We start from the raw sequence: 56,848 nt of genomic DNA on the forward strand, positions 1-56,848 counted from the left end.
GGACACTGCCAGACTCCCCCTTCGAAGCCCAGCTCAAACGAGCTGGGCTTTGTGCATTTGGCGGTGAAAATTGCTGACCAAACAACTGATGTGCAGGCGGGCATTAGCCTGTATTCCCCGCTTTCAAGGTAAGCAGTACTACGCTGTTACTGCTGGAGTGGCCGGTTTACAATGTCCGGCATGATTTGATCCTGGCATTCTGCCGACTTGATTCCACGCTTTCTCTGAGAGACTCCCTTGCTTGATTATCTGCATAAACGCCTGCACCTGTTTGTGCTGCTGTGGCTGGCCGTGTCCCTGATGGTGGGTATTCAATGGGCAATGTCAGAGTATCAACGCATTCAGGAAGACTTTGACCGTACAGCCAGGCTGGCGCATGGCGTGATTGCCAGAAAGCTGGACCAGAATGAATCGGTGCTGGCTGCACTGGATGCCATGCTGATGTCGCGGCAGAAGTTCGAGATGCCGATTCTCAAGTCATTTTCTCATCAGCTGCTGTCTCATTATTCTCAGCTGTATACCGTAGAGTTTTTCCAGAATGTCAGCCGGGATAACCGCAATACATTCCTGGACGAAATGCAGCAGCGCTTCGGCAAGACCTTTTTTATCCGGGATTTCGATATTGCCGGTCGCCGCAGCTGGGTACCTGCGCCCGTGCGTGAGCAGCATCTGGTGGTAACCATGATCGAGCCGGACATTGCAGCAGCCAGTTCGGTATATGGCTATGACGTGTTGCATGAGCCGCGTTTTGCCACCGAGATCAAGCAAGCCATTCGCAGCGGGCGCAAAGTCGCCTCGGTGCCTTTCGATTTGTATGAAGGTGGACGTGTCTATCTATTGATGCAGCCGGTGTTTCTGGATTCTCCGGTCCGGCAGGCAAGCGGGGCGCACAAGGAGTTGATTGGCGTGGTGGCGCTGGTGGTGTACTGCGAGAAATTGCTCACCATCTCTCCGGGTGAAGGAGTGCCGGCGGATCTGGAACTATCGATCATGGCTACGGCGAATCCGGGCTCAACCATCTATACCATTCCGGGCAAGCACAGCAACGGAGGAGGGTGGTGGCCTGCGGTAGCCAAGCTGGACATCAGCTTGCCGCTGGTGAGTCAGTCCCAGCCATTTACCTTGCGGGTGGGCAAGGAGGTGTTTCCGGGCGATTTCAAGTTCGGTGGTTTGCTGCTGCGTGAAGGGCTGGTCCTGTCGCTGATGCTTTCGCTGTGGCTGCTGTACAGTCAGCGTCTTGCCTTGCGCCGGGCACAGAGTCAGGCGGATGAAGCCTTGTTCCTGCAAAGCGAGCGTGCTGCCGTCGCCTTGAATGCCGTGCATGATGGCGTGATCATCCTGGATACGCAGCAGCAGATCGAAATGGCCAATCCGATGGCTTTGACCTTGCTGGGCGTGAGTCGGGAAGAGGTAGTCGGCCAGCCCTACCAGAATGTGTTCCGCTTGATTGGCGAGCTATCGGCCGAGTTTGCCGAGAATCCGATCAGCGAATGCTATCGCCAGGCGCATACGGTTGAATTGCCCGAGCGGATGCAGCTGGCAACGGCGCGCGGGCATGTGCGTCTGGTGGAGGGGGCGATTGCGCCGCTGTTTTCCCGTGCGGGCAGCCTGACCGGTGTGGTGTGTGCCTTGCGCGATATGGGGCCGGTACGGCAGCGCGCTGCCGAGGCGCTGGAGGCCAGCGAGTTGCGGGTGAAGGAGCATCTGGAAAAGCTGTCTCACGTAGCGCGTTTGCATACCATGGGTGAAATGGCCTCCGGTATTGCTCATGAAGTGAATCAGCCGCTGACTGCCATTTCCAATTACTGCCAGGCTTCCTTGCAGTTGCTGGAGTTTGGTGAAGACAGCCGGCCGCAGATAGAATCCGCCTTGCGACTGGCAGTGGCACAAGCGGACCGTGCCGGTGAAATCATCAAGCGCTTGCGTGCCCTGGTGAGCAAGCGGGCCATGGAAATCCGCCTGATCGACCTGAACCAGGTGGTGGGCAACTGCATGTTCCTGGCGGAGTACGACCTCAAGGAGCGTGGTATCGAGATGGTGCAGCTGTTGTCGGTGTATCCGATGACGGTGATGGCGGACAGCATCCAGATGGAGCAGGTGGTGCTGAACCTGTTGTCCAATGCCATGGATGCGCTGCGCGATGAACCGGTGATGAAGCGCCATATCATCATTCACACCCGGCGTGAGGGCAAGAAGGCCATTCTGGAAGTGCGTGATACCGGCCGTGGCATTTCTCCGGAGTCGCTGGAAGTGCTGTTCCATCCTTTCTTTTCTACCAAGCAGAATGGCATGGGCCTGGGTTTGTCGATCTGCCAGACCATTGTCGAGCAGTATGGCGGCCTGATTTGTGCAGAAAACATTCCAGCGAGCGGTGCCTGCTTCCGTATCGAGCTACCCTTGTCGCAAACGGTGGCTGCGACAGAGCAGGAACCAGCCGCCGGTTGAGACGGATTCAATACCAAAAAGAGCCGCATTGCGGCTCTTCAGGCTGCTGACAAGTGATTCGGTGCGGTTTGGCCGGTCCCGGCAAAGCCGGTCCTTTCGACTTACTGCTTGTTTCCGCAGCCTTCCCATCTCATCCCTATCCCCCCGCCCTTACCTTGTAAGGGGGCCTCGCTTTCTTTTCAGAAAGCGAGAGGGGCAATAAGCAAAAGAGCCGCTTTGCGGCTCTTTTGCTTGGTAGGTATGGCGCTGGTGGATCAGCGTGGCTCAACCACCACCTGGGTGCGTTGTGCACGTTCCTCGCGCGGGGTGATGCCAAAGTGATTGCGATAGGTGCTGGAGAAGTGCGGGCCGCTGGAGAAGCCGCAAGCCAGGCCGATTTGCACGATGGACTTGCTGGTTTGCTGCAGCAACTGGCGGGCGCGGCTCAGGCGCAGCTCCAGATAGTATTTGGATGGCACGGTGCTCAGGTACTGCTTGAACAGGCGTTCCAGCTGGCGACGTGACACCCCGACATAGTAGGCAATGTCGTCGGTGGTCAGCGGCTCTTCGATATTGGCTTCCATCAGGCTGACGGCTTCGGTCAGCTTGGGTTGGCTGCCGCCAATGCGGGTGGCCAGCGGAATGCGCTGGCGCTCGTTGCCGGGGCGCAGGCGTTCGATGCTGAACATTTCCGACAGGCGGGCGGTGAACTCATGGCCATGCTGATTGCCAACCAGCGACAGCATGAAATCCAGTGTGGCTGCACCACCGGCACAGCTCATGCGGCAGCGGTCGGTTTCGTACAGGTTGGACGAAACGATGACCTCGTGGAATTCCTCGGTAAAACGGCTGATTTCCTGCCAGTGAATGGTGGCGCGAAAGCCGTTGAGCAAGCCGGCGCGGGCCATCCAGTAACTGCCGCAGCCAATGCCGGCAATGGGCAGCTTGTCGGTGTGCAGGCCGCTGATGCTTTTGAGCAGTTCGTCCAGATTGACATCAATGGTGATGTCGTCCGCCAGGATGAACAGGCCGTCCAGCTTTGGCGCGTAAGCCAGTGGCAGGTCCACCGGCAGCTTCAAGCCATTGGACATGGCAACCGGCAGGCCATTGAGCGACAGCGGCAAGAATTCGTACAGCTTTTTTTCGGCCAGTTGATTGGCACGGGTCAGCACTTCGCTGGCGATGGCAAAGTCGGCCATGGAAGCGTGCGGAAGCAGGAGAAAACCGTAGCGTAACGGTTTGGCAGCGTGCATTGATTGACCCATGTTTGCAAAAAAGTTGAGCACTATACCAAAAAAGCAGGCCATGCCGTGGATGGCGTGGCGCTGCTATTTCAGTGTGGCATTGTACGATTTATTTAAGACTGCCGGAGAGGAATTGTGCAAGCCGCTCGCTTTGCGGATTGGCCAGCACTTCGCGCGGATTGCCTTGTTCTTCGATCTTGCCTTTGTGCAGGAAAATCACGTGGTTGGACACTTCGCGGGCAAAGCCCATTTCGTGGGTCACCACCACCATGGTACGGCCTTCGCGCGCCAGGTCCTGCATCACCCGCAATACTTCGCCGACCAGTTCCGGGTCCAGTGCTGAAGTCGGTTCGTCAAACAGCATCACTTCCGGTTCCATGGCCAGTGCGCGGGCGATGGCTACACGCTGCTGCTGACCGCCGGACATGTGCGACGGGTATTTGCCTTCCACGTCTTTCAGGCCCACCTTGTCCAGATACTTGCGCGCACGGGCAATGGCCTCGTCCCGCGACAGGCCCAGTACATGGATGGGCGCTTCGATGATGTTTTCCAGCACCGTCATGTGTGCCCACAAGTTGAAATGCTGGAACACCATGGCCAGCCGGGTACGGATGCGCTCCAGCTGCTTGTGGTTGGCGGCACGCAGCGCGCCGGTTTTCTTGTCCGGTACCAGTTGCAGCTCTTCGCCGCCCAGCTGGATCTGCCCGCTGTTGGGGTGCTCCAGCATGTTGATGCAGCGCAGGAAGGTACTTTTGCCCGAGCCGGAGGAGCCGATGATGCTGATCACGTCACCGGCATGGGCGGTGAGGGATACCCCCTTGAGCACTTCGTGGCTGCCATAGCTTTTATGCAGGTCGCTCACGCGCAGTTTGATGTCGGTGGCTGGTGCCGCGTCGTTGTGTTTCATGCTTGCAACCCTTGTATAAGGTTTCATCGCGCCGCTGTCATGCCGACAGCCGGCCATTGCTGAAAGAAGGCAGCCGCGGGGCTGCCCACGCTGTCAATGCTTGCGCGGGGCCAGGTAGGCCAGCCAGCGTTGCTCTGCCTGCTTGAACAGCCAGACAAAGACAAAAGTGAGTACCAGATAGATGGCCCCGGCAATCAGGAAGGGCTCGAAGGCCATATAGGTATCGCTGTAAATGCGGCGTGCCACCCCGGTGATGTCGGCCAGGGTAACCAGACCGGCCACCGCCGTGCTTTGCATCATCATGATCACTTCGTTGCTGTAGGCCGGCAGGGCGCGGCGCAGGGCGGAAGGAATGACGATACGGCGCATCATCAGCCATTTGCTCATGCCCATGGCGCGGGCGGCTTCGATTTCGCCCCAGTGGGTGGTGCGGATCTGGCCGGCGATGATTTCGGTGGTGTAGGCCGCAGTGTTCAGGGTAAAGGCCAGAATGGCGCAGAACCAGGCATCCTGCAGGTATTGCCACAGCCAGCTCTCGCGTACGGCATCAAACTGCGACAGGCCGTAGTAGATGATGAACAGCTGTACCAGCAGCGGTGTGCCGCGGAACACATAGGTGTAGAGCCAGACACTACCGGACAGCAGGCGGTTTTTCGACACCCGGCCCAGCGCCAGCGGAATGGCCAGCAGCATGCCCAACAGCAGCGAGGCGCCCAGCAGCTCCAGGGTCATCACGATGCCGTCGCTGGTGCTGAGCAGTGGCTGACCGTCGGCCCCGCCCAGAAAGGCCGGCAATTTGTCGAGGATAAGGTGAAAGTCGATCACAGGCCGTTCTCCTTCAGACCGGTGGAATAGCGACGCTCCAGCATGCCCAGCAGGATGTTGGACACGCTGGTGATCACCAGGAAGATCACCGCTACCAGCATGTAGACGGTAAACGGCTCCTGGGTATTGGACTTGGCTGCGTCGGCGCGGTACATCACGTCATTCAGGCCGATCACCGAGACCAGCGCGGTGGACTTCACCAGTACCAGCCAGTTATTGGTAAAGCTGGGCAGGGCAAAGCGCACCATTTGCGGAAAGGTGATGCGCCAGAAAATGCGCAGCGGCCCCATGCCGTAGGCGGCACCGGCTTCCATCTGTCCCTTTGGCACGGCCATGATGGCGCCGCGGAAGGTTTCGGTCATGTAGGCACCGAAGATGAAGCCCAGTGTCAGCACCCCGGCAATGAAGGGGTCGATGTCCGGGGCGGCCCAGCCCATGGCGGCGGCCACATCGTTGAGCAGCATCTGCACGCCGAAGAACAGCAAGAACATCCATACCAGGTCCGGCACACCACGCACCACGGTAGAGTAAAGCTCGGCCAGTGTGCGCAAGGGTTTGGACGGGGCCATCTTGAACATGGCACCGACCAGGCCCAGTACGACGGAAACCGCCAGCGATGCCGCCGCCAGTTTCAGTGTCAGCACCGCTCCATCGAGGATGCTGGGAAGATATCCGTGTAAAAACATGTACTACCCCTGTGTTTCCCGGGAAGGGACGGCGCGGACGACTGCTCGCCCGCGCCACCATGACGGTTTATTTGCCGTAGATGTCGAAGCTGAAATACTTCTTCTGGATCTTGTCGTAGCTACCGTCGGCACGAATCTGCTGCAAGGCCTTGTTGATGCGGGCCAGCAGGGCTGCGTCGGTCTTGCGTACGGCAACGGCTGCGCCTTCACCGAAGTACTTCACCTCGTTGTACTCCGGCCCGGCAAAGGCGTAACCCTTGCCCGCCGGTGTCTTGATGAAGTCGGACTCACCCACGGCGGCATCGACAAAGCTGGCATCCACGCGCCCGGCTTTCAGGTCGAGGAAGGATTCCGGCGCCTTGGCATAGGACACCAGTTTTGCGCCCAGCTTTACCCAGTTGTCACGGGCGTATTTTTCCTGGATGGAAGAACGCAATACGCCAATCTTCTTGCCCTTGAACCAGGCATCGTTGATCTGGCTGCCTTGTTTGGCTACCAGACGGCTGGGCATGTTGTAGTACTTGTTGGAGAAGCTGACCACCTTCTTGCGCTCTTCGGTGATGTTCATCGAGGCGATGATGGCGTCGAACTTGCGTGCCTGCAGGGCAGGGATGATGCCGTCGAAGTCCTGCGGCACCACTTCGCAGGTCACTTTCATGGCAGAACACAGGGCCTGGGCGATATCAGGGTCGAAGCCCTTCATCTTGCTGTCCGGGCCTTGTTGGGAAAACGGCGGGTAACTGGCATCGGTGGCAAAGCGCAGGGTTTCGCCTTGGGCAGCAGCAGCCATGCCGAGCGCGCACGCGCCCAGCACCATGAGGGACTTGAACATGGTTTCTCCGGTAGGTCTTTTTGTTGGATGTGTGGTCCTGTGCGCCGACAGGCAGGCTGCCGGCGCAAGCTGGACTATGCAGCAGACGTGCCGGGCTTAGCCGCCGTAGACGTCAAAGTGGAAGTACTTGTCCTGTACTTTCTTGTAGCTGCCATCCTTGCGGATCTGCTCGATGGCCTTGTTGATGCGCGTGGCCAGGGCCTGGTTGCCCTTTTTCACGGCAATGCCGGCGCCCAGACCGAAGTACTTCACGTCGGCGTAGTTGGGGCCGACAAAGGCGTAGCCCTTGCCACCGTCGGTCTTGAGGAATTCCTGCTCGCCCACTGCGCCATCGACAAAGACGGCATCAACACGGCCGGCTTTCAGGTCGAGGAAGGATTCAGGGGACTTGGTGTAAGCCACGATGGTGGCACCGTTCTTGCCCCAGAAGTCACGGGCAAACTTTTCCTGGGTGGACGCACGCAGCACGCCGATCTTCTTGCCCTTGAAGGAAGTTTGCGACACCTGGGTGTTGCTCTTGGCCACGATGCGGCTGGCGATGTTGTAGTACTTGTTGCTGAAGTCGACGGCCTTCTTGCGCTCTTCGGTGATTTGCATCGAAGACAGGATGGCGTCGAACTTGTTGGCATTCAGTGCGGGAATCAGGCCGTCCCAGTCCTGCGGCACGATCTGGCAGCTCACCTTCATGGCGGTACACAGGGCCTGGGCCATGTCGATGTCGAAACCTTCCGGCTTGCCATCAGCACCTTGCTTGGAGAACGGCGGGTAGTTGAGGTCTACACCAAAGCGGATGGTTTCTGCGTGACTGGCAAAACCGGACAGGCTGACTGCAACTGCAGCCGCAAAAATAACCTTCTTCATATGTGTCTCTGCTTCTCGCATGCAGGGAGCAAGCGTGCTGCTTGTTCCCGTGGTCTTACTTTGTAAACCCGGCGCGGATGGGATGGCTGCCTGGGCAGCACGGCCGGAACCTGTTGTTGTTATGCCTGCATGCGCCTCCTGTGAAGACGCCAGGCAATGGTGGCACGGAAACTCCCTGCCCAACAATCAGTCGCATTTGGCGCGGATAGCAACAAATTGCGAAGGGGCGCATTCTACGCCAGTTTGTAACTCTTGTGAAACGTCATCAAAATCAGTCACTTATAACTTGATTGTCGGATTGTATACAATGTAGGCTGTCACGGCCTTTTTGTAATTGGCCGTCGCATTGCTATAAGGCAAATAGTGGGAGAAAAACCAGTAGTGCAGTGGCTGCCGGTTTTTCATGCTGCACTGCATCCCATCTTTCTGTAAGTCGATGTCGCATTAAGGAAATCCCGCTGGTAGCGGGCTTACTACAATGCCCCGACACAAACCGTGCATACAACAAGAGAAGCCCCATGTCGCTTACCAACAAGACCGAACTGGCGAGCCTGATTGCCGATATTCAGGCCGTTGCCGAGAGCAAGCTTTCACCCAAGGAGACACCACAACTCGCCGGATTCTTCCCGATCTACTTTGAAGAAACCGAGCATGCCGACCTGCGCCAGTTTTCCTCGCTGGATCTGTTCGGTGCTGCACTGGCCCATTTCGAGTTCGCGCGCAAGCGTAACCCCGGCCAGCACAAGGTGCGTATCTATACTCCCGATTTCGAGCGTGATGGCTGGCAAAGCACCCATTCGGTGATTGAAGTCGTCAACGACGACATGCCTTTCCTGATCGACTCCATTTCCATGCTGCTGTCGCGCTACAACATCAATCTGCACCTCTTGGTGCACCCGGTGTTGTCGGTTGGTCGCGACAAGAACGGCAACCTGCTGGAAGTAAAACGCACGCAAGACCGCAGCCTGCCGCTGGAATCCTTCATCCACGTGCAGATCGACCGCGTCAGCGATGCCGCCACCCTGCAAAAGCTGGAAGCCGAACTGAACCGCATCATTGCCGACATCCGTCTGGTGGTGAGCGACGAGCCGAAAATGCGCGCCGTGGTGGGCGACATCGGCAAGGACCTGGCCAAGGTCAAGGGCGAACGGGCGGCAGAAGCCAAGGAAGCCGTGGATTTCCTCGGCTGGATGGCGGCCAACCACTTCCTGTTCATGGGCTATTGCGACTACGACCTGGTCAAGCGTGATGGCAAGGACAGCCTGAAGATCGTCAAGGATTCCGGCCTGGGCATCCTGCGCGACCAGGGCGACAAGGAATACTCCGCCAGCTTTGAAACCCTGCCGCAAGAACTGCGCGAACTGGCGCACCTGCCGCAGCTGATCATCCTGAACAAATCGCAAACCCGCTCCATCATCCACCGCCCGGCCTATGTCGACTTTGTCGGCATCAAGCGCTTCAACGACAAGGGCGAAGTGATCGGCGAGCGCCGTTTCCTTGGCCTGTATACCGCCGGTGCCTATCAGGCTTCGCCGAAAGACATTCCGCTGGTGCGTCAGAAAGTGGCCAGCGTGGTGGCCAACTGCGATTACGTGGACGACAGCTACAAGGCCAAGACCCTGGGTTTTGTGCTGGAAAGCTATCCGCGTGACGAGCTGTTTGAAATTCCGGCCGATGTGCTGGGCCCGATCGCCGAAGGCATTGTCAGCCTGCAAGAGCGCCCGCGCGTGCGCCTGTTCGTGCGCAAGGACCGCTACCACCGCTATGTCAGCAGCCTGGTATACGTGCCGCGTGACAGCTTCAATACCGAAGTGCGCCTGAAAATCGAGAAGGTGCTGATGACTGCCTTCAACGGCAGCTCGGCAGAATTCAGCGTGCAGATCAGCGACAGCTCGCTGGCACGCGTGCATTACATCATCCGCACCAACGCCTCCAAGCTGCCGGCCTTCCGCGAATCCGATATCGAGGCGGAAATCGCCCGTCTGGTACGTGGCTGGGTGGAAGAAATGCACCAGCAACTGGTGGAAGTGCATGGCGAAGAAGCCGGCAACCTGCTGTTCAATCGCTACCGCACCGCCTTCCCGGTGGCGTACCGCGAAGAGTTTGCCGTACGTAATGCAGTGCTGGACGTGCAATTGCTGGAATCCGTGTCTGCCAGCAACCCGCTGGCCATGAAGCTGTACCGTCCTTTCCATCGCGGCAACCAGGCATTCAACCTGAAGCTGTTCCGCGAAGGCGAGCCGATGAGCCTGTCCGCCAGCCTGCCGATTCTGGAAAACATGGGCGTCAAGGTGCGCGACGAGCATCCGTACCGTGTCGAGCGTGAAGACGGCTCCGCGGTGTGGATCAGCGACTTTGGCCTGGACGTGGGTGCCTTCTTCGAACAGATGTCCAGCGAAGCGGTACAGAAAGACTTCCAGGAGCTGCTGTCCCAGGTGTTTGCCAAGCGTTGCGAAAACGACGGCTTCAACCGTCTGGCGCTGATTGCCGGCCTGGACTGGCGTGAAATCTCGCTGGTGCGTGCGCTGGCGAAGTACCTGCGTCAGGGCGGCCTCACCTTCAGCCAGAACTATCTGGAACAGTGCGTGGCCAACTACCCGGAAATCACCCGTCGTCTGGTGGCGCTGTTCGTGGCCCGCCTGGACCCGGTGAATGCCGACGACGCCCGCGCTGATGCACTGCTGGCCGAAGTGAAAGAGCTGCTGGACAATGTGGCCAACCTGGATGAAGACCGTATCCTGAACGGCTTCCTGGCCGTGATTCTGGCTACCCGCCGCACCAACTTCTGGCAGAAGGATGCCGACGGCCAGTTCAAGTCCTATATGTCCTTCAAGCTGGAATCCAACCTGATTCCCTTCCTGCCGCAGCCGCGCCCGATGTTTGAAATCTGGGTGTACAGCCCGCGTGTGGAAGGCGTGCACCTGCGCGGCTCCAAGGTAGCGCGTGGCGGCCTGCGCTGGTCCGACCGCATGGAAGACTTCCGTACCGAAGTGCTGGGCCTGGTGAAAGCGCAGATGGTGAAGAACTCCGTCATCGTGCCGATGGGTTCCAAGGGTGGCTTTGTCGGCAAGCAACTGCCGGCACCGAGCGACCGCGAAGCCTTCCTGGCTGAAGGTATCGCCTGCTACAAGATCTTCATCTCCGCGCTGCTGGATGTCACCGACAACCTGGTGACCGGTCAGATCATTCCGCCCAAGGACGTGCGCCGTCTGGACCCGGATGATCCGTACCTGGTGGTGGCTGCCGACAAGGGCACTGCAACCTTCTCCGACATCGCCAACGGCATTTCCGAATCCTACGGCTTCTGGCTGGGTGACGCTTTTGCCTCCGGTGGTTCCGCCGGTTACGACCACAAGGGCATGGGCATTACCGCCCGCGGTGCCTGGGAATCGGTCAAGCGCCACTTCCGCCATCTGGGCATCAACACCCAGGAGCAGGATTTCACCGTGATCGGCATTGGCGACATGGCTGGCGACGTATTCGGTAACGGCATGCTGCTGTCCGAACACATCTGCCTGAAGGCCGCGTTCAACCACCTGCACATCTTCCTGGACCCGACCCCGGACGCCAAGACCAGCTTTGCCGAACGTGCCCGCCTGTTCAATCTGCCGCGTTCCAGCTGGGCAGATTACAACCGCGAGCTGATTTCCAAGGGTGGTGGCATTTTCGAGCGCTCGGCCAAGTCCATTCCGCTGTCGCCTGAAGTCAAGGCCTGGCTGGAAACCGACAAGGACCACATGGCGCCGAACGAGCTGATCCATGAAATCCTCAAGGCCAAGATCGACCTGCTGTACAACGGCGGTATCGGTACTTACATCAAGGCTTCCACTCAGAGCCATGCCGACGCCCGCGACCGCGCTTGCGATCCGGTACGTGTCAATGGCAACGAGCTGCAAGCCCGCGTGGTGGCTGAAGGCGGTAACCTGACCTGCACCCAGCTGGGTCGTGTCGAATTTGCGCTGTGCGGCGGCCGTATCGCCACCGACGCCATCGACAACTCCGCTGGTGTGGATTGCTCCGACCACGAAGTCAACATCAAGATCCTGCTGGGCGCGGTGATGCAAGCCGGTGACATGACGCTGAAACAGCGTAATGAACTGCTGGCCGAAATGACCGAAGAAGTGGGTCATCTGGTGCTGCGCAATAACGTGCTGCAAACCCAGGTACTGGCCATCAAGCGTCTGGAAGCCGCCTCCATGCTGTCCACCCATGCCCGCATGATTGCGCACATGGAAAAGACGGGCGAACTGAACCGCGAAATCGAATACCTGCCGTCCGATACCCAGATCAACGAACGCCGTCTGGCGCGTCAGGGTCTCACCGTGCCGGAAATCGCCGTATTGCTGGCGTACAGCAAGATTTCGCTGGATCAGGCCATTCTGGCTACCGATGTGCCGGACGATGCCGACTTCCTGCCGGTGCTGGTGAACTACTTCCCCAAACCGCTGCAACAGCGCTTTGGCAAGCAGATGGAACAGCATCAGCTGCGTCGCGAAATCATCGCCAACCAGCTGGCCAACCAGATCATCAACCGCATGGGCACCACCTTCGTGTTCCGCCTGCAGGAAGAGTCGCCGTTCTCCGCGGCCGACATCGCCCGCGCCTGGTGGATTGCCAGCCGCGTGTTTGATGCGGAAAACCTGTGGGGCCAGATCGAAGCGCTGGACAACCTGATTCCGGCCGACCAGCAAATGCAGATGATGGTGCTGGTGCGTACCCTGATCGAACGCGTCACCCGCTGGGTGCTGCGCAACAAGCGTCCGTTCACCTCGGTGAATGCCGTGATCGAACAGTACGCCGGCAAGGTACAGGAACTGCTGGCACGTCTGCCGGCACTGGTGGATGCCAGACAGTACCCGGCCGTGGCCGAGCTGGAAGCCCGCCTGAGCCTGCCGAACATGCCGCAGGAACTGGCCCGCGTGCTGGCGCGTCTGGAGTTTGCCGTACCGCTGATGGACATCATCGAAATCAGCGAAGGCGGCGAACTGTCGCAGGACGAAGTGGCACAGAACTACTTCCAGCTGGGTCGCACCCTGCAACTGGACTGGCTGCGTGACGCCATTACCGGTCTGCCGCGCGACAACCGCTGGCAGTCGCTGGCCCGTTCCGCGCTGCGTGACGACCTGTACCGCCTGCATCGCAAGCTGGCCAAGCTGGCCCTCAGCGAAGCCATCGGCGACAAGGCTTTTGCCGATGCCTGGCTGAGCAAGCGTCGTGGCGAGCTGGAACTGTGCTACCAGATGTTTGCCGAGCTGCAGTCCTTCAGCGTGCTGGACCTGGCCATGCTGTCTGCTGGCATGCGCGAGCTCAACAATCACCTGCTGGCCTGATCTGTCAGTATTGCAATATCAAACCGGCCCCCAGGGGCCGGTTTTCAGGCTGCTGACAAAGTGATTTGCTTCGGTTCTGCAGGACCCGGCGTAGCCGGGCCTCTCCGGATTAGTCATTCAGTCCGCAGCCTTTTTATTTCATCCCAATCCCCCCGCCCTTGCCCTGCAAGGGAGCCTCTCCTTCTTAGTGGAAGGAGAGATTGGGTTGGCATTAATTTACCAACCGGCCCCCAGGGGCCGGTTTTTTTATGGTGATCAGCACAAAATGCGCCGGGTTTGATGAGAAGCGGCGGACGGCAGCAGGCAAATCCGGCTATCATCCGCACTTGACTCCGGCATCCATCATGCCGAACAGACTGGAATGACAAGATGCAGAACACACAGGCCGACGCCTCCGCTCGGGAAGCAGAGCAAGCCTGGCGCCACGCCAAGCAACTGGAACAGGCGCTGATCGAACTACTGCAGCAGGCCTTGCCGGCCAGCGGACTGTGCACCGTGGGCAAGCCGCTGACCGAACAGCAAAAACGCGGCGAATCCCGCCAGGCGCTGTGCTGCAGCCTGCCGCTGCTTCAAAAGAAAAAGCGCAAGGACACTATCGTCGCCTTCCTGAATTTCCAGATCAGCTTGGCGGGCGACGGCGTGCCACGTGTTGGTTCGGGTGCAGGGGCGGAGCCGCTGGGCCCGGTGCTGCACATTGCGCACTGGACCTGTGAATTCAGCTTCGATTACGACGCCTACGTCGGCTTCCCCGCCACCGGCTGGCAGCCCTGGCTGAATCAGGCAGGCCGCCTGCTGCGCTGGGAAGATGACGAATCGCCGTTTGGCGATGAATGGACCTACAGCCTGCGACTGGATGCCCTGAGCACCGACGAAGGCCTGCTGCGCCGTGTTGTGTTGCAGCCGGTGCTGGCGCTGCTGGAAGGCGCCGCAGCGACAACAGCCTTGCCGGACGATTTGCCGGGCCTGGTCCGCTATGTGGATGTCCCGGCCGAGGACGGCCTGCAGGACTTGCGCGTGACTGCCTGAAGCTGCGCCGGCGCTGACGCAAGAAAAACCCCGCCTCGATGTGCGGGGTTTTTTCATGGGCGCGGCCAGGACCGTCCTGCTTCACTGCGCCTGCCAGCTTCCGCCTAGCGCCTTGATCAGATTGACACTCCAGACAAACTGGCTGCCATGCAGCTGGGCTTGCAGGCGTTGTGCGCCAAGCAGGCTTTGCTGGTTGATGGCCAGCGTCAGCGCGTTATCCAGCCCTTCGCGATAGCGCAACAGGGAAATGTCGTAGGCGTGCTGCTGGCTGCTGACTGCGTCGCCTTGCTGCGTGCTGGCCTGATCCAGCCCTTGCAGGGTGGATAGTGCGTCCTGTGTTTCCTGGATGGCCTGCAAGACTGTCTGGCGATAACTGCTGGCAGCGGCCTGATAACCAGCCTCGGCATAGTCCACCCCGGCGCGGGTCTTGCCATTGTCAAACAGGGTCTGGCCTGCTTGCAGGCCCAGCGACCACACCAGGGCCGGTGCGGAAACCAGCCGTGCCAGCTGGGCGGACTCATAACCGATATAGGTGGGCGACAGCGTGAGCTGCGGGAACCAGGCGGCCTTGGCCACGCCGATTTGCGCATTGGCGGCGGCCATCGCGCGTTCGGCGGCGGCAATGTCCGGGCGGCGTTGCAGCAGATCGGCCGGAACGCCCGCTGGAATGACGGGCAGGCGGGCCGGCAGGCTCGCTGCACCCAGCTGGAAACTGCTGGCCGGATGGCCGCTCAGGGTGGCCAGCAAGTCCTGCTGCTGCTGGCGCTGGTTGCCCAGCAGGCTTAGCTGGGCCTGCGCCGCTTGCAGGCTGGCTTGCTGGGTGGCCAGTGCACCGGCGGCGTCCAGCCCTTCGCGATGGCGGATTTCAGTCAGCTGCAGCACTTTTTGCTGCAGGCTGATGGATTGCCGCAGCAGGGCGCTTTCCTCATCCAGCTGGCGCAGCTGGAAATAGGCCGTGGCAAGTTGCGCACTCAGCAGCAGGCGCACGTTTTCGCTGTCAGCCTGGCTTTGCGCGGCGCTGGCGCGTGCGCTTTCCACGTCACGGCGTACCCGGCCCAGCCAGTCGAATTCGTAGCTCACATTCAGCGTGGGCTTGTAATCGTTCTGGATGGTGCTGCTATTGGTGGACTGGTAATTGGTGAGGGGACGGTCAGCCGAAATGCGTGTGCGGCTGACGCTGGCTCCAGCACTGACAGCGGGCAGGGTGGCTGCGGCATGGATGCCAGCCTGGGCCTGGGCCTGTTGCAGGCGGGACAGTGCCAGTTTCAGGCTGGCATTGCCGGCCATGCAGTCGGCTTCCAGCCGGTTGAGCGTGGCATCGCCAAACTGTTGCCACCAGGGCTGTTTGGCCTGCTGGTCGGCTGGCTGGGCTGCTTGCCACTGCCCGCTGCCTTGCCAGCTGGTGGGCATGTCACTGATGGCCGGGGTGCGGTAGTCCGGTCCGATGGCCGCGCAGCCGGCCAGCGTCAGCAGCAAGCTGGTGCCAGCCAGCGGGGTAAGGAAGGCGCGCATGGCTCACTCACCCTTGCCGCTGGCGACAATGGCCACGCTCTGGCCGTTGTGGATGGCATCGGACGGATTCAGGATGATGCGCTCCTTGCCGCTCAGCCCGGCCTTGATGGCAATGTCCTTGCCATAGTCTGTCCCCAGTGCCACTTTTTGCAGTCTTACCTTGTTGTGTTCGTCCACCACGGCCACCTGGCTGCCCTCGGGGCCGAATACCAGGGTATTGGTGGGCAGGGTCAGCCCGGCGGGGCTCTTGAGCTTGAAGCTGGCTTCCACATACTGGCCGGGCAGCAACTGGTGCTGGGCATTGGGCAGGACTACCTCGACCTGCAGGGTGCGGCTGGCCGGATCGATGGCACCGGCAGTGCGGGCGACCTTGCCTGCCAGCGGCTTGCCGCCCTCGGTCAGCGTGATGTCCACCGGGTCGCCCACCTTGACCTGGTTGGCACGGTCTTGTGGCAGGTAGACGTACAGGTGCAGCTGGTCCACCTGCGCCACGCTGAACAGCGACTGGCCGCTGCCGCCATTGCCGGCATTGACCAGACTGCCGTTGTCGATATTGCGTTTGGTGACGATGCCGTCAAACGGTGCCACGATGCGGCCGAAGTCCTGCTGGTCGCGCAGCCGTTTCAGCGTGGCCTGGCTTTGCTGGAAGGCGGCGGTTTTTTCATCCAGCTCCTGCTGGGAAACCGCATCCTGCGCGCGCAAGCGGCTCCAGCGCTGATAGGCGTTACGTGCCAGTGCATGGCTGGCGGCGGCTTCCTCTACTTGCTTGTCGATGTCCGGGGTGTCCAGCACCGCCAGCAGCTCGCCCTTTTTCACCGACTGGCCGATGTCCTTGAACCATTGTCTGACGTAACCGCTGCCACGCGCATACACCAGTGCCTCGCGCATGCCTTGCAGCGTGGCCGGCAAGGTCAGCCGGTTGTCGTGGCGATTGTTCTGCGCCTGCACCACCCGTACCTGCTGGATGGCACTCTGGCTGGCCTGTTTTGCCAGCGTGTCGGCATTGGCCTGGCGCGCCAGCAAGGTGCGGCCCAGCCCGGCTAGCAACAGCAGTACGATGATGATGGTGACGGTGCGGGCGCGGCGCGCCACCTTGTCGCGGCCGTCAAGGCCGGGGAGGGTGTCGTGGTGGAAGGCTGGCACGCCCTGATTGGCATGGCGCTGATCGGTCATGGTGTTGTCCTAGGCTGCTTCAGGCGTAGTGGGGTTTGCGTCATCCGGGGTGCTGGCGGCTGCGCGGCGTCTGGCCAGATAACTGTGGAAGCTGGCAAACACCACCGGGACGAAGAGCAGGGTGGAGACGGTGGCAAACAGCAGGCCGCCAATGACGGCGCGGCCCAGCGGTGCGTTTTGTTCCGAGCCGTCGCCAATGCCGATGGCCATCGGAATCATGCCGATGATCATCGCCAGTGCCGTCATCAGCACCGGGCGCAGGCGGGTGGCCCCGGCTTCCAGCGCGGCGGACAGTGGCGGCAGGCCTTCGTGCAGGCGCTGACGGGCAAAAGACACCACCAGAATGCTGTTGGCGGTGGCCACGCCCATGGTCATGATGGCCCCGGTCAATGCCGGTACGCTCAGGTTGGTGCCGGTCAGTATCAGCATCCAGGCAATGCCTGCCAGTGCTGCGGGCAGGGCGGTAATGATGATGAAGGGGTCCAGCCAGGACTGGAAGTTCACCACGATAAGCAGGTAAACCAGCACGATGGCACCCAGAATGCCCAGGCCCAGCCCGGAATAGGAGGACTGCATGGTTTCCACCTGGCCGCGCAGGCTGATCTTGCTGCCCTTGGGCAGCCCGGCCTCGCTCTGGCGGATCAGCTGCTGGATTTCGCTGGCCACCGCGCCCAGGTCGCGCCCGCGCACATTGGCGTAGATGTCCACCGCCGGCTGGATATTGTAGCGGCTGACAATGGCGGCCTCGCGGCCGGGGCTGACGCGCACCAGATTGCCCAGCTGCTGTGGCGTGCTGCCGTTGACGCCCGCCGGGTTGACCGGCAGTTGCAGCAGCTCATCCAGCCCGTTGATGCGGTACTGCGGGGTTTGCGCCTGCATGTTGTACACCACGCTATTGGCCGGGTTCAGCCAGAAGGTGGGCTGGGTCTGCTGGCTGCCGGATAGCGGCAACAACAGGTTTTGTGCCACATCGACCGCATTCAGCCCCATGCTCTGCAGGCGGGTGCGGTCCATGTCCAGCTTGAGCGACGGTGCATCCATGCGTTGATGGACATGGACATCCACTGCGCCGTTGATCTGCTTGATATGGTCGGCCAGCTGCACGGCAAAGGCGTGGTTCTGCGCCATGTTCTTGCCGTAAATCTGCACGTCAATGGCTGATGGAGTGCCGAAGTTGAGAATCTGGGTAACGATGTCGGCCGGCTGGAAGAAGAACTCCACCCCCGGAAAGCGTTTGGCCAGCAGCGATGGAATTTTTTCGATGTAATCGGCACTTGGCTGATGGCCCGGTTTTAGCGAAATCAGGATGTCCGCATCCAGCGTGCCGATGGTGCCGGAATTGCTGTAGGACAGATTGATGCCGGAATAGGGCAGGCCGATATTGTCGATGATGGTGTCCAGCTCGCCCGCCGGAATGATTTCCCGCAAGGCATTGTCCACGCCATCGGCCAGCCTGGCGGTGTTTTCGATGCGGGTGCCGGTGGGCGCGCGCATGTGCAGCTTGATCTGTCCGGTATCCACGGTGGGGAACAGGTCGCGCCCCAGTAGCAGGTACAGGCCGCAGGACAGCAGGCAGAAACCGAGAAACCCGGCCAGAAAGCGGCGACGGTGGGTCAGCAGGTGGCTGAGCAACAGCACATACACGCTGCGCAGTTTTTCAAACTGATGGTTGAAACGCTCATGTACATGGTGAATCCAGGCCGTTACCCGGCCGCTGCGCCCCTGATGACCCATCAATAACAGCGCCAGCGTGGGCACCAGCGTACGCGACAGCAGGTAGGAGGCCAGCATGGCAAACACCACTGCCTCGGCCAGCGGCACGAACAGATAGCGCGCCACGCCTTCCAGAAAGAACATCGGCACAAACACAATGCAGATGCACAGCGTGGCTACAAAGGCCGGAATGGCAATTTCCCCGGCACCTTCCAGAATGGCGGTGTGCAGGTCCGAACCCATGTGCAGATGGCGCTCGATGTTTTCGATGGTCACCGTGGCATCGTCCACCAGAATGCCCACTGCCAGCGCGAGGCCGCCCAGCGTCATCACATTGATGGTTTCACCCACCGCATGCAGCAGAATCACCGAGGAAAAAATCGACAAGGGAATGGAGATGGCAATGATGGACGTGGTGCGCCAGTTGCCCAGAAACAGCAGCAGCATGATGGCCGTTAGCGCGGCGGCAATCAGCGCCTCGTGCACCACGCCTTCCACGGCGGTTTTGACGAATACCGACTGATCCGCCAGCAGCGACACTTCAATACCCTTGGGCAGCAAGGGCGTGACCGAAGGCAGCAGGCTTTTCAGATTGTCCACCACGCTGAGCGTGGATGCGCCGCCGTTCTTGTACACCGACAGCAACAAGCCGCGCTGGCCGTTCTGCCGCACGATATTGGTTTGCGGCGAATAGCCGTCCCGCACATGCGCCACCTCGCCCAGATAGGTGGTGGCCCCATTGCTGCTGCGCACCGGAATATTGTTCAGCCCGGCAATGGTGGTGGGCGAACCGTTCAGGCCGATATTGAATTCGGTATCACCCAGCTTGGCAGTACCTGCAGGCAGGATCAGGTTCTGGCTGCTGATGGCATTCACCACGTTGGCCGGCGTCATGCCCTTGGCGGTAATGGCGGCCAGGTCCAGATCCACCGACAGCAGGCGCACCTTGCCGCCGTAAGGGTAGGGAATGGCCACGCCGGGAATGGTCACCAGTTGCGGGCGCAAGGTATTGACCGCGGCATCGAACACATCCTGCTCCGACAAGGTCTTGCTGGACATGCCCAGTTGCACCACCGGCACGCTGGAAGCGGTGTACTTGATCACCAGCGGTGCGGTGGTGCCGGTTGGCATCTGCCGTACCACCGCCTGCGATACCGATACCACCTGGGCAATGGCGGTCTGGATATTGACGTTGGGCTGGAAGAAAATCTTGATCACCGCAATGCCGTTGAGCGACTGCGACTCGATATGCTCGATGTCATTCACTGTGGTGGTGAGGATGCGCTCGTTGGACTGGGTGATGCGGTCGGCCATTTGCTGCGGTGCCAGGCCGTTGTAACCCCAGATGACGCTGATGACCGGGATGTCGATTTCCGGCAGCACATCCACCGGGGTGCGCAGCAGCGCCAGCACACTGGCCAGCACAATGACAATGGCCATCACGATAAAGGTGTAAGGTCGGCGCAGCGCCGTTTCAACAATCCACATCGGGGAAAACTGCCTTCCTGCCTGTGACCGGTCCGCGTGGCCGGCTTGTTGTTGCTGGCGACTGTGCCGGCAGCGCCCGCCTGCGGCAGGGGTGCCGGTGGCAGCGAGGGAAAAGGGCGCAGGCTCAGTCGAGTTTTATTATTGTGCCATCGCGCTGCTGCCAAAGCAGGTCAACCGCCATGTCCTTTGTGATAGTAGCCCAATGCATGGCGGCTGCGTGGGGCAATGCGATGACAATTTGTTATCAATTATGACTGCGCTGCTGGTGTGTCCGGTGTATCGCTGCTGAACAGCAGTACCGGTGTCTTGGTGTCGGGCAGCATGGTATGGCCGAAGGCATGCAGTCCGGCCTTGCACAGAACCCGGGCGGATGCCGCATTGTCGGGGTTGATGTAAGCCACCACCCGCGACAGGTGCAGGCTGTGCAAGCCGTACTGCACGCAGGCCGTCGCCGCCTCGCTGGCATAAGACAGCCCACGCCAGGCTGGCAGCATGACATAGCCAACGTCCACATCGGCAAGGCCTGCACGGCGTATCAGGCCGCACATGCCTACCGGCTGGCCGTCTTCGCGCCGTTCCACACACCACAAACCGATGCCGTGCTCGGCGTAACTGAGCAAAGGCCCGCGCAGCAGGTAATCGCTGGCTGCTTCAAGAGTACGAATGCCACGATCCGCCACGTTGCGGATGAAGTCCGGGTCGTTCAGCAAGGCCAGCACCAGCGGGGCATCGGCCGGGGTCAGTTCACGCAACTGCAGGCGTGGTGTAATGATGAGCAGCATGGCGTGGCTGTCTGGCAAGGGGATCGGGCAGTGTAGCCCACGGCTGGCGGCATTCACAAACTGCCGGGCCGGGCGCGAAAAATGCAGGACAGGGTATTGTCAGCATCGGGTTAAGGCTGTATTATGCGCTTCTCTGTTGCACGGCATTGCAGTGCAGCAGCAGCCATCTGGAGAGGTGGATGAGTGGTTTAAGTCGCACGCCTGGAAAGCGTGTTTAGGGTAATACCCTAACGGGGGTTCGAATCCCCCCCTCTCCGCCAGATATCTACATTAAAGCCCTGATTATTCAGGGCTTTTTTGTTTTAACTGAAAAACGGTGGGCCATTGGGTGGGCCACTTGATGCTTGCTGTTCTAGGCCGCTATTGGACGAAGTCGGCCGATAAGTTGGATTCATACTAGTGACAAAACAGCAACAACATCTTGGGCTAACTCATTCCAAGCCTCGCATTCGTAATGCGAAGGTCGGGGGTTCGACTCCTCTTACCGGCACCATGTAAATCAAAGGGTTACAGTGATTTTTCCTGTAACCCTTTTTTCTTTTTCTGACCGTGTAACCACCATGTAAGCAAATTTGAGCAATGTGGATCACTGCTTTTCCCTATTCTTGGTGGGCATCTAGCAGCTCGGTCCCAGATTCTGCCCCTGAGATTCTGTTGATTTGGATCTCTTGAGTATAAACAACAAGAGCACTGACCCTTTGGTGGATCAGTGCTCTTGTTGTTTATGACATGAAAGTGGGATACGTCCGAGTTTCGGCCTTAGCAGCCCTTCACTGGTGAGATGAAATTGACTGCTTTCGACTTGAAAGCAGCCAGAAAAGTATATTGCAAACGGGGCTTGTCAGGATTTCTGTGTAAACCAGCCGTTGTCCAACAAGCAACGGGAGAATTGCTTCTTGGTTGGGAGGTTTTTGCAAAACCATAGGCTTATTGCTAAAGTGTTTGGAGTAAGAACAAAAACAGCAGCAGACCACTTTGGTTTCCCGGAGATATAAGCATGTTTGGATCAGCCAACAAAAAGCGCATACAGCAACTGGAAAATCGTGTGCGAGAGCTGGAAGCAGAATTACAAGATGGCCGCAGGCAACAACAACTGAGCGAAGCAGCGCGTCTACGGGTGGAGCAGTACAGCTGCGAACAACAAGGGCAGACCCTGCGCAGTCAAAGCTACATCGAACCCTTTGGCGATTTTTGCATTAGCCTTGCTAGCATTCGCGGCTCGTTTGCCGAACTGGCCAGCTTGATGGAAAACAACTTTTCCGCCGCCGCCGATGCTGTCACCACCCTGCACCACACCCGTAGTGCGGTAAATACCCTGGCTCATAGCTTTGACGATATTGCCCTAGCGCAGCAGAAAACCGCTGAGTCCATGGATTCGCTCAATAGCAAGACCAGCCAGATCCGCCAGTTTGTCCAGTTGATCAAAGATGTTGCTGACCAAACCAATTTGCTGGCACTGAATGCGGCAATCGAGGCTGCACGCGCTGGTGAACAGGGTCGTGGCTTTGCTGTGGTGGCCGACGAAGTGCGCAAACTGGCCGAACGAACAGCCAACGCCACCAATGAAATTTCTACCCTGGTCAGCGATGTAGAAAGTGCCTCTCTCAATACCAAGCAGCAAGTGACTGAGGCCGCCGAGCAAGTCGCAGGTTATCGCAGCACCGGGCTGGACACGGCCGAATCCATCCGTAGCATGGTGGATGTCAGTGAGCAGATGGCGCGAGTCATTGCCCAAGGCACAAATACTAGCTTCATGGAAGTGGTAAAACTGGACCACGTAGTGTTCAAGCTGGAAATCTACAAGGCTTTCATTGGCTATCATGAGCTTTCCGCCGACAAGGTATCGTCACACCATCATTGTCGGCTGGGCAAATGGTATTACGAGGGGCGTGGCGCACAGGAGTGTAAGGGCAATAGCCTGTTCAATCAGCTGGAAGTACCGCATGCCAATGTACACAATGCTGGCAAGGAGGCGCTGGATGCCTTTAACGCCAAGGACTTTGCCAAGGCCAGACAGGCGCTGCAACGCATGGAAGAGGCTTCGGATCTGGTAACGAACTTGCTGACCCAACTGGAACAGCAACCCTGCGACAATAAAATTTGATGTTCGCCAGCGCCCGCTATGACAATGCGGGCTACCTCGGGTCAAGCACTCTCCGCATTCATTGTCTACGCCAGTGCCTAGAATGCGGTTCTTGACCTCCAAGTGCATGTCGCCTAGTAGGTTTAGCCTGCCGAAGTATGTGTCGTTTGCTGCGAGACCAGTGGTAATGATCAGTCCTGTGCGGGCGTCTCTCGTGGCAGTAGGAACGCCCCAAATGGACCGTGTGGTATTGGGTGCGGGAGACTGAACTCGGCGTAAATCGGTCGTTACTCCCTATCAGGCTAATAGACCGCTTTAGCCGAAATGCGGAAGTAAAAAAATATCCCAGCTATGGCATACCCGTTGTCTCGCCGGATTAGCAAAACAGAGCCACCCACCCCATACGGGGCAGGCGGCTCTGTTTTATGCTGCTTACTGCGGGCAATCCGCGATGGCTTCCAGGGCAATGGCAGCGATCTTGTCTGGTATCTGCTGTGTCATTTGCATGTCTTGTTCCAGATTCTGCATCTCCTTTTGATTGAGTTTGTCTTCGGTTTTCTTCAGGTAGCACTGGCAGAAGCGTGACGAGTGTCGTACCTGGCAACTGCGGGTGAAGTTATCTTCGACCTGGCTATCGTAACGGCTGGAGCAGCCGGTGAGGCTGACCAGTAGGGTGAGGGCGAGGAGGGCTTTCATGGGATTTACCTTGGTGGAGTAGTAGTGTTGGATCACCAGCCAAACAGCTTGCCGACCCAACTGCTAACGGTATTGCTGACCCAGTTCCAGCTATCACTCAGCACAGCCTGTGCGGCTTCCTTCACCGATTCCCACAATCCTTTGCTGGCGCTGTGATAGGCCGTGCTGGAAACCACCTCCGGATTGGCTTCACGGGCGATAGACCATTTTTTTTGCTTGGGTAGGGTGGCAATGATCTGTTCGATCAGCGTGCTCAGGCCGTAGCCTTCGCTGGCGGCGGTGGCACAGATCTGGGAGAGGGGAATGTCAAAGACCTGGCTGAGCTGGATCTGCTTGCGGCTGAGGTTCTTCGCCTGGTCAGTGCCTGGCAGGTGAAGGACGGTATCCCAGTCGCGATAGGGTTCCAGCTTGTCGACCTGGCTGAGCACGAACAGTACCGGGATGTCACGCTGGGCCAGATAGGGCTGGATCAGCGTGCGGTAGCAGTGCTCATCAATACTCAAGGCCCGATCGTCGGCTTTTATCACCCACAGGATCAGATCCATTTCTGGTAACAGACGCTGATACAGCGCGGCGTATTCACTGTCTTTGTCAGTGGTTTCGCCCACACCGGGTAAGTCGATCAGCGCAATGCCTTTGCCATTCTTGTAGGCAAGGGTGAATTCCTGCGGATAGCGAGTACAGCCAGCGACGTCATCGACCTCGGCCACGTCCTGACCAAACAGGGCATTGCACAGGCTGGACTTGCCGGCACCGGTTTTGCCCATAATGCCGACGACGGCCTGATAGTGAACAATCTCTTCAATCCGCTCGCGCAGTTGCTCACGTTGTGCGTCAGTCAGTGTGCCTGCTTGATCGAAGGCAGCTAACAAGGTGGTTCCCAGTGTTTGTGGAATAGGGGTCATGGTGGTTGTCCCAATGCAGTAGATGGCAAACAAAAACGCCACCTGCTGTAGGTGGCGTGTCTGGTCAAACGGGGAGAGGGGCGACACGCCACCTCGGGAACATCAGGGATGTGCTGGTGTGGCGCTTAAAAGCCGGTGCAGGGGAAGTCTTTGCTGCGGCTGGCCGGCAGGACTTTGGCTGCGCCGGTCAGCGGCAGCTTGATCAATTTGCCGTCAGCTGTTTTGGCTTCCAGGCTTTTGGCTTTACGGATCTTGTCCCAGGCTCTGACAAAGTTCTGGTTACCCACCCGAGAGCCGGTGTTGCCAATGTTGTCGAAGACCTCACCATCGACAATCAGCGCGAACTCCTTGGCCGGCAGTGCACCGTATTCCTTATTACCCACCTTCAGGCTGATCATCGGGGAGTCTGTTTCATTGCAGGCGATATACAGCTGGTTATGTTGCGTATCGACAGCGGCATATTCACTGGTGCCCTGGCCCCAGCCGCTGCTCCAGCGACCGGTTTCACCAAATGCCATTACCTGGCTGCTCAGCAGCAAGCCCAGACAAAGTCCCAATACATGTTTCATGGTGTTTTCTCCAATCAATAACAGTGAAATCAGGCGTAGATGCCGAACACATTGCGCATCACGCTTTGGTAAGCGATGAAGCCACAGAACCAGCCAATGGCTTGTGGTCCAATCCGCCAGAACACCTTGGCCTTGAACAGCTCAACCGAGCTGCTGCCCAAGAGCAGATCCGGCCGCATGGCACGACAGATGGCATCGCCGATAGCGACACCGACAAAGGTGAAGAAGCCGCCAATAAAGGGCGTGAGTAACAACCCGAGGAAGCCCAGATGGACACGGGGCATGAACAGCGCAAACAGATCAATCACGACGAACAGGCCAAAGCACAACACAGCCTGAGTCTGGGTACGGGAAGACATGACAGTGACTCCAAAGAGGTAAAACGGTGAGATGGCATCCACCTGAAAGCACAAGTAACAACCTAATGAGTTGAATTTCAACCTGATGCGTCCTTCATGTCAATGGGTTGTATTGCCACTATTTGAGTTGAATGGAGAATATGATGGCAAAAACAAAAGTGGATGCATTGGCCCTGAGCATTGGCAAAGCCATTGCGGCACGACGGCAGGACGCAGGACTGACCCAGGAACAGGTCGCGGAACAACTGAAGATCGGGAATGAAGCGGTATCCCGCATGGAGCGGGGACTGGTGATGCCGACGGTGGCCCGTCTGCTGGAACTGGCAGGTCTGTTTAACTGTGATGCATCGTCACTACTGGTGGAATCCAGCAACCGTCCCGCAGAGCAGGCGCAGCACCTGGTACAGATGCTGGCCCGCTTGAATAGTGCGGATCGGGAGATGGTGCTGGCGATGGTGGAACAACTGACCAACCGGCTGGCTAAGCCGTCCTGACGGCACCCAGCTTGGAAGTGAGCCGGGTAGGGCGAGATGTGGCCTTCGGCTTTTCTTCTGCCTCAGCACCACTTTCCACTGCCGGATAAAACTCCTCCAGCAACTGTGGTACTTCCTCCTCGGTGTCTTCGAACTGACCGTTCTGCAGCAATAGCCGGGCAGCCTGCTCTAGTTCGGCAGTGTCGATACCGGCTTCCAGCTGTTCATCCGCGGTTTTACGTGCGGTGCTGACGGCTTCGGCCAGGGTCTGGCCGTCGCGCAGCGTCAGATCCACGTAGTACACCGGCGTACGGTGGGACTGGGTGGTGCTCTTGGCGCGTAGACGCAGTAACAGCGGCAGATGCTTGGTGTTACCACCACTGGCTGCTTCGTAATACTTCAGCCGTGCCGCCAGGGTACGCACCGAGTTGTAGCCGGTCGTGCGGAAGATGAAGCTGCCCAGCTCATCCTGCTGACCTTCTACCTGGACGTTAAGCCGACCATAGAGCTTGCAGCCCAGTTCCTTGGCCAGCGGACAACGGTCTGGACCCATGCAACCAATCTCTTCCATGCCCTGAGCGGTCAACCGCCGTGCCGTCTCTCCGTTACCGACACACACTGGTCGACCGTTACTCCGGTCGAAGGCACTGTATTCGGCGCGCAGGTTCAGCTCGCTATCGTTGAACAGCAACTGAATCGGAATCGCACGGATCTTGCCGTTCTGTGCCTGCTCCGACAGGGCCTGGTGCAAGGGATGCAGTAACCAGCCATCCCGGCTCTGCACCTGGGTGGTTAACGAAAAGCTGTCGTCCTTCTCTGGCAGCCACCGTTCTTGTTTCTGGACCAGCTTGCCAATGCTGATACGCCCAATCACCGGCGGGGTAATGGCGAGTCCCTTGATCATGATGCTTTCCTTTCAGTCTGAATGACAAAGCGCCGGGAACCGGCAATGGACTTGCTGTACTGGGCGAGCAGGGTGGGGTGATCTTGCGATAGACGTTCGACATCAGGGGCAACGCGATCCTTGGAGCGCTTCCAGCTAATGCGGCCAGATTCGAATACAGCGGCGGAAGCATGCCCCAATACGTTCTGGATCTGCTGCCGGATGGCAGCTTCTTTGGCCTCGGCCTCCTCCTTGCGCTGCCGCTCAGCCAGTAGGGCAGAGAACAGCCGATTGCCTTCAATCGATTCCGACAGATCGATGGTCTGGCCATCGTCACGCGGGAACAGCCAGGACAGGGCAGCACCTGCATCGTCCGAACCATCCGGTGCCGGCTGGGTATCCATCACCACGTGTTGCCAGAACACCGTCTCCCGGGCGACCAGATCGGCGATCTTGTCTTCATCGCGATTGACTCTATAGATACGGAAATCCTGACCACCGATCAGCACGGCAACGTCGGCCCAAGCGTGTCCTGTAACCGCGAGCTGATGCAGGACCTGGCACTGATAGGTAACCGGAATGCCTTCTTCCCACTGCGGGGCAGAGTGATAGCTGGCTGTCTTGATTTCCAGGATGCCCCAGCCTTCCTCCGGACATCGCACCTCCCGGTCCAGATTGGCCAGCATGAAACGGTGCTCCGGGTGCTGCAGCACCGCATTCACCCGCCGTACCTTACGACCGGTACGCTCGGCATACACTCGCGCTAGGATAGGTTCCAGAATCGTGCCCCAGATGACAGGCTCTTTCTCCGACAGATCTTCCGGCTCCTTACGACCGGACTTCTCCAGCCACAAGGACAGAGGGCACTTGTACGGTGACAGCCCAATGGCCGGGGCAGCATCAGATGAACCAATGCCCAACTGGCGAATGCGCAGCCATTCATCACGAGACAACTTCAGGGTAGAGGCCAGACGAATGGCCTGTGCGTAGCGTTCAGCCATGGCGAAACACTCCTTATAAAGGCATAAAGCCCGGCAGCAAGGCTGACCGGGCAATGAGTGAAATAAACAGGGGAGAGCAGGAACAAGAGAAACGACAGCAGAGCAAAGCGACAAACGGGAATCAGACAGAAGGGCAGGACAGAAACAGCAAGAACAAATCAGACCAACAACGGATTCACGATAGTGTGACCGGCACAATCACCGGCAGCTCTGGAGAGAGCGTCAACAGTATCTGCCGGATGGCAGGCCACTGCTGGGGCTGCCCGCGCAACATGAATTCCCCAGCCAACCGTACCAGGCAGGCTTTGACCCAATCGAGGGAAGGGGGCAGACCATCATGCAGCACGATCCACTCCGCAATTGCACTGCCCAGGGCTTCAGTTACCTCGTAGTGCCACACTCCCGGTGCAGCCTGATCCAGCTGGTCGTACAAGGTGTCAGCCAGTGCCGCTACCATCGGGGCGTACTGCACAAGTTCGGCATGCAGTTCCAGGCAGCCCACACCCCATATCACCAGCAAACTGCGCTCAGCATCCGGGCCGTCGTATGCCACACCCAAGCCGTTCCAGGTACAGAAGTCGCGCATGCCTGCCGTCAGGCAAGCTGCGGTCAAAGCAATGGATTGCACGGAAGCCATGGCATTACTCCACCAAGGCCAGTGCATGCTCCAGTGCCTTGCCCTTCAACTGCGCACCCTGACCAAACCAGGCCGAATCCAGCCGGTAATCCTGGCTACGGGCGCGACGGCGATGATCCACATACTCGGTCATCGCATTGACCAGGCCCCAGGCCGTTCCCTTGGTACCGGCCAACAGCGAGCCCATGCCGCCACCGCTATACAGGGCCGATATCTGCTGCAGCGCCTTCGAGGTGACGGCATCCTCCACGCCTTCCACCAGCGGTTCGTCCAGTACTTCGCGGAAGAACTGACAGGCTTCTTCAGGAGATACCGTGCGCTGTGACAGCTGCTTGATGTTGCCGATGAAACGATCCCAGGCCGACAGACCTAGACCCAGTGCATCCTTCACCTGCTGCGGGTCGAACACAGTAGAGTGGGGCACCTTCACCGCACCGGTTCGGTCCTTCACTGCCATCTGCAGGGTGTTGTTGCACACCACCCGTACCGAGGTGAACTGGGCGGTGGTGCACAAGGTGCCATCACAACTGGTAGCCAGCAGCAGGTAGGCCTTCACCCGATCCCCTCCCTTTAGTAGGGCTTCCTGCCCGGTCTTGGCCAGTGCCCACAACTTGCGACCACCCTTCAGTACCCCAGCCGTTTCCAGCTCAAAACCACCGGCACTAACCAGGTCGCGATAGAACTCCAGCACTTCCGAGGGTTGCACCACCTTGTATCGCGGTGAGACCACCGACAGCGGAGCCAAGGAATCAGACCGATACAACACCTTCGAGTCAGCAAATGGCCGGATGTGCATGCCATCGGTGGCCACGTTGAACAAGACATCGCTTTGCTCGATACGCCAGTCCATGCCGGCTTCGGTCAGCCACACTTCCAGCGGCTGCTGCGGGGACAATGGATTACCCAGACCATGCCAGGGCGTGGCTCCGACAAAAGCCATGGATTCGATGAGATGGGACATGAGATCACTCCAATGAAATGGCCCCCGTCGAAACGGAGGCCAGGGCATAAAAGACACCCGGAGTGGGTGTCGTGTGCGTGTTCAAGGGGGTGATATACGTCTGAAAAAAACTGGATTAAGTTCTCACTTGGTTTATCTATGTTTCGACATATGTGGTCATTTCTGCTTTAGCCTAGCGTCTGGATTTTTCTAGAAAACATTTGTTTTCAACCTTTCCATTCATCCTCATTCAGTCGTTCAATTCCCAGGCTTTTAAGTACATGCTTTTCGTAAATCGGTTCTGATGTACCGTGCTTCATCTTGTACAAGAAATACTTTTCAAAGGCGATCTTGGCCATATGCACCCACTTTCCTTTTCGGAACCAGTTGACGTTGCGCGGTGGTATCTGGGGTAGCGCCACAAATGCAGCACCGGTATCCCCCATGTCTGCCAGGCAAATGGCATTCCAGCTGCCCTTGAACTTGGCTGGTCTGCCTTCGATATCTGCATGGATATTCTTGGTGATGGCTGTGACCATGGTCTCAATCATATAACCGGTTTTGGGGGCTCCGGTTGGAACCGGCGTGACCTCAACCGGAGGGATGGCAATACACACCCCGGCAGAAAAAATATTGCGATACTTTGGACTGCGCTGGTTCTCATCGACGATGACGAAGCCTCTTGGGTTGCACAGTCCTTCTACTGCAGCCACCACATCAACGCCACGGAAGGCGGGCAGCATCATGCTGTATTTGAAGGGGAGTTCGTGTTCCTTGATGGTTGTGCCGTTATTGTCTATCTCGGTCACCAGCATGTGACCATCATCTATCCGTGTCGTACGGGCGTTGGTAATCCACTTGATATCGTTATTGCGGAATTCACTTTCCAGCATGGATTTGGAATCGCCAACCCCACCCAGGCCAAGATGGCCCACATAGGGCTCGCTGGTCACGTAGGTGATGGGTACCTTGTGGCGCAGCTTGCGTTTTTTCAGGTCGGTACTGAACACAAAGGCAAATTCGTAGGCAGGTCCAAAACAGGAGGCCCCCGGCATGGCACCGATGATGGCGGGGCCAGGGTCGGACAGAAACCGTTGGTATTCTTCCCAGGCATGCTCGGCGTGGTCCACGCTGCAGATGGACTGGGTAAAGCCTCCCGGGCCCGCACCGGGTACTTCGTCAAATGCCAGTTTTGGCCCGGTGGTAATGACCAGATAGTCATAGTTCACGGTATCGCCATTTTGTAAGGAAAGACGGTTGCCCTCTGCATCAATCCGGGTAACCGGGCTGGCAATGAAACCGATTCCCTTCTTTTCCAGCACTGGTGCGATGGCGAAGGTGATGTCTTCCCGCTGTCGCCAGCCGACTGCGATCCAGGGGTTGGACGGTACAAACTGGAAATAATCTACCGCATTGATCAGCGTGATGCTGTGCTCACGCCCCAGTTGATGACGCAGTTCATACGCAGCCGGCATGCCGCCGGTGCCTGCTCCCAGAATCACGATGTTGGCCATGTCTCACTCCTTGTTGTGAAGTAACTTGCAGTTACGTTCTATTGTTTTATATTATATAAAATAGTAAATCAAACATTGCATGCACCATCTACCATTTGTCATGTCTAGGTAGTTGTTTGCAGCAACATTCCCACGAATGCGGGAAACAAAAAGGATGATGCGTGATGACACTGAAACAGATTGCAATGGTGCTGCAGTTGGGCTTACTGGTGTCGCCCAGTGGCTTTGCTGCCAGCCTGCAAACCGTCACGGTAACTGCAGCGGGGCAGCAGGGATGGTACGAAGCGACTGGTTTGGTGCAGGCTGTACGTTCCGCTCAACTATCGGTGCCGGTAGCCGGGCGTATCAGCCAACTTCCCGCGCAGGTGAATGCCACGGTGAAGGCTGGACAGTTATTGGCACAGATTGATGCTGCATCGGCTGATCAGGCTGCCAATGCCAGCCGTGCGCAGATTGCAGCGGCGCAAGCCAGCCTGACCCAGGCCAGAAGTGAGCTGACACGTGCCAAGGCTCTGGCCGACAAGCAATACCTGAGTACTTCCGCGCTGGAAAAGGCCCAGGCGCAATACCGGATTGCCGAGGCACAAGCCAGGGCGCAGATGGCCCAGGCCGGTGCGGCGTCCGCCCAGGCGGCCTTGTTTCGTCTGACTGCACCATTCAATGGCGTGGTGTCGCGGGTGCAGGGAGATCTGGGCGCGGTGACCATGCCCAGCCAGCCTATTGTCGAGTTGTACGACCCATCAGCCATGCGGGTAGAGGTGCAATTGCCGGCGGCAACATTCGAGCAGTTACGCCGAGATGTCACGCCAGCCATCAGTCTGGGCAACAGGAAGCTGGCGGTTGCGCAGGTGCAGTGGTTTCCCACCACCGACCAGCAAAGCCAGTCACGCACTGTGCGCATCGTGCTGCCGACTGGCACCGTCCTGCCCCCTGGCAATACCACCCAGGTCCGTTTTGCTACTGCTGGCAAAGGGCAGCTTACTGTTCCCTCCAGCAGCATTGTGCAATTTGGCGAATTCAATGCCGTATACGTGCTATCTGCCAATGGCAAGCCGGTGCTGCGCTATGTGCGTAGCGGCAAGTCCTTGGGTGAGCAGACTGAAATCCTGAGCGGGCTGAAAACAGGTGACAAGCTGGTGCTTAATCCGGCAGCTGCGCGTCATCAGGCCCAAGGAGACGGCAAGTGAAACCGGCCAATCAACTGGGTATTTCCGGGCGACTGGCAGGTTTTTTCCAGTCTGCCCACATCACGCCGCTAATGGGCTTGCTTGCCATTTTGCTGGGCTTGTTTGCCACGCTGATAACGCCGCGTGAGGAGGAGCCGCAAATCAATGTCACCATGGCCAATGTCATGGTGGCCTTTCCGGGTGCCTCGGTCGGTACGGTAGAGGCGCAAGTTGCGCAGCCAGCCGAGCAGGTGCTGGGGCAGATTGACGGGGTGGACCACGTCTATGCGGTTTCGCGCCCGGGCATGGCCATTCTCACCGTGCAGTTCAAGGTGGGTGTGCCGCGTATCGACGCGCTGGTGCGCCTGTACGACACCGTCAACAGCCATGCCGACTGGCTGCCACCCGGCCTTGGTACCTTGCCGCCGCTGATCAAGCCCAAGGGCATCGATGATGTGCCCATCGTGACATACACCCTGTACAACCAGGATGGCACGCTGGGGCGCAGCGAGCTGGAACGCGTTGCCCACGTTGCCGAGGGCGAACTGAAGCGGGTGGCTGGCACGCGCGAGGTGACGACGACAGGTGGTACCTCGCAGACGGTAGGCGTGGAGTTCAATCCCCAGGCATTGAGCCGTGCCGGTTTGACGCTGGATGACGTACAGTGTGCCATCGCGGCAGCCAATGTCTCATTGCCCGCCGGGCAGATTCTCAATGAAACCGCCACCCGGGTGGAAACCGGGCCGTTTCTCACCTCGGTGGAGGATGTGGCCCAGTTGGTGGTGGGGGTGAGCAATCACCGCCCGGTGTTCCTGCGCGATGTGGCACAAGTCACTCAGGGGGCTCCGGCACCGCAAAGCTATGTCTGGTATGGCAAGGGGGGCAACAAGGGCGGTGAGTACCCGGCAGTGACCATCAGTATCACCAAGAAGCCCGGCGAAAACGCCGTGGTGATTGCCGACAAGCTGGCGGCAAAAATGGATAGCCTGCGCAATACGGTGATTCCGCAGCAGGTTAGCGTGGACATGACCCGCAATTATGGCGAAACCGCCAATGAAAAAGCGGTCAAGCTGATTGAGAAACTGATTTTCGCGACCGCTTCGGTCGTGGTGCTGGTGTTCTTCTCGCTGGGGCGGCGCGAAGCAGCCATTGTCGGCCTGGCTGTGGTGTTGACGCTTTCCGCCACCTTGTTTGCCTCCTGGGCCTGGGGTTTTACCCTCAACCGGGTATCACTGTTTGCGCTGATTTTTTCCATTGGCATTCTGGTGGATGACGCCATCGTGGTAGTGGAAAACATTCACCGCCACAAGCTGCTCAAGCCTGATGCCACGCTGGCCAGCCTGATTCCAGCTGCGGTGGATGAGGTGGGCGGCCCTACCATTCTGGCTACCCTGACCGTGATTGCAGCCTTGCTGCCCATGGCCTTTGTCAGCGGCCTGATGGGCCCCTACATGAGCCCGATCCCCATCAATGCCTCCATGGGCATGCTGATTTCACTGGCGATTGCCTTCACCATCACCCCGTGGCTGGCCCGACGCTGGTTGTCTGCTGCTGCTGTACATCAGGATGGCCTGGCCGCTCGTCTTCACCCGCTGGCCCAGAAGGTGTTTTCGCCATTTCTGGCACAAACCGGTGGCAAACGTGCGCGTCGTTTGCTGATGCTGGGGGTGATGGGCTTGTTGTTGCTCTCCATTGCCTTGCCGGTAGCGCGACTGGTGGTACTGAAAATGCTGCCATTCGATAACAAATCCGAGCTGCAACTGGTGGTGGACATGCCTGCCGGCAGCGCACTGGAAGATACTGCCGCCGCCCTGCATGAGATGACGGCCTGGCTGGCACAGCAGCCGGAAGTGCAAAACTATCAGGCGTATGCCGGTGTGGCTGCTCCCATCAACTTCAATGGCCTGGTGCGGCAGTACTACCTGCGTGCCGGTAATGAGAGCGGCGATGTGCAGGTGGACTTGCTACCCAAGGGCGAGCGCCATCGCAGCAGCCATGCCATTGCGCTGGCCTTCCGTGCGCCCTTGCAGCAGATTGCCGCGCGTTACCATGCCCGGCTCAAAGTGGTGGAAGTGCCGCCCGGACCGCCGGTCATGGCACCCATCGTGGCCGAAGTTTACGGCCCGGACCTTTCCGGGCGTGCCGCACTAGCCTCTGCTGTCGAAGGTGTTTTCCATCAGGCAGATGGCATTGTCGATGTCGACAGCAGCGTGCAGCCGCTGCCCGGCAAGATCGTGCTGCAGGTAGACCGCGAAAAAGCCATGCAGCATGGGGTCGCGCAGGCGGCCATCACCCAGGCCTTGGCCATTGCCATGAATGGTAGTGCAGCCAGCTATCTGCATGATGGCAGTAAATATCCCACGGCCATCCAGCTACGACTGGCGGACCGTTACAAGGGCGATCTGGATACCGTGCTGGCTACGCCGGTGCGTGGTGGCGACGGCAGCGTGTTGCCGCTGTCGGCCCTGGTCAGCCAGCAGCACCAGCCGGAAGACCGGGTGCGCTATCGCAAGGATGGCTTGCCGGTGGACTACGTAGTGGGGGATATGGCGGGCAGTACCGACAGCCCCTTGTACGGCATGTTCGGCATGCGCAAGGCCGTGCTGGCATTGCCTACCGCCAGTGGTGAGCACCCGGCTGAATACTTCATCAAGCAGCCTGCTGATGGTTTCAAGCAATACGCCATCAAGTGGGATGGCGAATGGCAGATTACCTATGAAACCTTCCGCGACATGGGAGCTGCTTATGGCGTGGGGCTGATTCTGATCTACCTGCTGGTGGTGGCGCATTTCGGTTCATACCTGGTGCCGCTCATCATCATGGCCCCCATCCCGCTCACCATTATTGGCGTGATGCCTGGCCATGCCTTGCTGGGCTCGCAATTCACCGCTACGTCGATGATTGGCATGATCGCACTGGCCGGCATCATCGTGCGCAACTCCATCTTGCTGGTGGACTTCATCCGCATGCAGGTGGCTGCGGGAATGCGGATGGAAGAGGCGGTGATTGCTTCGGCCGCCACGCGTGCCCAGCCCATCATGCTGACCGGGCTGGCGGCGATGATTGGGGCGTTCTTCATTCTGGATGACCCCATCTTCAATGGTCTGGCCATCTCGCTGATCTTCGGCATTCTGGTCTCCACCGTTCTCACGCTGGTGGTGATTCCACTGCTGTATTACATGGCTTTTAAGCCGAAAAACTGACGCTATTGCACGAGGAGAACACCATGACTGTTGAGCGCTGCATCCGTTTCTTTGCCGGTTTGATGATACTGCTGAGTCTGGCGCTCGGCGTACAAGGCAGTCCGGTTTTTGTTTCGGCCAACTTCCTGTGGTTGACTGCATTTGTGGGAGCCAACCTGTTCCAGTTCAGCCTGACCAATTTCTGCCCGCTGGCCATCCTGCTGAAAAAGCTGGGTGTGCCTGAGAGCCCAGGGTCCTGCGGTAAAGGAGGCTGTGCATGACACCCCGGATATTGTTTGTCGCCTTGAGTCTGCTTGGCTCAGTCGCACAGGCGACCGATTTGTTACAAGCCTGGCAGGCGGCAGCCGGGCATGACCCGCAATGGCTGGCGGATCAGTCCAGCGGCAGGGCCGATGCGCAATACGATGCCCAGGGCCGTTCGTTCTATCAGCCCAAAGTCGGGGTACGTGCCGGAGTAGGGCAAGGGCAACTGGTGCAAAACACCGAAGGCGCGCATTTTGCCACGCCCAATATGGCATCAGACCAAGTGCAATTCAGCACAGACCTCAATAATGCCAGCCGGCAATACTGGGGCGTGGAGTTGCGTCAGCCGGTGCTGGATGCCGCCGCCTTTGCCAATGCGACACAGCTACAGCAACAGGCCAAGGCCGGTGGTGCCCAACTGGAGCTTAAACGACAGATGGCCATGCTGCGGCTCGCAGACAGCTATTTCGGCGTGCTGGCAGCGCGTGCCAGCTTGCGCGCTCTGGAGACCCAGTTACAGGCCACTAGCCGGGCGCTGGATGTGGCCACTGCGCGCTATCGCAATGGTGATATTCCCATTACCGAGCAAGAAGAAGCATCGGCAAGGCTGGCTTTGCTACAGGCGCAGTTGCTGGCTTCTCGTCAGCAAGTCGAGCTGGCAGAACAGCGTTATGCCCTGTTGACCGGAGAGTCAGCGACGCGGTTGTCTGATCTGTCGGTACTGGATGAAAAATCCGGCTTGGACGCCGGGGATCTGGCCACCATCGTGGCGCAGGCAAGACAAGCCAATCCGCAAATCGCCATTTCGCAGGCTTCCCGTGAAGCGACGCGTGCTGAGGTGGAAAAGTACCGGTCGTGGAAGTCACCCAAACTGGAGTTGGTGGCACAGGCGGGTGAAGATCGCTGGCATGCTGGCTCAGCCCTGCAAAATGGTCGCCAGAATTATATCGGGCTGGAAGTGAATATCCCTATCTTCACCGGTGGATATCGCAGTGCCAAGCTGGAGGAGTCGCTGGCACGCAGTGACGCCAGCGAGTATCAGCTGGCCCAGACCGGTAATGCGGTGGAAGACATGGCACGTGCCAGCTGGCTTGGCCTGCGTCAGGGGATGAGTCGCATCAAGGCCCTGCAACTGGCAAATGCTGCCATCCAGCGTCAGCTGGATGCCACACAGCTGGGGCATGACGAAGGGGCGCGCACCCTGCTGGATGTGCTGAATGTCCAGCAGGCCAAGGCAGGCCTGGAGAGTGAGCTGGCACAAACGCGCTACCAGACAGCATTGGCATGGTTGCAATTGCAGGCTGCTCGCGGGCAGCTGGATATCAACCGAATCATTCAGCTTAACCAGCTGTTGCGCTGAGGGCATCATGTTCGATTTCATTTTCAGATTATTTGGCTCACCCAGTCAGCCTGTGGTGCTCCCCCCCAATGTGCTGGTTGTTGACGTGCGAGAGCCTGGTGAGTTCGCCAGCGGACATGTACAGGATGCGGTCAACATTCCATTGTCTGCCTTGCCCGCACAGACGGAGAGACTGAGGAAACTTGGTCAACCTATTGTGGTTTATTGCCGTTCGGGTGCGCGGTCCGCCATGGCGAGAAAAGTGCTGCTGAATGGTGGGGTGAGTGAGGTGATTAACGGCAAGAATACCGCCACGGTCAACCGGATGTTGGGGAGGTAAGGCACATGCTCCAGTCACAGTTATCAAATACCGCAGTTTTTGTGCTGCTGGGATTTCTGGTTGCTGGTCTGGATGGGGGCCTGGTGTCATTGAGCGGATGGAAGCGATTGGCCGCGCATTTGAATAAAGACAAGTCTTTTTACCTGGTATTCCGGTTGGGCATCATGTTAAGCCTCGCCATCGCCATGGGGCTTGGTTACTACCATTATGGTTTATCCGAGGTCTATACCCAGCTGCTCTACATTGCGGCAGGTGCTGTTGCTGCTATCGGGCTATGTATTGCTGTCTTTGTTCGGCACGCTATATTTAAGAAAAAGTGATAATGTTTCATTGATGTTGATCCTGGTCAAAGAGCGTTAAAACCATACTAATAGCATGGTTAATGGATTTCATCTCTTTGGGAGGATCAATCATGGAACTGTGGAAAGAGTTGCTTTCGGATGATGTAGGTGTGCTCAGCATCATCACCATTGTCATTGCAACCGTAGTGGTTGTGGGTGCGGTCTGGATTGTTGTTAACAAGGTGAAAAAAGCCGGCCCCAACGACTGAGTGTTGCGTTCTAAACTCAGGAGTGGAAATGTTTATCCCTGCCCATGAATTGGTTGTGAAAGCCAAAGCATCAATCACAGAAATATCCCTGGAGCAGGCCGACAGCCTGGTTGGTGATGCAACTGTCTTACTATTCGATGTACGTGAGCCAGGTGAATATCAAGAAGGCCACTTGCCAGGGGCATTGAACATCCCGCGTGGAATGCTGGAATTTGTCCTGTCTTCCAATCCAGCCCTGCAAGATACCGATCGCCAGATTCTGGTCTATTGCAAGACGGGTGGCCGGGCAGCATTGGCTGCGCAGTCACTTGCTTCGATGGGGTTTATACAGGTGAGCTCGCTCGCCGGTGGTTATGATGCATGGCATGCCTCCGCCCGGCAGACGGAGCAGCCCGCAATCAGTTTCGACTGAATATTCCCAGGTGCACATAAGGTGCACCTGGGTTTCTCTCTTGTTCAGTAGCCATCCGGCTTCATGCGCTGGCAACTGATTCTCTTCAAGATCCAATTCAACCAAATCAGACAGAACATGGGATTGGAAGTATGTGCATTGCAGATAAACGCGTGCGATACCTATCAACCCTGTCAGCGCTTGTGAAGAAAATCTGATGGAGCCTCGCGCCATGGAATCTGATCCACTCAAAGAGACTGCAAGGCAAGTGGCGGACAAGTTCAAGATCCTGGGAAATCCGGATCGTCTATGCCTCTTGTATAACTTGTTGCAAGGCGAGAAAACGGTTGCCCAATTAGGGTCGCTCAGCTGCTTGCGTCAGCCTTCCTTGTCTCAGCAACTGACTGTCTTGCGGCTCAATGGAGTGGTTGCTACGCGTAAAGAAGGACGCTCAATTTTCTATTCCATTCAGGACAAGAATATTGCCGCGATGCTCAAGACAATAAAAAAGACCTATATCGATGAAATGCTCAGGGGGAAAGCATGAGTTCCATATCCAGTGGTGGTGCTGACTGGGAGCAGCGTTATCAGTCAGCAGGAGACGGTTTTTTGTTTGGCATGGAGCCAAACGAATACTTGGCCAGCAAGAAGGAATTGTTTCAGACAGGACAAACCGCTATCTGTCTGGCCGATGGAGAAGGACGGAACTCTGTCTGGCTTGCTGGGCTTGGTTTGAAAGTTACAGCAGTAGAGTTCTCCGTCACCGCATTGCAAAAAGCAAGACGCTTGGCTGCAGCCCGCCAGGTTTGTGTCGATTTTCAGCATGGTGACATGCTTGATTTGCAGTGGCCGGACAGCTCGGAGCACAACCGCTATGACTGGGTTATCGCAGTATTCATTCAGTATGCGGATCCTGAACAAAGGAAAAAGCAGTTTGCCGACATGCTGAATCTGTGCAAACCAGGAGGTCATATCCTGTTGTTGGGTTATAACCCTCAGCAACTGATGCATGGAACGGGCGGGCCTTCTTCGCTGGACCATCTCTATACCCCGGAACTGCTGCGTGAAGCATTTTCCGCGTGCAAGCTTATCGAGCTGCAGGAGTATGAAAAAGTCTTGCAAGAGGGAATGCGACACTGCGGGATGTCATCCGTGATCGGCATGGTGGCGCAAAAAATATCTGATGCCGGGTAGTTCAATTCAATAAGGCTGAGCCATGTTTTTTTTCAAGAAAAATGCTGAAGTCGCAGTCCTGCAAACCCAGTATGCGCAGGCTCAGGCTGAGCTCATGTCATTGCGCCATCAGCTGGAACAGTCACAGTTGCAGCAACAGCAAATGCAGCATGAAAAAGCGAGCCTGGAGAAAAAGCTTGCCAGTCATCAGCAACTATTAGCCAATCTGGTGACATTTTCGACATCGATGCGTGATGGGCAATCTTCATTGTCAACGCTGGCAGATGCGATGCGTTCTGAAATTGAACAGGTCGCGCATGAAAGAGCCTTGTCGACCGAGTCACGTAATGCCGTCAGCAATATGTCGTCCAAGTTGGCGACATTGGCTGGTAGTTCCAGCAGTACCGCCAGCCATATCGGTGCGCTTGATCAGCAAGCACAGAAAGTTGGCGGGATAGTGAACCTGATCAAGGAAGTTGCGGACCAAACCAATCTGCTGGCCCTGAATGCTGCGATTGAAGCAGCCAGGGCCGGTGAGCAAGGCCGGGGATTTGCCGTCGTTGCGGATGAGGTACGAAAGCTGGCAGAGCGGACCACTGGAGCAACCAGCGAGATTGCCGTTCTGGTGGAAGAGATCCGCCAGAGTAGTAGCCAGAGTCGTGAGCAAATAGCGACTCTGGCCAGTGAGGCGCAAGAACTGGCACAGGATGGGCAACATTCCTCGAAAGTCATGCATGAGCTGCTGGAAAGTACTGGCGCGATAGAGACGGCGCTGACTTCCAATGCACTGCGCGGCTTTTGTGAAGTCGCCAAGTTCGACCACATCATCTACAAGTTCCGGGTTTACCTTGTCGTTTTGGGCGTGACGAAGGAGCAGGCAGATGCTTTTGCAACGCACACCAACTGCCGCTTGGGTAAATGGTATTACCAGGGTGAAGGCAAGCAGTGCTTTTCCAAACTTCCTGGTTATAAGGAATTGGAGCGCTTTCACGAACTGGTGCATCAGCATGCATTGCAGGCCCTGGCAGCCTTTGCTGCGGGAGATGCAGAGAAGACCACCAAAGAAATTGCCGCAATGGAAGATGCCAGCATTGCAGTGATTGCGGAACTGGAGCGCATGGCGGTGAATGCAGAAATGGGCAGTTTTACAGGGTGTGGACATTAAGGCCTGTGCCTGGAGCCATCGGATTGGCTTTGTGCATCTGGAGCAATTCGTATGGATAGTGTGCTGTTTGTTCTGATAGGTCTGTGTGCCGGCATCTTGTCCGGCTTGTTTGGCATTGGAGGCGGGGTGCTGATTGTGCCTGCCTTGCTGTACGGAGTCGGTTTCTCTCAGAAAATGGCAACGGGCACCAGTTTGGCCGTATTGCTGCCACCCGTCGGGGTACTGGCCGTACTGGAGTACTACCGGCAAGGGGAGGTCAATTTCAAGGCTGCGGTGCTGATTGCCCTGTCATTGATGCTGGGTGCCTGGATTGGCGCCCGTGGGGTTAGTCAGCTTGATTCAAAGCTCATGAAAAGCCTGTTCGGCCTGTTTCTGATTGTGCTGGGCTGCTATGTCTTCTGGGATGGCCGGCGTTGAACACGTGATGGCTTGAACATGCTTGTTACGGCTGGTTGGGCAGCTTTGTGTTATCGATGCCTTCCTCTGTGCCAGATGCTCGGAAAAGCCCTGAAAATTCAGGGCTTTGCTGTTTCCGTTTGCGCTGAATCAGCCTGCCTCTGTCAAGGCTTGTGCAATGGCCTGTCCCAGCATTTGCGTGCTGGCATCGCCCCCCATGTCCGGGGTGCGCGGGCCGTGTTCCAGTACCTTGTGGATGGCTGCCATGATGCCATCGTGCGCTGCCTGATAGCGGGCATCTCCCTGGCCCAGGAATTCCAGCATCATCGCGCCGCACCAGATCATGGCAATCGGGTTGGCAATGCCCTGGCCGTAAATGTCCGGGGCGGAGCCGTGCACCGGCTCGAATAGCGAAGGGAAGTTGCGTTCCGGGTTCAGGTTGGCCGATGGGGCAATGCCGATGGTGCCGGTGCAGGCCGGGCCCAGGTCGGACAGGATGTCGCCGAACAGGTTGGACGCCACCACTACATCAAAGCGCTCCGGGCTGAGGACGAAGCGTGCAGTAAGGATGTCGATGTGGTATTTGTCCCAGGCCACATCCGGGTAATGCCCGGCCATGGCCTCCAGCCGTTCGTCCCAGTAGGGCATGCTGATGGCGATGCCGTTGGATTTGGTGGCGGAGGTGAGGTGTTTTTTCGGCCGTTTTTGTGCCATCTCGAAGGCAAATTTCAGGATGCGATCGGTGCCGTGGCGGGTGAAGATGGATTCCTGCACCACGGTTTCCCGTTCGGTGCCTTCAAAAATGCGGCCGCCGATGGAGGAGTACTCGCCCTCGGTATTCTCGCGCACCACCATGAAGTCGATATCGCCCACCTGCTTGCCAGCCAGTGGGCAGGGAATGCCGGGCATCAGCCGCACCGGGCGCACATTGGCGTACTGGTCGAATGCACGGCGGAACTTGAGCAAGGAGCCCCATAGCGACACATGGTCCGGCACCTTGTCCGGCCAGCCCACCGCGCCAAAATAGATGGCGTCACAGCCGGACAGTTGCGCATGCCAGTCGTCCGGCATCATCTGTCCGTGTTGCAGGTAGTAGTCGCAATTGGCCCAGTCGAAAACCTGAAACTCCAGTTCCAGACCAAACCGGCGGCTGGCCGCTTGCAGTACGCGCAGCCCTTCCGGCATGACTTCCTGACCGATCCCGTCCCCGGCAATCACGGCAATTTTGTGTTTCATGGTATCGACTTTCCTTGAGCAGTCCGCAGGCAAAAACCGAGCTTAACAAGCTACGCCGCATTTACAATCCTGTTTACTGTTGATTGATTGGACATGAATCGTGAACGAAACGCCGCAGCTGGATGATCTGCAATTGTTTTGCCAGGTAGTGCGTCACCGCAGCTTTGCCGCCACCGCCCGTGCCATGGGGGTGTCCAAGGCGCTGGTCAGCAAGCGTATCGGCCTGTTGGAGCATGCCATCAAGGAGCGCCTGTTTCACCGCACCACGCGGCAAGTCGGCCTTACCGCACAGGGCGAGGTGGTGCATCAGTGGGCGCTGCGCATCCTGGAAGATGTGCGGCTGATGGGCGAAGCGGTATCGCAGGAGAAGTCACAGGCCGACGGGCTGATCCGCATTTGCAGCAGCAGCGGTTTTGGCCGCAGCAAGCTGGCGGCCGCACTGTCGGCGCTGGCCCTGCAGCAGCCGCAACTGGAAATACAGCTGGAATTGCTGGACCGGGCGGTGGATCTGGTAGAGGAGGGCTTCCAGCTGGATATCCGCGTGGGCAGCGTGCGCGAAGGCAATGTCATTACCCGCCGCATTGCCGCCAACCGACGGATATTGTGTGCTGCACCGTCCTATGTGGCTGCCCACGGTATGCCGGCGTCAGTGGCAGAACTGGCGCGGCACCAGTGCATCCTGATCCGCGAGCGGGACCAGGACTATGGCCGCTGGACCTTGCACGGCCCGCAAGGCGAGCAAGTGGTGCGGGTGGGGGGCAGGCTGGCCAGCAACAACGGCGAAATCGCCCGGCAATGGGCGCTGGACGGCCACGGCATCATCCTGCGCTCGGCCTGGGATGTGGCAGATGACGTGCAGCAAGGACGCCTGTTGCACATCTTGCCTGAGCAATACCAGCCGGCCGATGTCTGGGCCGTGTATCCCGAACGTTCTTCCGCTTCGGCCAAGGTGCGGGTGTGTGTTGCCTTTTTGCAGCAATGGTTTGCCACCCGTCTGGCGGGCTAGCCTGACCGGGTGCCGGACTGTCCACCAGACCGACTGCCAGACCGACTGTCAGACCGCAGGCCCGGCTGCTGTGTACTTGCCTTATCCATGCACAGCATCCGGCTTGGCATGGTCGGTTTTGCCCGCCATGCCGGCACAGGCGGCCAGCCTGCTGTCCAGCCAGCGCGGCTTGTGCTGCCGGTCTTCGGCCTGTTCCACGCGCCGAATGGCATTGCGCACCAGCATGGCGCCGCACCAGCGCAGCGGTTCGGGCGGGAAGTGGGCGAGCGGGCCGCGCACCAGCCCGCTGTCGGTCCAGGCATTGCGCTCGCCCAGCAGCAGCGAGGACAGGATGCGCCCACCCAGATGGGACTGCACCACGCCGTTGCCGGAGTAACCCAGCCCGTACAGCACCCGTTGATGGCCGGGAAGCCGGCCAAAAAAGGGAAAGCCGGTGGCGGAGCGATCTGACGCGCCAGTCCAGCTTTGCACTACCGGTGCCGTGGCCAGGCTGGGGAAAAGCCGTCCCATGGTGAGCTGCAAGGCTGCCGCATGACGGCTGGGCTGGTCGAAACAGGCTTGCATGCGGTTGCCAAAGGCAATGTGGTTGCCGCCCTTGCCCAGCATCAGCCGCCCGTCCGGCGTGCTGCGCCAGTAGTGGACGAAGGTGCGCAGGTCGCACACTGCCTGACCGCGCTCCAGCCCCAGTGTGCTGATTTCCCCGGGGCGGGCGTCGGTGATGATCATGTCGGATGAAACCAGCAGGATGCTGTTGGCAAAGGCAGGAAACTGTCCGGGCATGTCGGCGTTGAGCGCCAGCACGGCCTGGCTGGCTTCCACCTGGCCCTGCGCGGTATGAAGGATGACCTGCCCGTTCTCCTGCAGATGGGTCATGGCGCTGTGTTCATGCACCTGCACGCCCATTTCGCTGGCCACGCGCAGCAGTCCCCGCACCAGCTTGCCCGGTTGCAGGCTGCCGGCCGGCGCACTGTGGTAGCCGTCCTGCAGCAGGGCAGAGCCACTGAGCGCACGGGTTTGGGCCGGGGACAGGGCAGTCCAGCTGTTCAGGCCGTGTTCTTGCAGCATGGACAGTACCGGGGCCAGACGGCCGATTTGCGCCGGGTTGCTGGCGGCATACACGGCACCGCCCAGCCGGATGTCGGCGTCTATGGCGTGTTGCTGGCAAAAACTGGCGATGTCGGCTACGGCCTGTTCGGATGCCTGTACCAGTCGGCTGGCTTCGCTGTCACCAAACCAGCGGCGCAGCGAAGGGTACTTGGTGGACCAGGTCAGCATGCAGCCACCGTTGCGGCCGGAGGCACCGCTGCCGCAGCGGGCCTTTTCCAGTACCAGCACCTGCCAGTCCGGCCTGGCCTGCTTGCACATGATGGCGGTCCACAGGCCGGTGAATCCGCCGCCGACAATACAGACATCGGCACGCTGCCTGCCCTGTAGCGCGGGTCGTGGCGGGCTGCGCTCGGCGGCCAGCGCTTCGGCCAGCCAGTAGGGAAGCTGGCTCATGGGCGCTCACCCTTGGTCATTCTGGCGTCAATCAGCGCCAGCACCGCCGGTAGCTGGGCAATGGTATCCACCACATAATGCGCGCCTGCCGCCGTGAGCTGGCTGGCGGCCGGCTGACGACGGCTCTCCTGTTGTGCCGGGGAGAGTGCCAGCCATTCTTCTGCTGTAAGGCCAACCGCATTGCCGCTGGCCGACAGCCCCACGGTCCACATGCCGGCACTCAGGCCTTCGGCAATGCCGGGGACGGTGTCATCCACCTTGACGCAATGACGCACATCCTTCAGCGCCAGCGCCAGCACATTGGCCAGCGCCATCCACGGCCCCGGGCGGCCGCCTGCCGGCAGGTCATCAGTGGCCACGGTGTGGTCCGGCGCATAGCCTGCAGCCGCGGCCAGCGGCAGCAGGCGGTCCATCACCACACGCGGATAGCCGGAGCAGCTGCCAATCTTCAAACCACGGGCCCGCAACTGGTTGATGGTGTCGATGGCACCCGGAATCGGTGCCGAATATTCGCCCACCCGTTCCACCTGCAAGGGCATGAACTGCTGATACAGCCGGTCGACATCCGCATCCTGCATGGGGCTGCCAAAGCGCGCCTGCCAACGGGCGGCCACGTCCGGTAGCTGACCGAGCGCCTTGATGTGGTCCCACTTGGCCAGGCCCATGGGGATGCGTGCTTCGGCCATGCTTACCGCAATGCCCTGGGCAGCGAATACGTCGATCAGTACCTGGGTGGGGGCGAAAGAGCCGAAGTCCACCACGGTACCGGCCCAGTCGAAAATCACAGCTTCCAGATGTTGATAGCCTTGCATGTTCAGTTTCCTTGTGTGGTCCAGCCGAGTTCGCGGATGGTGGTGGTGATGGCGTGGCAGGCTTGTTCCAGTTCGGCCTGATCGATGGCGCCGATGCAACCGACGCGGAAGGTTTCCTGGCTGGTGAGCTTGCCGGGGTAGAGCACAAAGCCCTTGTTGCGCACGGCTTCGTACAGCTGGCCGAAGCGATAGTCCGGATGAGCGGGCGCGCGGAAGGTCAGGATGATGGGCGCTTGCCGTGCAGTGGGCAGAAACAGTTGCAGGCCTGCCTGTTGCAGCTGGTGTTGCAGAACGGCTGCATTGCGCTGGTAACGGGCCAGGCGTGCCGGCTGGCCGCCTTCGGCCAGGTATTGGTCCAGCGCCATGCGCAAGGCGGCCACCACATGGGTGGGCGGGGTGAAGCGCCACTGGCCGGTGGATTGCATGTATTCGTATTGCGCCAGCAGGTCCAGCGCCAGCGAGTGGCTGTTGCCGCGGCTGGCCAGCAGGCTGTCACGCCGCATGATGACAAAGCCCATGCCGGGCACGCCTTCCAGGCATTTGTTGCTGCTGGCAATCACCGCCTCGGCATGCAACTGGCCAACATCGATATCCAGTGCGCCAAAGCTGGACATGGCATCCACAATCAACTTGCGTCCTGCAGCGTGCACGATGGCGGCAATTTCACTCAGCGGGTTGAGGATGCCGGTACTGGTTTCGCAGTGAATCAGGCCGACATGGCTGATGGCCGGGTCTTCTTGCAGCAGCCGGGCCACCGTTGCCGGTTCCGGTACTTGATCATCCTCGGTTTCATACACGCTGAATGCGCGGCCCAGGGTGTGGGCAATCAGCGCCATGCGCTTGCCGTAGGCTCCGTTGATGAGGACCAGCAGTTTGCCGTCGCGTGGCAGCAGATTGGCAATGGCTGCTTCCACCGCATAAGTACCGGAGCCTTGCAGCGGGACGCAAACATGTTCGGCGGTGCCGTGGGCGATGGCCAGCAGGTCGCTGCATACGCTGGCGGTGAGGGTGTTGAAGTCATGGTCCCAGGAGCCCCAGTCCTTGAGCATGGCGGTTTTGGTGGCCAGGCTGGTGGTGAGCGGGCCGGGGGTCAGCAAGATGGGTTCACGCATGGTTTTTCCAGTGATCTAGATGTCTTTCGGAGGTCAGATAAACCGGGCAAGGCCCGGTGCAAGAGAATCAGCGTGTTGCCGCTTGGCGCCAGCGCTGGTGCTGCCGCAGCAAGGCATGGGACAGCACGGCAAACAGCAGGCAGACCACGGCGGCACTGGCCACGATCAGGGTGGCCATGGCGGCGGCGGCTGCGGTGTCGCCGGCATCATCCATGTTCAGCACCGCCACGGCGGCCAGTACGGTATCCGGGGTGTACAGGAAGATGACGGCCGATACCGTGGTCATGGCCGAAACAAAGAAGTAGCGGGCAATTTCCAGAATGGCGGGCAGGCAGGCGGGCACGGTGACACGCCACAGCGTCAGCCACAGCGGCACCTTGAGCGAGGCGGCCACCGGTTCGAAATCCGGGTCCAGCTGCGTCAGCGCGGTGCGTGCCGTCATGTGTGCCGTGGTGGTGTAATGCGCCACCGTGCACAGCACCAGAATGGCCATGCTGCCGTACAAGCCATGCAAGGGGTTGGCATCGCTATTGAAGAAGAAGATGTAACCCAGCCCCAGCACCAGGCCCGGCACCGCCATCGGCAGCATGGCAATTGCATGCAGCAAGCTGCCGCCCAGTCTGGCGCTGCGCAACTTGCAGCTGCTCCATGCACCCAGAAACACCAGGCTGCTGCCCAGTACCGCAGTGGCCAGCGCCATGCGCAGGCTGTTGCCGAATGCCAGCCAGCCGCCGCCATCCACCTGGTCGAAGTTGAAGTGCGCCAGGGTGAATGTCATCTGGTAGGGCCATTGCCGGATGAAGGCTGCGGCAATGGCGGTGCCCATCATCAGCAGCAGGCCCGCCCCGATCAGGCTGCAAAAGCCCAGTGCCAGCAGGCGCGCAGGCCAGCCGCGCAAGGCTTGCAAGGGTTGGGATTTGGCCGACAGTTGCGCTTGTTGTCGCCGTTGCAGGCCTTGGTCCAGCACAAAAGAGAGAACAGCCGGTAACAGCAGCAGCAAGCCGATGACCGCACCCTGGGCAAAGTTCTGCTGGCCGATCACCTGCTTGTACGCCTCCACCGCCAGCACCGGGAAGGCGCCGCCAATGATTTTGGGCACACCGAAGTCGGTGACGGTGAGGGTGAACACCAGCAGCGCAGCCGATATCACGCCGTAACGGCTGCCGGGCAGAGTAATGGTCAGGAACTGTCGCACCCGGCCTGCGCCCAGCGTGCCAGCAGCTTCATACAGCCGGGCATCGCCCACCGACAGTGCGGTGAGCAGGATCATCAGCGCATGCGGGAAGGTGTAAAAAGCTTCGCCCAGCACGATGCCGGTCAGCCCGTAGATGCTGCCGCCGGGCAGCCATTCTTTCAGCAAGCCCTGATTGCCGAACAGGTAAACCAGTGAAATGCCGGGCAGCAAGGACGGTGCCAGCAAGGGCAGCAACGCCAGCAAGCGGAACAGTCCGCGCATGGGCAGCTGCACCCGGCACAGCGCAGCGGCATAGCCATAGGCCAGCGGTACCACCAGCAGGGTGCTCAGCACTGCCACTTGCAGGCTGCCATTCATGGCACGCAGCAGCCCGGGCTGTGACAGCGTCTTGCTGATTTGCATGAAGCCGGCAAATTGCCCGTCGGCATCGGTCAGGGCCTTGCCCAGTATCGCCGCCAGCGGCAGCAGTACCGCCACCACCAGCACTGCCAGCAACAGCCACTGCAGCAGTCCGGCCAATGTTTCATCCGCGCTGGCGGCCAGGCGGCGGGAACGTCTCAGGATAGGCATGCGTGCTCCCCGCTGGCATCAAACAACTGGCAGCGTGCCAGCTTGAGCGATACGCCCAGCCTGCGTTGCGGGCCGGCATCCAGCAGTTCCAGCTGGCTGTGGCTGAGGTCGGCCTGGATACTGGCCCCGCCCCAGGCGGGCACCTGCAGATGCAGGCGGTAGATTGCACCAAGCAATTCGGTTTTGCCGACATCCGCCAGCACGGCATCGGTAGTGGCCGGCCATTGTGCATGCAGCACGATGTCTTCCGGGCGGATGAACACATCCAGCGCCTGTCCGTCCCCGCGCAAGTGGGGATGCGGCAGTTGCAGCAGCTGTTCGCCCAGGCGGATCTGGTCTGTGCCCAGCGCACGGGCGGGCAGGAAATTGCCCTGGCCGACAAAGCTGGCGACAAAGCGGGTAGCCGGGTTGCGGTACACCTCCAGCGGGCTGCCGCATTGTTCGATACAGCCTGCATTCATCACCACCACGCGATCGGCCATGGTGAGCGCTTCTTCCTGGTCGTGCGTCACCATGATGGTGGTGATGCCCAGCTTTTGTTGCAGACTGCGGATTTCCCGGCGCAGATGCTCGCGTACCCGGGCATCCAGTGCCGACAGCGGTTCATCCAGCAACAGCAGCGAGGGCGAAGTGGCCAGCGCGCGCGCCAGCGCCACCCGTTGCTGCTGGCCGCCGGACAGTTGGAACGGATACTTGCTGGCAATGCCGTCCAGGCCGATCAGGGCCAGTAACTCGCTCACCCGCCGCTGTTTGTCCTCGCGTCGGCCGGTCAGGCCGTAGGCGATATTGGCGGCGACATCCAGATTGGGAAACAGCGCATAGGACTGGAACACGATGCCGTAGTCGCGTCTGGCCGGGGGCAGCAAGGTGATATCACGTTCGCCCATGATGACCTGACCGGTGTCGGGCAGGTCCAGCCCGGCAATCTGGCGCAGCAAGGTGGTTTTGCCGCAGCCGGACGGGCCCAGCAGGCAGACGAACTCGCCCTTGTTGACGTTCAGGTCCAGCTGGTTCAGCACGGTGTGGCTGCCAAAGCGCTTGCTGATGCCGCGCAGTTGCAGATAGGGCCGGGTGGTAGCGTCTGCGGAGCCGCTTTGCTGTAGCAGGAAGGCAGGGTCAGGCTTCATGGCTGTGCTTTCAGGGCTTGGGCTGCAATCAGCCGGTAATGCTGCAAGGGCGGGGTGGCCAGTGCCGGAATCTTGGCTATGTCGTCGTGCTGCCGCAGGGCCAGGGCAGCCGCAGCGTGCGGGCGGCGCATGAAGCGCTCGGCTTCGGCCGCGGACATCGGCCCGCCCTGCAAGGCCAGTGACAGGCGCGAGGCGCTGGACAGGCTGTCCAGATAGCCCGCTTCGCTGTGGCACAGGTAACGCTTGGCGGCAACATGCAGGGCAATGGGCAGGCAGACATCCTCACCAAACAGGGTGGACAGCAGCTGTACGGCGACTGCCTCGTGGTGGTCGTCCACGCCATTGGCCACATCGTCATCGCCCTGTTCGCACACGATATGACCGATGTCATGCAACAGGGCCGCGGTGATCAGGCTGGCATCGGCACCGGACTGTTCGGCAGCCAGTGCGCTTTGCAAGGCATGCTCCAGCTGGCTGACGGCCTCGCCGCCATACAGGGCGGTGCCGCGGCGGGAGAGCAGCTCGAACACTTCATCCAGTGTCTGGAAAGCGGGATACATCACAGACAGACTCCATTAACAGGCCAGCCCCGCCGCACAAGGGCAGGGCTGGCGGGCCCCGGCACGGCTGTGCGCGGGGCCGATGAGCTTATTTCGCTTCGGATTTGGCGTCGTAGCGCTTGGTCCACTCTGCCAGAATGCGTTCGCGGTTCTGGGCGGACCAGTGCAGGTCCTGCTTCACCAGCCGTTTTTCATAATCGGCAGGAATCAGCGGGCTGGGTTTGGCAATGCCGGGCATGGCCACGATGGCGAAGTTCTTTTCATACAGCTCGTTGGCGGATTGCGAGGCCGACCAGTCCGCCAGCTTGCGCGCCGCGGCCAGGTTCTTGCTGCCCTTCATGATGGCAGTGGCTTCCAGGTCCCAGCCCAGGCCTTCCTTGGGGAAAATCACGTCAATCGGTGCGCCGCCTTCTTTCAGCTTGGCCGCACGGTATTCAAAGGAAATGCCGATGGGGAATTCGCCGGCGGCAGCCTGCTTGCACGGCTTGGAGCCGGAGTGGGTGTACTGGGCAATGTTCTGGTGCAGCTTGTCCATATAGGACCAGCCCTGTTTTTCGCCAAACAGGGTGAGCCAGGCGGCGACATCGAAATAGCCGGTGCCGCTGGAGGCCGGGTTGGGCATGACAATCTTGCCCTTGTACTGCGGCTTGAGCAGGTCTTTCCAGCTTTCCGGTTTGGCCAGGCCTTGCTTGGCGGCTTCCACGGTGTTGAAGCAAATGGCTGCACCCCACACGTCCATGCCTACCCAGGACGGGGTAGCGGCAGTATCAACATACTGGCGCGACAGTTTTTGCACGTTTTTCGGTGCATAAGGCTGCAACATGCCTTCTTTTTGCAGCAACAGCAGCGAGGACGCGGCCACGCCCATCACCACATCCGCCTGCGGGCGGGCTTTTTCTGCCAGCAGCTTGGCAGTGATGATGCCGGTGGAGTCTCGCACCCAGCGCAGTTTCACGTCCGGGTTTTCCTGCTCGAACTTTTGCTGATAGGCCTGCAACTGGTCGGCCTCCAGCGCGGTGTAAACGGTCAGCGTGGTCTCGGCAAACACGGTACAGCTGGCCAGCGCGAGGGCGGCGGCAATAAGGGAGCGATAAGCCTGCATGTTGATAGCCTTGCATCGGGTTGGTGGACGCAGTGCACTTTACGCAGGCAACATTACAGCCTGTTTACATCTAGACGTCTAGATGTCTTTGAGAGCAAAAAAACCACATGCCCGGCATAAAGGGATGGCAAGGCTTACAGGCTGTCCGGTGTTACTTCGACCTGAACGGTGTCACCACCAAAGCGGGTGATGCCGTATTCGATGGGCTGGCCGTCCGGGTCGGCGTAAACACTTTCCACATACAGGATGGGTTGCTGCTTGCCCTGCTGCAGGGCGGCGGCGACTTCCGGTCGCGGTAGTCGGGCACTGATACGGCTGAGGACGCGCTGGAAGGTGGTGATGCCCTTGCTGGCAAAAGCTTCGCTGGTGCTTTTGCTGTTGCGGTAGATATCAATGAAGCCGTCAAAGCGCGGCAGGGGGAAATACTGGGTACACACGCTCACCACCTTGCCATCGGCCAGGTCCAGCGACTCCACCCGCAGCACCTGGCTGCCGCTATCCACCTTCAGCAGTTCGGCCACCGTGGCCGTGGCCGGTTCGAAATGGCAGGACTGGATATCGACATCGCTGACCAGATGCTGGGCGGACAGGCTGTGGGAGAAACGGCTGCTCTTGCCCAGCCGGTAAGCGATGATTTCTTCCTGCACAAAGGTGCCGCGCCCACGCTCGATGCGCACCAGCCCCTTGTCTTGCAGGTTCTGGATGGCCTGTCGCACGGTATGGCGGTTGACCCCGAAGCGCTCTGCCAGTGCCTGCTCGTTGGGGAGTCGGCCAGTCAGGGTGCGCGACAGGATTTCCTGACTCAGCGTGGCATCGATTTGTAACCAGAGCGGGGTTCCGGCAGGGCGGTTAAGGCGCGTATTCATGGCAAGGGCATCAGGATTTTTTGCAGACAATAGCATGGCATCGCACAGTTGTCCTGCATGGTTTCCCGGCTTGTCACGACCATGCTGCGGCCTGACCAGAGGCGCTCGCATGCTGCGGTCGGCCTGTTTTCAACGGCGCGGCCCTGTCTTGCGGTGAGTCAGGCGACGCCAGCCCAGTACCAGGGCCGTGAGCGACAGTGCCACGCAAGCGAGACTGCCCGGCAGCATCCAGCCATCCCACAGCGGCCGGTGCCGCAGGATGGGCAGGTCCCAGTTGTGCAGCGCGCTGAACAGCCAGCGCAAGCTGCGCTGACCTTGCTTGACTTGCAGCACGGTGGTTCCGGTTTGCGGATTCACATACAGCCAGCTGGCGGCAGGGTCAGCCAGTTTGATGCGCCATACCGGCAGCGGGCGCTCGGCGCGGCTGATGCGCGGGCTGCTGTAGTAATAGTCGTCGTCCTGCTGCAGCAAATCCGCGGCGTGGATGGGAGTGGCATGTTGGGCACTGCGCACCGCAGCCAGCACGGCATCCTTGCTGAAGCCTGCTTGCTGTGGCGGACGATCCGACCCGGATGCAGCCAGTAGCCAGACACGGCCTTGTCTGTCCTCGGCTTGCAATTGCTGTTGCCCGCCCAGCTGAACCCAGTTCAGTTCCACCGCAGGCGCAGGCGATTTTGTTTGCAATTGCCCGGCAATCTGCGCCATCGGCAGCGCGGTGGCGACGGAGTCCAGGGCGGGCTGGCCATGCTGATGCGCTTTGCCATGACTGCCTTGCGGGCCAAACAGCTGCCATGGGTTGCCGGACAGAAAGCCGCTCAGGCACCAGGTAAAAGCCAGCAGGCCGGCAGACAAGCCCAGCCACAGATGCCAGCGCTGCCACAAGGCGCGGTAAGGGTTGCTGCTGCCATTGGGATAAGGGCGTTTGCCAAGCCAGGCCGGACGCCAGCGCCCCGCACCCAGCCACAGCCCGCTGCACACCGACAGCAAGGCAGCCAGCGCGCCCCAGGTAAGGATGGGCTTTCTGGCTTCCGCGAGGCCAATGGCATCCAGCGGACGCAGAAAATGCAGGTAACTGCCGCTCCAGAACAGGATGCGCTGCATGCGGGTGGTGGATTTGACCACCTCGCCACTGTGTTGCGAGATGGTGATTTCGTGCTGCTCGGCATCATCCAGCGCCACGCGATAAAACGGCCGGTAGGGGTCGTAGTTCATCATGGCGGTGCTGGCATCGCGCTCGAATGCGGCTTGCAAGCGGGCCTGCTGGCTGGCGGGCCACCAGTCGCGGGCAATCTGCACGGCCTGTGCCGGGGTGAGCGGGCGCAGCTGTCCATCCTGTGCGGATATGCGCAGGCGCTGGCCGGTGGTGTCGGTCACCAGCCAGACGGCTTCGCCTGCCTGCATGCTCAGCCGGGCGGTGGCTGGCTGGCGCGTGGTGGCGAGGCCGCTGCGCTGCCAGGCTTCGCTCAGGCTGAGCCAGTGTCCGGCTTCGGCCACCGGCAATGGCTGGCTGTGTGCCAGGCGCACATCGGGGCTGATGCCGGAAGGCCCGGCATAGATCATCATCAAGCCGGAAAAAGACCATAGCAGCAGCAACAGGCACAGGCTGATGCCCAGCCAGCGATGGGCGAGAAACAGCAGGCGCTTCATGCAGGTTCTTCCATGAAAACAGCGTGCGCTGCGAACAGCACACGCCGGATGGCTCAAGACAGGCCGGGGTCAGTAGTCGAATTTCAGCTGTGCATAGGTGGTGCGCTGCGGCATGGGGTGGTAGGCAAAGCTCTTGTAGTTGTTGAGATTGTCCACGCCCAGCGCCACGGTGAACTGGCGGTCCAGCTTGTAGCTGATGCGCGTGTCCATGATGAGATAGGCACTGTTGGCACCGTATACGCCGCCATTGATCACCGTGTTGCCCACATCCGAACTCTGGAAGCTGCTGTAGCGCGCGGCCAGCGAGTACGACAGCTTGTCGTTCTGGTGGTAGCTCAGCACCGCCGTGGCGCGCCATAGCGGAATGCCGGGGAAGGGTTTGCCCACCGAGGCCGGGTTATTGCTGTTGGCGCGGATTTGCGACTTGGCATAAGTGATGTTGCCGCTGAAATCCAGCCCGCGCAGGCCGATGTCGGTTTGCTCGAAGGCTACTTCCAGACCATTGGTGACGACCCGGTCAATGTTCTGGATATTGGTGACATTGGGGGTGACGGTGGTGTTGGTCTGCGACAGCAGGGCATCGCTCACTTGCTCGCGGAAGGCGGTCAGACGCAGGGTGCCGCCTTGCAGCTGGCGCGTGGCGGTGACTTCGCCGGTATCGGCCCGCTCGGCTTTCAGGTTGGGGTTGTTGTTGACGATGGTATTGCTGCTGGGCACCGAACCCTGGAACAGCTCGGCCACGGTCGGGGTGCGGTAGCCACGGCCATAGGCGGTGCGCAGCGACCATTTGTCGTTCAGGTCGAACACCACCGCGGCCTTGGGCGAGAAGAACTGCTGGCTGCGCGCCGGGTCATGGTAGGTGTTCTGGCCGCTGGTGGTGGCACCACCAAAGGCAGACCACCACTCGTAACGGCCACCGGCAATCAGCTGCACGCCGGGTTGCAGCCGCCAGGTATCCTGGGCAAACAGGGCGTGAATCTGGGTATTGCCGACAAAGGCGGCGGTCTGGCTGCCCTGCGTGCCGGACTGCCAGTCGCTGGTGGCATAGCTGTGGCTGTTCAGCGCGTAATGGTCGTAGTGGTAGCCAAAGCGCAGCTGGTGTGAGCTGGCCAGGCTGCCGCCGGGACGCCAGTCGCCTTTCAGGTCCACCGTCTGCCAGCCGGTGCCGGACAGGTCGGTAATGGTGCCGGCGCCGGTCAGCCCGGCAGTGGCGCTGCGCTGCCTGTCCTTGCTGAAATCATAAATGCTGATATTGCCCTGCCAGTCCCAGCTGCCGTCGGTGCTGGTCTTGAAGGACAGGGCGTTGAGCAGGTGTTCCTGCTGCTTTTTGCTGGGCTGGAAGGCATTGGCCAGATTGTATTTCTGACCGTCGATGCTGACGATGCCGGTGTAAACCGGATTACCGGCGGCATCGCGCAGATAGCTGTTGACCGACACGGTGGAATTGTTTTGCCAGTAGCCCAGCGTGTAGTTGAGTTTCAGCGTCGGGGTAAGGTCGTAGGACAGCTTGAAGTTGGCATTGTCCTGAATCGAATGCTCGGCACCGGTGGCTCCGACAATCAGCCGTTTGGCACCGGTGGTGTCCACATCGCTTACTGCACCGCTCACCGTGGTGGCCGCGCTGGCACCGGTGTACTTGTTGGGGTTGGCGGCAAAGGTGGCCGGGTGACCCAGGCTATCCAGATGCCCGGCTTCAATCATCCAGGCCAGCCGGTCCTCACGGCTGCCCAGCATGGCTTCATTCTTGCTGCCGGTGAAATGCTGGCTGGTCTTGTACTGGCTGAAGCTTTCGTCAAACAGGGTGCTGCTGGCATGGGCTTCGAATTTCTCCGGCATGCGTGTGCTCAGCACGATGACGCTGCCAATGGCGTTGCCCGGATATTCAGCCGAGAACGGGCCGTAAATGGCATTGACCTGGCTGATTTCGTCGGGGCTGACCAGGTTCCAGCGCGGCGGGTAGGCATAGCTGTTGCCCAGCAGGTTGGACAGCAGGATATCGTCGGCATAGAGCAGGGCACGGGCGCTGCTGGTCTGGCCCGAGGTGCGGGTGGCGATGATGCTGTTCTGGTCGCCAATGTAACGACGGCGTACCTGGACATCCGGCAGGTATTTCACCGTGTCTTCGGTGCTGGTGACATTGGTGGTCTGGGCAATCTTGTCGGCACGCATGCTGCTGGTGGTGGCGGGCAGGTTGTCCGGCAGGCTGCTGTCAGCCTGCGATTGCACGGTCACTTCGGCCAATTGCTTGTCGGTATTGTCGGCATGGGCCAGGCTGATCTGCCCCAGGGCCAGGGTGACGGCCAGTACCAGCCGGTTACGGGAAAACGCTGCGCAGTGTCTCATCAGGAAAGCTCGCTCTTGTTTTGATGACGTTAGATTTTGTTAAGCGGCGTGGATGATGCCCTGCCAGGCATGGGGCGGGAATGTGGCATTTTGTCGCAGCGGGGAACTTTGCCGGCTGCGGCAATTGGTCGCACGGGGGTGGGGTGAAATCCTGCTAAGGTTGCTCCCGCACTGGCAGCCGCATCGGCTTGCCTGGCAACAAGGGAGAGCGTAAGTGCAGGCGATGGTGCAGGTAAGGGGGCTTGGTAGCAGACAGGAAAGGCAGCACAGCCGGGCGGCTTGCGTGCTGGCGGTGTTGCTGCTGCATGCCGCCTTGGCCAACTGGCTGCTGGGCTTGCAGCAAACCCGGCCGGCACAGGCGCTGCCGACAAGGATGGTGGTGCAGATGCGCACTGCCCAGCCTGCCATATCACAAGCCGTGGCCAGACCATTGCCCACCAGAGCGCAGCCGCCGGTCCATTCGCCCCGGCCTGCCACACAGGCCAAACCAAGGGCTACGCAGCCGGTTTCCGCCACCCCCATGGCCTCTGCCCATCCGGCCGCGCCTGCTGTGTTGTCTGGCACGGCTACGGCCACCACTACCAGTTCGGTCAGCCCGGCTGCGGCAGCGCCTCAGGCTACGGCAGAGGCGCATTCTCCAGTCACAACCGAGGCGGGTTTTACCGCCGACTACCTGCACAACCCGGCACCGGTCTACCCGCCGTCCTCGCGGCGTAACGGTGAAGAGGGCAGGGTGTTGCTGCGAGTGCGTGTTTCGGCCGCCGGGCAGGCAGAAGCAGTGGACGTCCAGCATGGCAGCGGTTTTTCCCGGCTGGATGATGCGGCCAGGGAGGCGGTGGCCAACTGGCGCTTTACCCCGGCCCGGCGTGGTGCGCAGGCGATTGACTCCACCGTCATTGTTCCCATCACTTTTCGCCTTGGCCATTAAGCGCCGGGGCTGACT

At 59.5% G+C, this 56,848-nt stretch carries 49 protein-coding genes, 2 tRNA genes and 2 pseudogenes; 23 read left to right on the forward strand and 30 right to left on the reverse strand.

What is annotated here, in order from left to right; translation table 11 throughout:
- The first annotated feature begins 237 nt into the window (after nt 1-237).
- Nucleotides 238-2,445 (forward strand): ATP-binding protein, encoded by a 2,208-nt coding sequence (locus tag ACE3SE_RS03340; protein ID WP_374553899.1) that lies wholly within the window; start codon nt 238-240, stop codon nt 2,443-2,445.
- Between the two features lie 254 nt (nt 2,446-2,699).
- Here ACE3SE_RS03340 and ACE3SE_RS03345 read toward each other — a convergent pair whose 3' ends face one another.
- The 6 genes from ACE3SE_RS03345 to ACE3SE_RS03370 all read right to left on the reverse strand — a co-directional run bounded on the left by ACE3SE_RS03345 (nt 2,700) and on the right by ACE3SE_RS03370 (nt 7,779).
- Nucleotides 2,700-3,677: a GlxA family transcriptional regulator gene (locus ACE3SE_RS03345; protein ID WP_045848091.1), complete on the reverse strand. Its 978-nt coding sequence runs from the start codon at nt 3,675-3,677 to the stop codon at nt 2,700-2,702.
- Between the two features lie 100 nt (nt 3,678-3,777).
- Nucleotides 3,778-4,575: an ABC transporter ATP-binding protein gene (locus tag ACE3SE_RS03350; protein ID WP_374553900.1), complete on the reverse strand. Its 798-nt coding sequence runs from the start codon at nt 4,573-4,575 to the stop codon at nt 3,778-3,780.
- Between the two features lie 93 nt (nt 4,576-4,668).
- Complete coding sequence (locus tag ACE3SE_RS03355) at nt 4,669-5,400, reverse strand: ABC transporter permease (RefSeq protein ID WP_045848080.1); 732 nt, start codon at nt 5,398-5,400, stop codon at nt 4,669-4,671.
- Nucleotides 5,397-6,086, reverse strand: a complete 690-nt coding sequence (locus tag ACE3SE_RS03360) for an ABC transporter permease (protein WP_045848081.1) — start codon at nt 6,084-6,086, stop codon at nt 5,397-5,399. Before ACE3SE_RS03360 ends, ACE3SE_RS03355 begins: the two co-directional genes overlap by 4 nt.
- 67 nt (nt 6,087-6,153) lie before the next feature.
- Nucleotides 6,154-6,918: an ABC transporter substrate-binding protein gene (locus ACE3SE_RS03365; protein ID WP_374553901.1), complete on the reverse strand. Its 765-nt coding sequence runs from the start codon at nt 6,916-6,918 to the stop codon at nt 6,154-6,156.
- Nucleotides 6,919-7,014: 96 nt separating this feature from the next.
- Nucleotides 7,015-7,779 (reverse strand): ABC transporter substrate-binding protein, encoded by a 765-nt coding sequence (locus tag ACE3SE_RS03370; protein ID WP_045848083.1) that lies wholly within the window; start codon nt 7,777-7,779, stop codon nt 7,015-7,017.
- A gap of 518 nt (nt 7,780-8,297) precedes the next feature.
- On the opposite strand from ACE3SE_RS03370, the gene ACE3SE_RS03375 reads away from it, so the two are divergent.
- Both ACE3SE_RS03375 and ACE3SE_RS03380 read left to right on the forward strand, forming a co-directional pair.
- On the forward strand, nt 8,298-13,109 hold the full coding sequence (locus ACE3SE_RS03375) for an NAD-glutamate dehydrogenase (RefSeq protein ID WP_045848084.1): 4,812 nt from the start codon (nt 8,298-8,300) through the stop codon (nt 13,107-13,109).
- Nucleotides 13,110-13,478: 369 nt separating this feature from the next.
- Complete coding sequence (locus ACE3SE_RS03380) at nt 13,479-14,135, forward strand: hypothetical protein (protein ID WP_062790584.1); 657 nt, start codon at nt 13,479-13,481, stop codon at nt 14,133-14,135.
- 81 nt (nt 14,136-14,216) lie between these two features.
- Here ACE3SE_RS03380 and ACE3SE_RS03385 read toward each other — a convergent pair whose 3' ends face one another.
- From ACE3SE_RS03385 to ACE3SE_RS03400, 4 genes are all read right to left on the reverse strand, one after another.
- Nucleotides 14,217-15,647, reverse strand: a complete 1,431-nt coding sequence (locus ACE3SE_RS03385; RefSeq protein WP_374553902.1) for an efflux transporter outer membrane subunit — start codon at nt 15,645-15,647, stop codon at nt 14,217-14,219.
- Between the two features lie 3 nt (nt 15,648-15,650).
- Nucleotides 15,651-16,820: an efflux RND transporter periplasmic adaptor subunit gene (locus tag ACE3SE_RS03390; protein WP_374553903.1), complete on the reverse strand. Its 1,170-nt coding sequence runs from the start codon at nt 16,818-16,820 to the stop codon at nt 15,651-15,653.
- A gap of 9 nt (nt 16,821-16,829) precedes the next feature.
- The gene (locus ACE3SE_RS03395; RefSeq protein WP_374553904.1) at nt 16,830-20,021 is read right to left on the reverse strand and encodes an efflux RND transporter permease subunit; all 3,192 of its coding nucleotides are present in this window, start codon (nt 20,019-20,021) and stop codon (nt 16,830-16,832) included.
- A 248-nt stretch (nt 20,022-20,269) separates the two neighbouring features.
- Complete coding sequence (locus ACE3SE_RS03400; protein ID WP_374553905.1) at nt 20,270-20,803, reverse strand: GNAT family N-acetyltransferase; 534 nt, start codon at nt 20,801-20,803, stop codon at nt 20,270-20,272.
- 169 nt (nt 20,804-20,972) lie between these two features.
- On the opposite strand from ACE3SE_RS03400, the gene ACE3SE_RS03405 reads away from it, so the two are divergent.
- The 4 genes and pseudogenes from ACE3SE_RS03405 to ACE3SE_RS03420 all read left to right on the forward strand — a co-directional run bounded on the left by ACE3SE_RS03405 (nt 20,973) and on the right by ACE3SE_RS03420 (nt 22,907).
- A tRNA-Ser gene (locus ACE3SE_RS03405) sits at nt 20,973-21,063 on the forward strand.
- A 116-nt stretch (nt 21,064-21,179) separates the two neighbouring features.
- Nucleotides 21,180-21,296, forward strand: a tRNA-Thr gene (locus ACE3SE_RS03410).
- A 750-nt stretch (nt 21,297-22,046) separates the two neighbouring features.
- A pseudogene (locus ACE3SE_RS03415) lies at nt 22,047-22,478 on the forward strand (methyl-accepting chemotaxis protein); the annotation flags it as partial.
- Nucleotides 22,479-22,556: 78 nt separating this feature from the next.
- Nucleotides 22,557-22,907, forward strand: coding sequence for a CZB domain-containing protein (locus ACE3SE_RS03420; RefSeq protein ID WP_374554047.1), 351 nt, complete (start codon nt 22,557-22,559; stop codon nt 22,905-22,907).
- Nucleotides 22,908-23,318: 411 nt separating this feature from the next.
- On the opposite strand, the gene ACE3SE_RS03425 is transcribed toward ACE3SE_RS03420, so the two are convergent.
- The 4 genes from ACE3SE_RS03425 to ACE3SE_RS03440 all read right to left on the reverse strand — a co-directional run bounded on the left by ACE3SE_RS03425 (nt 23,319) and on the right by ACE3SE_RS03440 (nt 25,415).
- A complete protein-coding gene (locus ACE3SE_RS03425; RefSeq protein WP_374553906.1) occupies nt 23,319-23,582 on the reverse strand; it encodes a hypothetical protein in 264 nt (87 codons plus the stop codon).
- A 32-nt stretch (nt 23,583-23,614) separates the two neighbouring features.
- A complete protein-coding gene (locus ACE3SE_RS03430; protein WP_374553907.1) occupies nt 23,615-24,487 on the reverse strand; it encodes a GTPase family protein in 873 nt (290 codons plus the stop codon).
- A gap of 125 nt (nt 24,488-24,612) precedes the next feature.
- The gene (locus ACE3SE_RS03435) at nt 24,613-25,056 is read right to left on the reverse strand and encodes a hypothetical protein (RefSeq protein ID WP_374553908.1); all 444 of its coding nucleotides are present in this window, start codon (nt 25,054-25,056) and stop codon (nt 24,613-24,615) included.
- 29 nt (nt 25,057-25,085) lie between these two features.
- Nucleotides 25,086-25,415 carry a hypothetical protein gene (locus tag ACE3SE_RS03440; RefSeq protein ID WP_103523767.1) on the reverse strand — a complete coding sequence of 110 codons (330 nt, stop codon included), beginning with the start codon at nt 25,413-25,415 and terminating at the stop codon, nt 25,086-25,088.
- 143 nt (nt 25,416-25,558) lie between these two features.
- Between ACE3SE_RS03440 and ACE3SE_RS03445 the strand changes: the two genes are divergently transcribed.
- The gene (locus tag ACE3SE_RS03445; protein WP_374553909.1) at nt 25,559-25,909 is read left to right on the forward strand and encodes a helix-turn-helix domain-containing protein; all 351 of its coding nucleotides are present in this window, start codon (nt 25,559-25,561) and stop codon (nt 25,907-25,909) included.
- Here the strand turns inward: ACE3SE_RS03445 and ACE3SE_RS03450 are convergent.
- From ACE3SE_RS03450 to ACE3SE_RS03470, 5 genes are all read right to left on the reverse strand, one after another.
- Nucleotides 25,896-26,792 carry a recombination directionality factor gene (locus ACE3SE_RS03450; RefSeq protein ID WP_374553910.1) on the reverse strand — a complete coding sequence of 299 codons (897 nt, stop codon included), beginning with the start codon at nt 26,790-26,792 and terminating at the stop codon, nt 25,896-25,898. The genes ACE3SE_RS03445 and ACE3SE_RS03450 overlap by 14 nt on opposite strands.
- Complete coding sequence (locus tag ACE3SE_RS03455; RefSeq protein WP_374553911.1) at nt 26,789-27,772, reverse strand: YqaJ viral recombinase family nuclease; 984 nt, start codon at nt 27,770-27,772, stop codon at nt 26,789-26,791. Before ACE3SE_RS03455 ends, ACE3SE_RS03450 begins: the two co-directional genes overlap by 4 nt.
- A 175-nt stretch (nt 27,773-27,947) precedes the next feature.
- Nucleotides 27,948-28,409 carry a hypothetical protein gene (locus tag ACE3SE_RS03460; protein WP_374553912.1) on the reverse strand — a complete coding sequence of 154 codons (462 nt, stop codon included), beginning with the start codon at nt 28,407-28,409 and terminating at the stop codon, nt 27,948-27,950.
- A 4-nt stretch (nt 28,410-28,413) separates the two neighbouring features.
- Nucleotides 28,414-29,370 carry a DUF932 domain-containing protein gene (locus tag ACE3SE_RS03465; RefSeq protein ID WP_374553913.1) on the reverse strand — a complete coding sequence of 319 codons (957 nt, stop codon included), beginning with the start codon at nt 29,368-29,370 and terminating at the stop codon, nt 28,414-28,416.
- A gap of 206 nt (nt 29,371-29,576) precedes the next feature.
- Nucleotides 29,577-30,863, reverse strand: coding sequence for an NAD(P)/FAD-dependent oxidoreductase (locus tag ACE3SE_RS03470; RefSeq protein ID WP_374553914.1), 1,287 nt, complete (start codon nt 30,861-30,863; stop codon nt 29,577-29,579).
- Nucleotides 30,864-31,027: 164 nt separating this feature from the next.
- Between ACE3SE_RS03470 and ACE3SE_RS03475 the strand changes: the two genes are divergently transcribed.
- From ACE3SE_RS03475 to ACE3SE_RS03535, 13 genes and pseudogenes are all read left to right on the forward strand, one after another.
- Nucleotides 31,028-32,050 carry an efflux RND transporter periplasmic adaptor subunit gene (locus ACE3SE_RS03475; RefSeq protein WP_374553915.1) on the forward strand — a complete coding sequence of 341 codons (1,023 nt, stop codon included), beginning with the start codon at nt 31,028-31,030 and terminating at the stop codon, nt 32,048-32,050.
- Nucleotides 32,047-35,232 (forward strand): efflux RND transporter permease subunit, encoded by a 3,186-nt coding sequence (locus tag ACE3SE_RS03480; protein WP_374553916.1) that lies wholly within the window; start codon nt 32,047-32,049, stop codon nt 35,230-35,232. Before ACE3SE_RS03475 ends, ACE3SE_RS03480 begins: the two co-directional genes overlap by 4 nt.
- Nucleotides 35,233-35,255: 23 nt before the next feature.
- Complete coding sequence (locus ACE3SE_RS03485) at nt 35,256-35,492, forward strand: YgaP family membrane protein (RefSeq protein ID WP_374553917.1); 237 nt, start codon at nt 35,256-35,258, stop codon at nt 35,490-35,492.
- Nucleotides 35,489-36,835: a TolC family protein gene (locus ACE3SE_RS03490; RefSeq protein ID WP_374553918.1), complete on the forward strand. Its 1,347-nt coding sequence runs from the start codon at nt 35,489-35,491 to the stop codon at nt 36,833-36,835. Before ACE3SE_RS03485 ends, ACE3SE_RS03490 begins: the two co-directional genes overlap by 4 nt.
- Before the next feature lie 7 nt (nt 36,836-36,842).
- Complete coding sequence (locus tag ACE3SE_RS03495; protein ID WP_374553919.1) at nt 36,843-37,154, forward strand: rhodanese-like domain-containing protein; 312 nt, start codon at nt 36,843-36,845, stop codon at nt 37,152-37,154.
- Nucleotides 37,155-37,159: 5 nt separating this feature from the next.
- Entirely contained in the window at nt 37,160-37,474 is a 315-nt protein-coding gene (locus ACE3SE_RS03500) for a hypothetical protein (protein WP_374553920.1), read from the forward strand.
- A gap of 92 nt (nt 37,475-37,566) precedes the next feature.
- On the forward strand, nt 37,567-37,704 hold the full coding sequence (locus ACE3SE_RS03505; RefSeq protein ID WP_131360787.1) for a DUF3149 domain-containing protein: 138 nt from the start codon (nt 37,567-37,569) through the stop codon (nt 37,702-37,704).
- A gap of 28 nt (nt 37,705-37,732) precedes the next feature.
- Nucleotides 37,733-38,116 carry a rhodanese-like domain-containing protein gene (locus ACE3SE_RS03510; protein WP_374553921.1) on the forward strand — a complete coding sequence of 128 codons (384 nt, stop codon included), beginning with the start codon at nt 37,733-37,735 and terminating at the stop codon, nt 38,114-38,116.
- Between the two features lie 211 nt (nt 38,117-38,327).
- A complete protein-coding gene (locus tag ACE3SE_RS03515) occupies nt 38,328-38,642 on the forward strand; it encodes an ArsR/SmtB family transcription factor (RefSeq protein WP_374553922.1) in 315 nt (104 codons plus the stop codon).
- Nucleotides 38,639-39,289: a class I SAM-dependent methyltransferase gene (locus ACE3SE_RS03520; RefSeq protein ID WP_374553923.1), complete on the forward strand. Its 651-nt coding sequence runs from the start codon at nt 38,639-38,641 to the stop codon at nt 39,287-39,289. Before ACE3SE_RS03515 ends, ACE3SE_RS03520 begins: the two co-directional genes overlap by 4 nt.
- Before the next feature lie 427 nt (nt 39,290-39,716).
- Nucleotides 39,717-39,986 (forward strand): annotated as a pseudogene (locus ACE3SE_RS03525) (methyl-accepting chemotaxis protein); the annotation flags it as partial.
- A 12-nt stretch (nt 39,987-39,998) separates the two neighbouring features.
- Nucleotides 39,999-40,433, forward strand: coding sequence for a CZB domain-containing protein (locus ACE3SE_RS03530; RefSeq protein WP_242673609.1), 435 nt, complete (start codon nt 39,999-40,001; stop codon nt 40,431-40,433).
- A gap of 51 nt (nt 40,434-40,484) precedes the next feature.
- Complete coding sequence (locus tag ACE3SE_RS03535; protein ID WP_131354703.1) at nt 40,485-40,850, forward strand: sulfite exporter TauE/SafE family protein; 366 nt, start codon at nt 40,485-40,487, stop codon at nt 40,848-40,850.
- A gap of 129 nt (nt 40,851-40,979) precedes the next feature.
- Here ACE3SE_RS03535 and ACE3SE_RS03540 read toward each other — a convergent pair whose 3' ends face one another.
- Nucleotides 40,980-42,065 carry a tartrate dehydrogenase gene (locus ACE3SE_RS03540; protein ID WP_374553924.1) on the reverse strand — a complete coding sequence of 362 codons (1,086 nt, stop codon included), beginning with the start codon at nt 42,063-42,065 and terminating at the stop codon, nt 40,980-40,982.
- Nucleotides 42,066-42,165: 100 nt separating this feature from the next.
- Between ACE3SE_RS03540 and ACE3SE_RS03545 the strand changes: the two genes are divergently transcribed.
- Nucleotides 42,166-43,071, forward strand: coding sequence for a LysR family transcriptional regulator (locus ACE3SE_RS03545; RefSeq protein WP_374553925.1), 906 nt, complete (start codon nt 42,166-42,168; stop codon nt 43,069-43,071).
- 81 nt (nt 43,072-43,152) lie between these two features.
- On the opposite strand, the gene ACE3SE_RS03550 is transcribed toward ACE3SE_RS03545, so the two are convergent.
- From ACE3SE_RS03550 to ACE3SE_RS03595, 10 genes are all read right to left on the reverse strand, one after another.
- Nucleotides 43,153-44,571: an FAD-dependent oxidoreductase gene (locus ACE3SE_RS03550; RefSeq protein ID WP_374553926.1), complete on the reverse strand. Its 1,419-nt coding sequence runs from the start codon at nt 44,569-44,571 to the stop codon at nt 43,153-43,155.
- Nucleotides 44,568-45,383: a phosphonoacetaldehyde hydrolase gene (phnX, locus tag ACE3SE_RS03555; RefSeq protein WP_045848504.1), complete on the reverse strand. Its 816-nt coding sequence runs from the start codon at nt 45,381-45,383 to the stop codon at nt 44,568-44,570. The genes ACE3SE_RS03550 and phnX overlap by 4 nt, the downstream gene beginning before the upstream one ends.
- Before the next feature lie 2 nt (nt 45,384-45,385).
- The gene (locus tag ACE3SE_RS03560; protein WP_374553927.1) at nt 45,386-46,495 is read right to left on the reverse strand and encodes a 2-aminoethylphosphonate--pyruvate transaminase; all 1,110 of its coding nucleotides are present in this window, start codon (nt 46,493-46,495) and stop codon (nt 45,386-45,388) included.
- Between the two features lie 67 nt (nt 46,496-46,562).
- Nucleotides 46,563-48,260 carry a putative 2-aminoethylphosphonate ABC transporter permease subunit gene (locus ACE3SE_RS03565; protein WP_374553928.1) on the reverse strand — a complete coding sequence of 566 codons (1,698 nt, stop codon included), beginning with the start codon at nt 48,258-48,260 and terminating at the stop codon, nt 46,563-46,565.
- Nucleotides 48,248-49,387: a putative 2-aminoethylphosphonate ABC transporter ATP-binding protein gene (locus ACE3SE_RS03570; protein WP_374553929.1), complete on the reverse strand. Its 1,140-nt coding sequence runs from the start codon at nt 49,385-49,387 to the stop codon at nt 48,248-48,250. The genes ACE3SE_RS03565 and ACE3SE_RS03570 overlap by 13 nt, the downstream gene beginning before the upstream one ends.
- On the reverse strand, nt 49,384-49,947 hold the full coding sequence (locus ACE3SE_RS03575; protein ID WP_374554048.1) for a phosphonate degradation HD-domain oxygenase: 564 nt from the start codon (nt 49,945-49,947) through the stop codon (nt 49,384-49,386). The genes ACE3SE_RS03570 and ACE3SE_RS03575 overlap by 4 nt, the downstream gene beginning before the upstream one ends.
- Before the next feature lie 88 nt (nt 49,948-50,035).
- Nucleotides 50,036-51,049 (reverse strand): putative 2-aminoethylphosphonate ABC transporter substrate-binding protein, encoded by a 1,014-nt coding sequence (locus tag ACE3SE_RS03580; RefSeq protein ID WP_374553930.1) that lies wholly within the window; start codon nt 51,047-51,049, stop codon nt 50,036-50,038.
- 134 nt (nt 51,050-51,183) lie between these two features.
- Nucleotides 51,184-51,915 carry a phosphonate metabolism transcriptional regulator PhnF gene (phnF, locus tag ACE3SE_RS03585; protein ID WP_165494085.1) on the reverse strand — a complete coding sequence of 244 codons (732 nt, stop codon included), beginning with the start codon at nt 51,913-51,915 and terminating at the stop codon, nt 51,184-51,186.
- 129 nt (nt 51,916-52,044) lie between these two features.
- Nucleotides 52,045-53,562: a PepSY domain-containing protein gene (locus ACE3SE_RS03590; RefSeq protein ID WP_374553931.1), complete on the reverse strand. Its 1,518-nt coding sequence runs from the start codon at nt 53,560-53,562 to the stop codon at nt 52,045-52,047.
- A gap of 69 nt (nt 53,563-53,631) precedes the next feature.
- Nucleotides 53,632-55,905, reverse strand: coding sequence for a TonB-dependent receptor (locus tag ACE3SE_RS03595; RefSeq protein ID WP_374553932.1), 2,274 nt, complete (start codon nt 55,903-55,905; stop codon nt 53,632-53,634).
- Between the two features lie 223 nt (nt 55,906-56,128).
- Between ACE3SE_RS03595 and ACE3SE_RS03600 the strand changes: the two genes are divergently transcribed.
- Nucleotides 56,129-56,833, forward strand: coding sequence for an energy transducer TonB (locus ACE3SE_RS03600; protein WP_374554049.1), 705 nt, complete (start codon nt 56,129-56,131; stop codon nt 56,831-56,833).
- Nucleotides 56,834-56,848: the final 15 nt, after the last annotated feature.

It is taken from the genome of Aquitalea pelogenes (assembly GCF_041914625.1).
GTDB classification, from domain to species: domain Bacteria; phylum Pseudomonadota; class Gammaproteobacteria; order Burkholderiales; family Chromobacteriaceae; genus Aquitalea; species Aquitalea pelogenes.

Coding starts and splice junctions, on each gene's coding strand:
- ACE3SE_RS03460 (WP_374553912.1), bottom strand. CDS start 28,409: ATGGCTTCCGTGCAATCCATTGCTTTGACCGCAGCTTGCCTGACGGCA.
- ACE3SE_RS03445 (WP_374553909.1), top strand. CDS start 25,559: ATGGCAAAAACAAAAGTGGATGCATTGGCCCTGAGCATTGGCAAAGCC.
- ACE3SE_RS03530 (WP_242673609.1), top strand. CDS start 39,999: ATGCATGAGCTGCTGGAAAGTACTGGCGCGATAGAGACGGCGCTGACT.
- ACE3SE_RS03380 (WP_062790584.1), top strand. CDS start 13,479: ATGCAGAACACACAGGCCGACGCCTCCGCTCGGGAAGCAGAGCAAGCC.
- ACE3SE_RS03490 (WP_374553918.1), top strand. CDS start 35,489: ATGACACCCCGGATATTGTTTGTCGCCTTGAGTCTGCTTGGCTCAGTC.
- ACE3SE_RS03465 (WP_374553913.1), bottom strand. CDS start 29,370: ATGTCCCATCTCATCGAATCCATGGCTTTTGTCGGAGCCACGCCCTGG.
- ACE3SE_RS03500 (WP_374553920.1), top strand. CDS start 37,160: ATGCTCCAGTCACAGTTATCAAATACCGCAGTTTTTGTGCTGCTGGGA.
- ACE3SE_RS03535 (WP_131354703.1), top strand. CDS start 40,485: ATGGATAGTGTGCTGTTTGTTCTGATAGGTCTGTGTGCCGGCATCTTG.
- ACE3SE_RS03385 (WP_374553902.1), bottom strand. CDS start 15,647: ATGCGCGCCTTCCTTACCCCGCTGGCTGGCACCAGCTTGCTGCTGACG.
- ACE3SE_RS03350 (WP_374553900.1), bottom strand. CDS start 4,575: ATGAAACACAACGACGCGGCACCAGCCACCGACATCAAACTGCGCGTG.
- ACE3SE_RS03400 (WP_374553905.1), bottom strand. CDS start 20,803: ATGCTGCTCATCATTACACCACGCCTGCAGTTGCGTGAACTGACCCCG.
- ACE3SE_RS03375 (WP_045848084.1), top strand. CDS start 8,298: ATGTCGCTTACCAACAAGACCGAACTGGCGAGCCTGATTGCCGATATT.
- ACE3SE_RS03540 (WP_374553924.1), bottom strand. CDS start 42,065: ATGAAACACAAAATTGCCGTGATTGCCGGGGACGGGATCGGTCAGGAA.
- ACE3SE_RS03430 (WP_374553907.1), bottom strand. CDS start 24,487: ATGACCCCTATTCCACAAACACTGGGAACCACCTTGTTAGCTGCCTTC.
- ACE3SE_RS03580 (WP_374553930.1), bottom strand. CDS start 51,049: ATGCAGGCTTATCGCTCCCTTATTGCCGCCGCCCTCGCGCTGGCCAGC.
- ACE3SE_RS03550 (WP_374553926.1), bottom strand. CDS start 44,571: ATGAGCCAGCTTCCCTACTGGCTGGCCGAAGCGCTGGCCGCCGAGCGC.
- ACE3SE_RS03505 (WP_131360787.1), top strand. CDS start 37,567: ATGGAACTGTGGAAAGAGTTGCTTTCGGATGATGTAGGTGTGCTCAGC.
- phnF (WP_165494085.1), bottom strand. CDS start 51,915: ATGAATACGCGCCTTAACCGCCCTGCCGGAACCCCGCTCTGGTTACAA.
- ACE3SE_RS03475 (WP_374553915.1), top strand. CDS start 31,028: ATGACACTGAAACAGATTGCAATGGTGCTGCAGTTGGGCTTACTGGTG.
- ACE3SE_RS03345 (WP_045848091.1), bottom strand. CDS start 3,677: ATGCACGCTGCCAAACCGTTACGCTACGGTTTTCTCCTGCTTCCGCAC.
- ACE3SE_RS03575 (WP_374554048.1), bottom strand. CDS start 49,947: ATGTATCCCGCTTTCCAGACACTGGATGAAGTGTTCGAGCTGCTCTCC.
- ACE3SE_RS03470 (WP_374553914.1), bottom strand. CDS start 30,863: ATGGCCAACATCGTGATTCTGGGAGCAGGCACCGGCGGCATGCCGGCT.
- ACE3SE_RS03485 (WP_374553917.1), top strand. CDS start 35,256: ATGACTGTTGAGCGCTGCATCCGTTTCTTTGCCGGTTTGATGATACTG.
- ACE3SE_RS03435 (WP_374553908.1), bottom strand. CDS start 25,056: ATGAAACATGTATTGGGACTTTGTCTGGGCTTGCTGCTGAGCAGCCAG.
- ACE3SE_RS03425 (WP_374553906.1), bottom strand. CDS start 23,582: ATGAAAGCCCTCCTCGCCCTCACCCTACTGGTCAGCCTCACCGGCTGC.
- ACE3SE_RS03565 (WP_374553928.1), bottom strand. CDS start 48,260: ATGCCTATCCTGAGACGTTCCCGCCGCCTGGCCGCCAGCGCGGATGAA.
- ACE3SE_RS03395 (WP_374553904.1), bottom strand. CDS start 20,021: ATGTGGATTGTTGAAACGGCGCTGCGCCGACCTTACACCTTTATCGTG.
- ACE3SE_RS03440 (WP_103523767.1), bottom strand. CDS start 25,415: ATGTCTTCCCGTACCCAGACTCAGGCTGTGTTGTGCTTTGGCCTGTTC.
- ACE3SE_RS03570 (WP_374553929.1), bottom strand. CDS start 49,387: ATGAAGCCTGACCCTGCCTTCCTGCTACAGCAAAGCGGCTCCGCAGAC.
- ACE3SE_RS03600 (WP_374554049.1), top strand. CDS start 56,129: ATGGTGCAGGTAAGGGGGCTTGGTAGCAGACAGGAAAGGCAGCACAGC.
- ACE3SE_RS03590 (WP_374553931.1), bottom strand. CDS start 53,562: ATGAAGCGCCTGCTGTTTCTCGCCCATCGCTGGCTGGGCATCAGCCTG.
- ACE3SE_RS03455 (WP_374553911.1), bottom strand. CDS start 27,772: ATGGCTGAACGCTACGCACAGGCCATTCGTCTGGCCTCTACCCTGAAG.
- ACE3SE_RS03510 (WP_374553921.1), top strand. CDS start 37,733: ATGTTTATCCCTGCCCATGAATTGGTTGTGAAAGCCAAAGCATCAATC.
- ACE3SE_RS03370 (WP_045848083.1), bottom strand. CDS start 7,779: ATGAAGAAGGTTATTTTTGCGGCTGCAGTTGCAGTCAGCCTGTCCGGT.
- ACE3SE_RS03360 (WP_045848081.1), bottom strand. CDS start 6,086: ATGTTTTTACACGGATATCTTCCCAGCATCCTCGATGGAGCGGTGCTG.
- ACE3SE_RS03595 (WP_374553932.1), bottom strand. CDS start 55,905: ATGAGACACTGCGCAGCGTTTTCCCGTAACCGGCTGGTACTGGCCGTC.
- ACE3SE_RS03515 (WP_374553922.1), top strand. CDS start 38,328: ATGGAATCTGATCCACTCAAAGAGACTGCAAGGCAAGTGGCGGACAAG.
- ACE3SE_RS03420 (WP_374554047.1), top strand. CDS start 22,557: ATGGAAGTGGTAAAACTGGACCACGTAGTGTTCAAGCTGGAAATCTAC.
- ACE3SE_RS03520 (WP_374553923.1), top strand. CDS start 38,639: ATGAGTTCCATATCCAGTGGTGGTGCTGACTGGGAGCAGCGTTATCAG.
- ACE3SE_RS03560 (WP_374553927.1), bottom strand. CDS start 46,495: ATGCGTGAACCCATCTTGCTGACCCCCGGCCCGCTCACCACCAGCCTG.
- ACE3SE_RS03390 (WP_374553903.1), bottom strand. CDS start 16,820: ATGACCGATCAGCGCCATGCCAATCAGGGCGTGCCAGCCTTCCACCAC.
- ACE3SE_RS03495 (WP_374553919.1), top strand. CDS start 36,843: ATGTTCGATTTCATTTTCAGATTATTTGGCTCACCCAGTCAGCCTGTG.
- phnX (WP_045848504.1), bottom strand. CDS start 45,383: ATGCAAGGCTATCAACATCTGGAAGCTGTGATTTTCGACTGGGCCGGT.
- ACE3SE_RS03365 (WP_374553901.1), bottom strand. CDS start 6,918: ATGTTCAAGTCCCTCATGGTGCTGGGCGCGTGCGCGCTCGGCATGGCT.
- ACE3SE_RS03450 (WP_374553910.1), bottom strand. CDS start 26,792: ATGATCAAGGGACTCGCCATTACCCCGCCGGTGATTGGGCGTATCAGC.